This is a genomic window from Streptomyces sp. NPDC021562 (genome assembly GCF_040640875.1).
GTDB lineage: Bacteria > Actinomycetota > Actinomycetes > Streptomycetales > Streptomycetaceae > Streptomyces.
Map to the genome: position 1 here is coordinate 57,184 of NZ_JBFACN010000031.1, position 44,636 is coordinate 101,819.

Consider the following 44,636-nt stretch of genomic DNA (forward strand, 5'->3'; position numbering starts at 1 on the left):
CTGCCAGTCCGGGACGTCCGCGGCCCGCGGGCGGGCGGCGGCGTACCGGTGGCTGTCCACGACCGCCCGGCGGGCGATCGACAGCAGCCAGGACCGGGCCGAGCAACGGCCCTCGAACAGGTGCAGGCTGCCCAGCGCACGCAGGAACGTGTCCTGCGCGAGGTCGTCGACCGCCTGCGGGTCGGCGCACAGATGGGCGACGAAACGGGTCACGTCACGGTGCAGGGCCCGTACGAAGGCGTCCACGGCGGCCGGGTCGCCGGACCGGGCCGCGAGGGCCCAGGCCGTGATCGAGGCGTCGCGTTGCGCGTCCGGCGCGGGGCGTGCGGGCAGGACGGAAGTGGTCACTCGGTGTCCTCGGGAGAAAGGTGCGGGGGCGGCGGGCCGCCGTGCGGCGCCCACGCGGCGGACGCGGACTCAGCGGGCCGCCGTGTTCGTCCGGGGCGCGCAGGGGCGCCCCGGACCACCGGCTGTCGTCAGGCGACAGCGGTCCCCGCGGGCGGACCCCGGGTGGTGATCGCATGGCCGAGGAGCAGCAGCCGCGGCGCCCGGTCCGAGCGGCGGCGGTACGGCCGGGGGCGCGGCGGCCCGGCCGGGGCGGGCCGGGCGAGCAGCAGCCGCAGCGGGGCGGTGAGCCGGCCGGCCACGGCCCGCAGGACACGGAACGCGGCGCGCTCGCCGTGCCCGAGCCACAGTCCGCACAGCAGCGCGGCGAGGAGGTGGGCGGCGAGCATGCCGGTCGCGCCGGGTCCGGTGCCGCCGAAGCCCAGGTACCCGAGGGGGTCCGACGGCGCCGCGGCCATGTGCATGCCGGCCATGCCGCCGGTCGCGGCACTCGACGTGCCACCGGTCATGTCCATGTGCATGCCGGTCATGGGGGCCGTCGGGGCCGTCCACGCCTGGGCCGCGGAGAACCCGGAGTGCAGCGCCGTCTGGGCACCCAGCGTGGCAAGGACCACCAGCGGCAGTCCGCGTTCGCGTCCGGCGAGCGACCAGCCGACGGCCGTGGTGGCCACCAGGCCGGTGGCGAGCGCGGCGGCCGGCACCGGACTGCCGGACATCAGGACGTGCCCGACGGCGGCGAGCAGCACGCAGACGGCCGCGAACACCGCGGACCGTAGCGTGCGCGCACACCGACCTGCCGTCATGGCGCCTCATCCTTGCATCCGGCGCTGGGTTGTCAGGGAGTGGTACGCAGACGCACAGGCGGCGTGCTCAACTCACAGGTCGGCCGATCCGGTTCACAGCGGGCCGCGGGGCCGTCAGCCCGTGCCCACGGGCCGTCCGGCACCCCTGGGCGTACCCGGGTGGCCGTCATGTCCACCATGATCGTGCGGTCGTCGTCCAGGTCCTCCCTGACGCGCCGCAGCCGGCCCGTCCCGTCGACCCAGAACCGCAGTGAGGGGGGCGCGGAGAAGATGTCGTAGCGGCGGCCGCCGATGCGGTCCTGGCCCACGTGGCGCCGGGCCGAACGGGCGAACAGGCGGGCGCTGTCCGGGCGGTCGGCGGCCAGGGACAGGGTCAGCCGCAGGGCCGTGTCCAGGGACGCGGGCCCGTAGGCCCGGCGGATCCACACCCCGCGCCGCAGCCGCCCGGCCTCCGCCACCGCCTGGGCCAGGGACGCCGGCCGGGTCAGCGGCGCCGCGCTGCCGTCGGTCCTCGGCCGGGCCACCGCCAGGCCCCGGGTGTCCCACGCCAGCAGCCCGCGCTCCGCCGCGTCGCCCGTGTCGAACCAGCCCACCGCCCGCTGCCGGTGCTCGTCGACCACCGCGCGGACCACGGCCGTGCCGCCGGGCAGCGGCGCCCGTACCGTCACCGCGGCCGGACTGTCCCGGTAGGCGCGGAACCGGGTGAGGGCCAGCCGCCGGGCCTCGTCGGCCGTGAGCGGCCGGGGGGCGTCGCCGCCTGCCACGGCGTACGGGAGCACCCCGCACACCGCCGTCACGACGGCGAGGGCGGCCCAGGTCCAGGGGGATCGCATCGGTGTCCGCATGGTCACGTACCTACACGGGGACGGGCCGCGCCCGGTCGACACCGGTACGCGGCCCGCGTTGCGTCACCCTTGCGGGGTGCGTGGTGTACTCCGTGCCTACGCCGTGGCTACTCCGTGGCGAGGGACAGCACGGCCGCGCGGATCACGTCGGCGACCTCCCGCGGGTGCGCGAGCATGACCAGGTGCGACGAGTCGACCTCGACGGTCGTCATGCCGGCGCGCGCGTAGCCGTAGCGCTCGACGTCCGGGTTGATGGTGCGGTCCGAGGACGACACCAGCCCCCAGGACGGCTTGGTCCGCCAGGCCGCGACCGGTGCCGCCTCGGCGAAGGCGGCACCCGCCAGCGGCCGCTGGGACACGGCCAGCACCCTGGCCAGGTCCGGCTCCACGTCGGCGGCGAAGATCTCCGGGAACCGGTCGGGGTCCACCGTCACGTCGGTGCCGGGCTCGTCGGAGCCCTCGACCGGGAACGGCGTGTACACGAGGGCCGAGGCGAGCTCCGAGTCCGGGAAGCGGCCCTGCAGCTCGCCGAGGCTCTCGCCCTCCGCCAGGGCGTACCCGGCCAGGTAGACCAGGGCCCGGACGTTGGGTTCGGCGCCCGCGACGGTGATGACGGCACCGCCGTAGGAGTGGCCGACCAGGACGACCGGGCCGGGGACGGCCCGGACCACCGAGGCGATGTAGGCGGCGTCACCGGTGAGACTGCGGTTGGGTACCGCGGGCGCGAGCACCTTCAGGCCGTCGGCCTGGAGTTCCGGGATCACCCGGGCGAAGCTGGAGGCGTCGGCGAAGGCCCCGTGCACCAGGACGACCGTCGGCAGCGAGTCGGTCATGTCAGGCGCCGTGCAGGGCCGTGTGCAGGGTGCGTGCGGCCAGCGAGATGGCGGCCTCGGCGGCGTGCGTGCCGCGCAGCGCGTTGAGCATCACGAAGTCGTGGATGATGCCCTGGAAGCGGACCGCGGTGACCGGGACGCCGGCCTCGCGCAGCTTGTTGGCGTAGGCCTCGCCCTCGTCGCGCAGCACGTCCGCCTCGGCGACGATGACCAGCGCCGGGGGCAGGTCCTTGAGCTGCTCGGTGGTGGCGCGCAGCGGGCTGGCGGTGATCTGCGCGCGCTCGGCCTCGTCGGTCGTGTACTGGTCCCAGAACCAGAACATGCCGTCGCGGCGCAGGAAGTAGCCCTCGGCGAACTGGTGGTAGGAGGCGGTGTCGAAGCTCGCGTCGGTGACCGGGTAGAACAGCACCTGCTGGAGCAGCGGGACCCCGCCGCGCTCCTTGGCCATCAGGGTGAGCGCGGCGGTCATGTTGCCGCCGACCGAGTCACCGGCGACGGCGATCCGGGTGGCGTCCAGGTCCTTGGCCGCGCCCTGCTCCACGACCCACTTCGCGACCGTCCAGTTCTGCTCGATGGCGACCGGGTAGCGGGCCTCGGGCGAGCGGTCGTACTCGGGGAAGACGACGGCGGCCTGCGCGCCGACGGCGAGTTCGCGGACCAGGCGGTCGTGGGTGTGGGCGTTGCCGAAGACCCAGCCGGCGCCGTGGATGTAGATGATGACCGGCAGGGTGCCGGTGGCGCCGGCCGGCTTCACGATGCGGGCCCGGACCGTGCCGGTGGGACCGCCGGAGACCGTGATCCACTCCTCGTCCACGGCCGGCTTGGCGATCTCGCCGGACTGCACCTCGTCGACGGCCTTGCGGCCCTCCTCCGGGGCGAGGTCGAAGAGGTACGGCGGGTTGGCGGTGGCCTCGACGAAGGCCTGCGCGGCGGGTTCCAGCACCGGCTTGACGGGCGAGGGGGCTTCGGACATGCGAGTCTCCTGGGATTGCGTACGGCGCACCGGTCGGTTCCGGTGCCGCCGGGCCCCACGGTAGGAGCGTGCCGGGCACGGCAGTTGACCGCGAGCGCACATCCGGCGGCCCCGCAGCGCACGCCGGGCGACGCGCCGCTCATCTCCGTCCGAGATGACTGACATCCCGGATGATCGCCGCGTGCCGGGAAGTACGGCGGTCGGTGCGGCGCTGTGGGGTACGTGCATACCGAGCCTCCTGTGAGGAAGGTCCCCGTGTCCCAGTCGTCGTCCGAAGTCAGCTCCCCGCGCCGGGAGGCGCCCGCCGGGTCCGCCCACGGGGTGCCCGGCTGGCTGATCGCGCTGTTCGCCGTCGCCTCCGGGATGACGGTCGCCAACCTGTACTACGCCCAGCCGCTGCTGTCCGAGCTGCGCGGTGTCTTCCACATCGGCGAGTCCGCCGCGGGCGCGCTGATCACGCTCACCCAGGTCGGCTATGTGATCGGCATGGTCTTCCTGGTCCCGCTCGGTGACCGGCTGGAGAAGCGGAGCCTGGTCACCGCCCTGCTGACGGTGACCACGCTCGCCCTGGTGGCGGCCGGTCTCGCGACCGGGTTCCCCATGCTGCTGGTCGCCTCGCTGGTCAGCGGTGCCACGTCCGTGGTGGCGCAGATCCTCGTGCCGTTCGCCGCGAGCCTGGCGCCCGACCACGCCCGGGGCCGGGTCGTGGGCCGGGTGATGAGCGGCCTGCTGACCGGCATACTCCTGTCCCGCACGCTCAGCAGCCTGGTCTCCGGGATCGCCGGCTGGCGGGTCGTCTACCTCGGCTCGGCCGTGCTGATGGCGCTGCTGGCGGTGGCCCTGCGCGCCGCCCTGCCGCGGCACGCGCCGACCACGTCCGTGCCGTACCACCACGTGCTGCGCTCCACCGTGGCACTGGTGCGCACGCATCCGGTGCTGCTGCGCCGCGGCCTCTACCAGGCGGCCATGTTCGGCGCCTTCAGCGCCTTCTGGACCACCGTCTCGTACGTCCTGACCGGGCCGCGATTCCACTACTCCGCCGTCGGCGTCGGGGTGTTCGCGCTGGTCGGAGCCGCCGGTGCGGCCGTGGCCCCGTTGGCGGGGCACTGGGCCGACCGGGGGCTGACCCGGCCGATGACCGGGGCCGCGTTCGGCGTCGCCGCGCTGGCCTTCGCCGTGGCCGGTCTCGGTCAGCACAGCGTCGTCCTGATCGGCCTGGCGGCCGTCGCCCTCGACATGGCGGTGCAGACCAGCCTGATCCTCGGACAGCACACGGTCTACCAACTGGACCCCCTGGCCCGGGCCCGCCTGAACAGCGCCTTCATCGCGATCTTCTTCATCGGCGGCGCCATCGGCTCCCAGGCGGCCTCCCTCGCCTTCCGAGCGGACGGCTGGACCGCGGTGACCCTGCTCGGTGGCGCCCTGCCGATCCTGGCCCTCCTGTACTGGCTGACCGAACCTCGACGGGGGGTGACGCGGTCGGCGTAGGGCCCTGGCGCCGGGAGCCGGGGTGAGGGCGTGTCTAGGATGCGGCGGAGGTCGTCGCCCGGCTCGGACGGGCAGCTGTGTCGGTGGGAGCGGATGATGGACCTGCGGCAGATGGAAGTCGTGGTCGCGGTGGCCGACGCGGGCGGGTTCACGGCGGCGGCGCGGCGGCTGCACGTGGTCCAGTCCGCCGTCTCCGGTACGGTCCGCGCCCTCGAACGCGAGCTGGGCACCCCGCTGTTCACCCGGACCACGCACCGGGTCGGCCTCACCCCGGCCGGCGAGGCGTTCGTGCCGGCGGCCCGGCAGGCGCTGCGCGCCGCCGAGGCGGCCAGGGAGGCGGTCGACGCGACGAGGGGTGAGCTGCGCGGCCGGGTGACGGTCGGCACGATGCAGGGCGTCTGGGCGGACCTGCACCTCGCGCTGGCCGCGCTGCGGGCGGAACATCCCCGGGTGGGCGTCCGGTTGCGGCAGGCGGCGGTCGCCGACATCCGGCAGGCGCTGCGCGAGGGCACGGTGGACCTGGCGGTGGTGGCACTGGACCGGCAGCAGCAGCGCGGGCTGGTGACCCGGCTGCTGTCCCGGGAGGAGATGGTCCTGGTGGCCTCGCCCCGCCGTGGTCTCCCCGTGAGCGGCCCGGAGGACACCGTCGACCTGGCCGACGTCGCCGAGCTGCCCCAGGTGGAGTTCATCCCCGGGTGGGCCATCAGGGACGCGGCGGACCGCGCGTTCCGGGCGGCCGGCGTCGAACGCGCCACGACCTTCGAGGTCAACGACATCGTGGCCGCGTCCGAACTGGTCCGGGCCGACCTCGGCGTCTGCATCATGCCGCCGACCATCGCCCGCCGCTTCCCGGACCTGAGGGCCTACCGGTTCACCCGGCACGCGCCGAGCTGGAAGGTGATGGTGGTACGACCGCCCGGCGAGCCCCCGGCGGCGGTCGCGGCCCTGCTACGCCACCTGCACCGGCCACCGGACCCGAACCGACCACCGGCCGCGAGCGAACCGTCGGACGTCCACGGTCCCTCGGACCCGAACTGAGCAGAACCTGAACAGAGCACCGGACCCGAGCCGACCTCGAACCCGAGCGACCTCGGACCCGAGCGACCTCGGACCCGAGCGACCTCGAACCCGAGCGACCTCGAACCCGAGCGACCTCGAACCCGAGCTGCTACCGGACCCCTACCGACCACCGCACCCGGCCCGGTCTGGCACACCGGGCTGATCCGGCACACCGGGCCGATCCGGCCGACCAGGCCGATCCGGCCGACCAGGCCGATCCGGCCGACCAACCCGGACGGGCCGCCCAACCCGAGTCGGCCGACCGGGCCGGGCGGGCTGTCGGGGCGCGCTCGGATGCGCCCCCCGCCACGGGGACGGAAGGGGCGGCGGTCGAATCAGTAGGTGTCGGGCTCCGGGATCACGTGCATCGCGGCCTCCTCCGCCGACGCGCCCGCGCCGTCCAGGCCCCGGTCGGAGGCGAACAGGTCGGAGTCGGTGACCTCGTGCGTCCCCTCGTCCGGTGCGAGGAGCCGTCCGGCACGGTAGTCGCCGACCTCGTCGTCGACGAGTTCGCCGTCCGTGTCCCAGGCGTCGCCGATACCGTCGCCCTCCGGGACGCCGAGGTCGGGCACCTCCTCGGCGAGACGCTCGTCCAGGGTCTCCCCCCGCCGCCCCTCCGCCGCCGTCACCCCGGTGTGCTCCACGGCCCAGGGCCGCTCCGGCGGCGAGTAGCCCTCGTCCAGGGCCTCCTCGCCGGCCCGGTAGTCCAGGGTGTCCGCGGCGTCCAGCAGCCCCGCGTCGTCCTGCACCTCCGAACCGTCCGGCTGGTAGACCTCGTCACCCATCGCCTCGTCGGTCATGTCCGCTCCATCGTTCCCAAGGGGCAGTTCCGAAGGGACGGATCCCCGGCGGCAGCCCCACCCCATCGACCCCAAGTATCGGGGCGCGGGCCCCCGTCCCGCCCGCCGATCGTGAATCTGTGCGCTCCCGGAGCACGACAGGGCACTGTCGTCACTGTTCCTCGGCCGCCACCCGCCGCCACTGCGCCGGTGACATCCCGTACGTCTCGCGGAACGCCCGGCTGAAGTGGGAGGCGCTGGTGAACCCCCAACGGGCGGCCACCGCGGCGATCGACCGCCGGGCGGCGCCGGGCCCGGCGAGTTCCGCACGGGCCGCGGCCAGCCGGCGGGCCCGCACCCACGCACCCATGGTGGTGCCGTGCCGCTGGAAGAGCCGGTGCAGGTAGCGCAGCGAGATGGCGTGCTGGTCGGCGATGTCCCGCGGGGCGAGACCGGGTTCGCCGAGCCGGGCCTGGACCGACGCCGTGATCCGCTCCCACAGGGCCGACTCGGGCGGCTCGCCGATCCGCTCGACGGCGAGGGTGGCCAGGATCTCCGGGACGGCACGGGCGAGTTGCTCGCGCCGGGACGCGCCGGAGCGGGCGACCTCGTCGAGGAGCCCGTCGAGCAACGGCAGCAGCAGCGCCGCCGCTCCCCCGGCGGCATCGTCCACGACGGTGGCCGTGAGGGTGTGCAGCTGGCGTTCCTCCAGCCGCAGCAGGGCGCGGGGCAGCATCAGGATCCGCGCCCGCTGCCGTTCGGGGAGCACGACGCGGAACGGGCGGCGGGCGTCGAGGAAGGCCAGCCGGCCGGGCGCGAGTTCCGCGGTGCGGCCGTCCTGGAGCAGCAGGGCGGTGCCCGCCAGCTGCCGTCGGACCAGGATGTGGGTGCGCGGGTCGGCGGCGACGGTGCGGGCGTCGCGCAGGATCGCGCCGGGGCCGAACTCCTCGGTGGCGATCTGGAGGGCGCCCAGCCGTTCGGCGGCCAGGGTGCCGGTCCACGGGCGGTCCCGCTCCACGCCGACCTCGACGTCCACGAAGGTCCGGGAGAGGGCGCGCCGCCAGGCGGCGAGGCGCTCGTCGGCTGCCGGTTCCCGGGTGGCGCGGGTGACCGCGGTCAGCACGGCGCCCCGCCCGCCCGTACCCGGTCCAGCCAGTCGGTCGGGGACAGTCCGTAGGCGGTGCGGAAGGCCTTGCCGAGGCCGGCGGGGCCGCTGAAGCCCCAACGCCGGGCCACCCGGCCGAGGTCGACGGAGCCGGGCGGCTGCGCGGCGAGTTCCCTGCGGCACTCCCGCAGCCGCAGTTCGCGGATGAACCGGCACACGGTGGTGTCCTCGTCCTGGAACAGCCGGTGCAGGTAGCGGACCGAGATGCCGTGCGCCCGGGCGATGCCCGCCGGGGTCAGCCCGGGGTCGGACAGCTGCCAGCGGATGTACGTCCTGACGCGCAGCAGCAGGACGCCGTCGGCGCCGGGCAGTTCGGCGGGGTCCTGGGCGAGCTGGTCCGCCGCGGTGGCCGCCACCAGGTCGACGACGCTTCCGGCCAGCCGCTGGGCCGTCGGGGCCGGGTACGACTCCGAGGTGTCCGCGAGCCGTTCCAGGAACGGCGCGAGCAGGGCGGGGAGTCCTCCGCCGGGGCTGATCGCGCGGCCGGTGAGCCGCCGCAGGTCGGCCTCCGGGAGGTCCAGCAGGCGCCGCGGCACCGCGAAGATCTTCATCCGGAAGCGTTCCGGGAAGGCGGTGCGGAAGGGCCGTACGGTCTCGAAGAACCCGATGTCCCCGGCCCGCAGTTCGGTGCTGCGGCCGTCCTGTTCGACCCGGGCGCGGCCGGTGCTCTGGACGGCCACGAAGACCTGCTGCCCGTCGCCGCGGGCGATGAAGCGCGGCGCGCGGTGGACCGTGCCGGGGTCGGCCTCCACCGTGGTGATCTGCAGCTCGCCGAGGCGGTCGGTGCGCAGGGTGGCGTCGTAGGTGCGGCCCTCGGTGGTGATGTCCATCCCCACCAGGGTGTCGAGCACGGCGTCGTGCCAGTAGTCCAGGCTCTCGCCCGGCGGCACCGAGCGCGTGGTCAGCACCCTGGCGCGGGGGCTCTCCTCGGGGGAGTCGATGACGGTCGGCATGGTGTCAGCCTCACCCGGCGACGGGTGCCGGCGCATCAGTCGCCCGACTGGTCCTCGGTGGCCGCGACGGCCGCTGGGGTGGCGGTGCCGGGCTCCGTGCGGGGTGGCCGCGCGGGGTCGAGGCGGGTGCGCAGGAAGGAGCCGCCCGTGCGGATCGCGGCCCTGGTGGTCTCGCTGTCGGCCAGGGCGTGCAGCGCCACGAAGTCGTGGACGGTGCCGAGGAACCGGACGGACAGCGCCTCGACGCCCGCCTCGGTGAGCAGCCGCGCGTACTGCTCGCCCTCGTCCCTGGCCACGTCGGCCTCGGCGGTGACGACCAGCGCGGGCGGCAGTCCCGCGAGCTCCTGCGGGCGGGCGCGCAGCGGCACGGCGGTGGGTTCGGCGCGCCCGGCCGGGCCGGTGACGTACCTCGCCCAGTAGGCGCGCAGTGCCCGGCGGGTGAGCAGGTGGCCGGTGGCGAACCGGCGTTGCGAGGCGCTGTCGCAACGGGCGTCGGTGAGCGGGTAGTAGAGGAGCTGCGCGGCGATCTTCGGGCCGCCGCGGAGCTTGGCGAGCATGGTCACGGCGGCGGCGAGGGTGGCGCCCGCGCAGTCCCCGGCCACCGCCAGCCGGCCGGGGGCCAGGGCGAGTTCGCGGGCCTGGGAGACCGCCCAGGTCAGCAGGGCGTAGCACTCTTCGAGGGCCACCGGGTAGCGGGCCTCGGGGGTGCGGCTGTACTCGGGGACGACGGCGCACACGCCGGCGTCGGTGACGAGTTCGCTGATGAGCCGGGCGTGGGTCTGGGCGTCGCCCAGGGTCCAGCGGCCGCCGTGCAGGTACAGCAGGACCGGGAGCGGTCCCGGCACCCCCGCCGGGCGGACCGTCCAGAAGCCGAGCAGCCCGGACGGACCGACCGGTGCGGTGCGGAAGACGGCGTCCACGGCGAAGTCCTCGAACCGGTCGGCCTGGGTCTCCCGCAGCGCCTGCCGTGCGCTGTCCGGGCCGAGGTCGTCGAGGGCGGGCGGTGCGGCGGTGGCGCCGAGCAGGCGCCGCACGGCCTGGTCGAGGACGACGGCGGTGGCCGGCCTGCCGGGTGTCACGGGCACTCCCGCGACCGGTGTCCCGATGTCATGAACGTCCGTCCGGCCGGGCTCCTGGTGTCACGGGCTGTCCTCCGGCCGCCGTCCGTCGGCCCGCTCACCGGCCCTGCACCAGGTCACGGAGCTGGTGGCGGCTGCTGATGCCGAGGAGGGGATACACCTTGTACAGGTGCGAGCCCACGGTACGCGGCGAGAGGAAGAGCCGCTCGCCGATCTCCCGGTTCGACAGGCCGCCCGCGACGAGCTGGACGATCTGCCGCTGCTGAGCGGTCAGTCGCTCCAGCGGACCGGCGTCTTCGGGGGCCGGTGCGGCGCCGCTGGCGCGCAGTTCGCGCTGGGCGGCGTCCGCGAGGGTGCCCGCGCCGAGGTGTTCGGCGGTCTCCAGGACGGTGGTCAGCTGGGCGCGCGCCTCCCGGGTGCGGCGGGAACGGCGCAGCCAGATCGCGTAGTTGAGGCGGACGTGCGCGCACTCCCACGGCCAGCGGTTCGCGGCGTGGTTGACGAGGGCGAGCTGGTAGTGCTGCTCGGCCTCGCGCTCCGGGCCGACCAGGGCGGTGGCGTGGTGCAGCAGCAGGGTCATCCTGGTACTGGGGCGGTCGCCCTGGTCGGCCCGGACCCGCTCCAGGACCGGCAGGGCCTCGGCCGGGCGGCCGGTGCGCTGGGCGGTGACGGCGAGTTCGGCGATGCCGCGGGGCGACAGGTGGGGGTGCAGGGGTGCTCCGTCGGCGGTGAACAGGCCGCGCAGGTGCCGCCAGCCGTCCTCCATGTCCCCGCGCAGGACGGCGACGAGGCCGCGGGCGCGCAGCAGCCGGGCGTGGGTGGCCCGGTTCTCCTGGAGGCAGACGGCACGCCAGACGGACGGCGTGAGCCGGGGTTCCGGGGACGGGGCGCCGCGCAGCGCCCACAGGGTCAGGGCCTGTGCCTCCAGGTCGGCGGTCAGGCCCGGCAGCCGCAGTACGGCGGCCTCGGCGCGGGCGTCCTCGATGACGGACCCGGCCTCGGTGAACCGCCCGACGGCCAGCAGGGTGTCCACGTGCGGGACGACCGACCAGCCGCGCAGTCCGAAGGCGCGGGCGGCCCGCAGCCGGTCGTCGGCCGTGCGGGACCGCCCCAGCTCCGCGTCCGCCTCGTCGGCGTGGTGGGCGACCGCGGCGAGAACGGTCCGGACGACCGGCGCGTCCGGACCGCCGAGCGGGGCCCGCGGCCGCCCGAGGCCGGCCCGCGCCCCGGGGGCGGTCCCGGGCCGCGCCACCACACCGACCAGCGCCGCCATGGCGCGCCGGGCCCCCGCGGAGTCCAGCCCGGCCAACGGCCCCTCCCCCTGGAGCGGCCGAGTCACATCGCCCACCCCGGCCCCGCCACCCTGCCCGGTCCTGCCGGCCCCCTCGCCCCCGGGCGTCAGGCGTACCCGGTCGAGCAGGGTCGGCAGGGTCGCCCTGTGGTCCGGCAGGCCCGAGCGGGCGGTGATGCCGGCGGCCAGGGTCGTGAGGGCGAGGGCGAGGGTCGGGTCGAGGGCGGGGAAGTGCTCCGAGGCGGCGGTCAGCAGCTCGAACGCCTCGCGCTGGGCGGACTCGTGGGACAGGGCGGAGGCCAGGGCCCCGGCCGCCACGCACAGGAGTTCCGGGTCGGCGTCCTCCTGGACGAGCCGGCCGTACAGCTCCCGGGTCCAGTCGGGGTCCCCCACCGCGAACGCCGCCGTCAGTGCCGCGGCGAGCCGGCGGGCGCGCTGCGAACGCCCGGGACTGAGCCGCGCCGCCTGCTCCAGGTCGCGCGCGGCCCCCACCGCGTCCCCGCGCCGCCAGGCGGACCTTTCCAGCGCCGCGGCGACGGACGCGTCCGTGCCCACGGTGGCCGCGGCCCGGTGGCGTGCCCTGGCCTCGGGCCGGGCGGCGACCTCCGCGAGGTCGCGGTGTGCCCGCTGGCGTTCGGCCGCGGGACGTCGCAGCCAGGCGGCCGACCGCGCCAGCGGATGCCGGAAGTCCAACCGGTCCTCGGCGAGCACGACCAGCCCGGCCGCCTCGGCCGGCGCCCACACCGCGAGGTCGGCGGTGCCCAGGGCGGCCATGACGGCGGCGACGCTCTCGTCCGGTTCCGCGGCGGCCGCGTACAGCAGGGCCCGGCTCGTCGCGGCGGGAAGCGCGGCGAGCCGGGCGCCGAAGACGTGCTCCGCGGGGGCGTGCCGCACCGCCTGCGCGGGGCCCGGCGCGGCGCGGCCGAGTTCGACGAGGGCCAGCGGGTTGCCCGCGGCCTCGGCGAGGATCTCCAGACGGTGCCTGCCGGTGGGCGGCAGCGGCAGCCGGTCGAGGAGGGCGGCGGCCGCGGCGGCGTCCAGCGGGCCGAGCCGCAGGGTCTCGGTACCGGGTGGCGGCACGGGCAGGGCCGCCTCGTGGCGGGCGCCGAGCAGTATCGTCAGGGCCCGGGCGGGCGGCAGCCGGGCCGCGGTGAACAGCGTCTCCAGGAAGGCGCGGTCGCACAGGTCGGCGTCGTCCACGCACACCAGCACCGGCCGGTCGGCACCGAGCCGGTCGAGCAGTGCCGTCACCGCCGCGGGCAGGTCGTCCTCGTCCGGTCGCCCGTCCCCCGGCGGCACGGCCGACGACGCGAGGAGCTGCTGGGGACCGGCGGACGCGGGGCGCGGGTCCCCGGCCCAGCCCTGCGCGGCCAGCACCCGTACACCCTCGGCCCCGGCCCGCTCCCGGACGTGCCGGAGCAACGTCGTACGCCCGATCCCCTCGTCGCCGACGAGCAGCAGGGTTCCCGGGGTGCCGGGTGCGCGCCGTACACACCGCAGGATCCGCTCGATCTCGCCGTCCCGGCCCAGCGGGGCGGCCCCCGTGGCCCCCTGGAGTGGGTGGACCGTCATTCACGTACTCCCGTGGCGGTGCGTTCTGCCTGGCCAGGGGAATCCTTCACGGCGTCGCGGCCGGTCCGCTTCCGTCATCTGACCAGTCACCGCGGTACCGGTCGCCCCGGTCGCCACTGGCAGGATGGTCGTACCAGCGCGCACACCTCGACCCGTGGCGGCGCACCGACGAGAAGGACGTTCATGCACGGCGGCACCGACCACCCCCGCGAACCACGCATCCTGGGCCGGACCGCCGAACTGGGCCGCATCGACCGGCTGCTCGCGGCGGTGGACGGCAGCGGTCCCCAGGTGCTGGTGCTGACCGGGGAGCCGGGGGCGGGCAAGAGCACCCTCGTCGACCGGGCGGCCGAGCGGGGCCGGGAGCTGGGCCTGGGGATCCTGCGGGTGCGCGGCAGCGAGGGGGAGGCGGGCCTCGGTCTGTCGGGGGTGCACCAGCTGCTGCATCCGCTGCTGCCGGGCGACGGGCTGCCCGCGCCCCAGCGGGAGGCGCTGGACCGCGCCTTCGGTCCGGACGGGGCGGGGTACGAGCTGAAGCTCGATCAGCTGTCCCTGTGCGTCGGTGTGCTCGCCCTGGTCACCGCGGCCGCCGCCCGCCGGCCGCTGCTCCTGCTGGTGGACGACGCCCAGTGGCTGGACCTCGGTTCGGTGGACGTGCTGGGCTTTCTCGCCCGGCGGCTGGAGGGCAGGCCGGTGGTGCTGCTGCTGGCCGCCCGCGAGGACGGCGTACCGGCCCGCTTCGACCGGGACTTCCCCCAGGTGAACGTGGGTCCGCTGAGCCGGACCGCGGCCGGGCTGCTGCTGGACGCGCAGCCGGATCCGCCCCGGGGCAAGGCACGGGCCGAGATCCTGAGGCAGGCGGCCGGCAATCCGCTGGCCCTGATCGAGCTGCCCCGCGCGCTGGCCCGCGGCCGGAGCGCGGACGGCGGCCAGGGCGCCGCGGGTACCGCGCTGCCGCTCACCGCGCGGCTGGAGAACCTGTTCGCCGCCGACCTGCCCGCGCTGCCCGCGCCCACCCGCCGGGCCCTGCTGCTGGTGGCCGCGGCCGGCGCGGCCCAGCTGGCCGACCTGATACGGGCCGCGCCCGATCTGGACGTCGTACAGGCGCTGGACCCCGCCGAGCGGGCGGGGCTGGTGCGGGTGGCGGACGGCAGGGTGCTGCCGCGGCATCCGCTGGTGCGTTCGGCCGTCTACCACGCGGCCTCCTTCCACGAGCGCCGGCAGGCGCATCTCGCGCTGGCCGCCGCGCTGACCGAGGAGCCCGACCGCCGGGCCTGGCAGCTGGCCGCGGCGGCCACCGGCCAGGACGCGGAGGTCGCCGACGCGCTGGCCGAGAGCGCCGAACGGGCCCGGGACCGGGGCGGCTACGCGGCGGCCGCGACCGCACTGGAACGCGCCGCCGAGCTGACCCCGGTGCCGGACCTGCGCGCCCGGCGGCTGCTGACGGCCGCCCAGGCGGCGATGTTCGCCGGCCATCCGCAGTGGGTCGGCGAGATGAGCGGCCGGGTCGGCGGGATCACCGAGGATCCCCGGCTGCGCGCCGAGGCCTCGCTGCTGGGTGGCTGGGCCCTCGGGGTGACGCTGCGGCACGAGGACGCGCTGACGCTGCTGCTCGGCGTCGCCGAGGCCTGCGCGGCGCCGGCTCCGGGCCTGGCCCTGGACGCCCTGAGCACCGCCGCGACGTCCGTCTACAACTCCGGTGCGCCCTACTACCGGGAGGAGCTGCGCCGGATCGGCGGCCTGATCGACACGGACGGTGACCCGGCGGGCCGTGCCTGGGTCCTGGCGGTCGGCGATCCGCATCGTGAACGGACGCTGCTGGCAAGGCACTTGACGGAGGGACTGGCCGCGCTGGCGCGGTCGGAGACCCTCGGGAACCTCACCGCGCTGGGCGGCACGACCTGGATCCTGGACGAGACCGCGCAGGCGGTGCGCATCCTCGGGCGCACCATGGACCTGCTGCGGCGGGCCGGCAGCGCGGGCACCAACGCGACCGTCACCCAGGCGCTCGCCCTCGCCCTGTTCGAGAACGGCTCCTGGGCGGCGGCGAAGGACGCGGCGGACGAGGCGTTCTGGATGGCGACGGAGGCGGGTGCCGACAACGTGACGGTGGGTGCCCGGGTCCTGCGGGCCACCCTGAGCGCGCTGCGCGGCGACCACGCGGCGGCCCGGACGCAGGCGGCGGAGGCCGTCCACGGCGTGGACCTGCGCCGCTCGCTGGGCCTCCAGGTCCGGCACCGGTACGCCGTGGGCATGGCCGCGTTCGTCGCGGGCGAGCACGAGGACGCCTACGAGCAGCTGCGGGCGACGTTCACCCGGGACTTCCGCCCGGCGCCCGTCCACTACCACGCCTCGCTCTACCACCTCGGCGACCTGGCGGCCGCGGCGGTCCGCGCCGGACGGGCGGACGACGCCCGCACGGTGGTCGACGCCGTGGCACAGGCCCTGAAGCCCGACCCCTCGCCCCGGCTGGCAGCCGTGCTGAGCCGGGCCGCCGCGCTGCTGACCGACACCGACGAGGCGGAACGGCACTTCCGCGCCGCACTCGACGACCCCGCCACCGACGCCTGGCCGTTCGAGAAGGCGCTCACCCGGCTCGACTTCGGCGAATGGCTGCGCCGGCGCCGCCGCAGCGTCGAGGCCCGTGCGCAGCTGGCCGCCGCCCTGGAGTGCTTCCAGCGCCTGGACGCCCGCCCGTGGACCGAACGGACGGGCGCGGAGCTGCGGGCGGCGGGGGCGGCCACGGGTCCCTCGGCCGGCGGTGAACTCACCCCGCAGGAGCGGCAGATCGCCGAGCTCGCCGCGCAGGGCCTGACCAACCGCGACATCGCGGCCCGCCTGTACCTCTCCCCCCGTACGGTCGGCTACCACCTGCACAAGGTCTTCCCGAAGCTGGGCATCACGGCCAGGGCGCAGCTCCGGGACGCGCTCTCGGCCGACGTGCCGCGGTGACGGTCCGCCGGCCGGGCACAGGACGGGCACCGGTCACCCGGTACCGGTGGACCTCCCGGCGCACAGCGCGTGGTCGACGAGGGCGCCGGTGGCGCGGTTGAGGGCGGGCAGGTCCGGTGGCGCGGTGGTCGTGGTGATCGAGACGGTCACCGCGCGCCTGCCGTCCGCGCTCACCGCGGGACGGGTGTTGACACCCACCCCGTCGCCCTCGTGGGTGTAGTAGTGACCGCCGCAGGAGAGCGGGATCTTGCGCAGCCCGAGGCCATAGGTGCCCTCGGGCATCTCCGCGACGTCCTCCGGGTCGTCGGTGCGCTCCACCGTGCGCCGCATCTCGCGCCACTGCGCGGCGGGGAGCAGCCGGCCGCCCGCCAGGGCGCGGAAGAAGGTGTCGAGGTCGGCGGTGGTGCTCACCACCCCGGAGTCCGCGGTGTGCTGGAGGCTGTGCTCGGTGACGTCGAGGCGCCTGCCGTCGGGGGCGGTCAGGTAGGCGTTCACGTGGGGGTCGGGCAGGCGCGGGTCGAGTCCGGGCACGGAGGTGTCCCGCAGCCCCAGCCGGTCGATCACCCGGCGCTCGACGAGCTCCTGCCAGCTCGCCCCGCCGGCCTTCTCGGCGATCATCCCGGCCAGCAGGTAGTTGGTGTTGGAGTACGCCCACCGGGTGGCCCCGCCCCGCTCGGGCACGAACAGCGGGGGGTGCCCCATGGCCACCGCGACCAGGCCGGCCGCGGGTGTGGTGTCGTACCGGTTCTCGTCGAAGTGGTGGAGCAGCCGGTCCTGGATCTCCGGGTCGTCGACGTAGTCGTACAGACCGCTGGTCTGGCGGAGCAGGTCGCGGACGGTGATGCGGCTGCCGTCGTTGCCGTGGCCCGCGACGACTCCCGGGAGCCAGTGGGCGACGGTGTCGTCCAGGGACAGCCGTTTTTCCGCCGCGAGTTGGAGGACCACGGTCGCCGTGAACGTCTTCGTCGTGCTCGCCACCCGGAAGTGGGCGTTCCACGGGACCGGTTCCGCGGAGCCGGCCGTCCGGGTGCCGATCCGTGCCATGAGCGGGCCGCCGGCCGTCCCGTCGACCCGAGCCAGCACGTTCACGTCGCCTCCCCCGGCCTGCCGGACGGCCGCCAGGTCCCGCCGGAGCACGTCCTCGCCGTAGTGCCGCGCCGGTCCCGGCGGTCCGGCGGTGGCCGCCGTCGCGGTCACGGGCGGCACCAGCGTGAGCAGCGCGGCGGTGAGTACGACGGCTCCGGCCCTCTTCGGCGTCGGCATCCGCATGGTCGGTCCCCCGGTCGTGAGTTCTGTGGTGAGTTCTGTGGTGCGCTCTGTCGGTGACGTGCACCAGCCAACCGGAGCCGGGGGCGCGCGAGAAGGGGGCGCTCCGCAGGATCCGGGGTGTACCCAGCCCCCCTACGGGTGCGCACGGCCCCCGCCGCTCAGGTTTCGAGGGCCCGGCGGACGAACGCCTCGCGGGTCGCGGTGGCCGCCCGGGAGACCGCCGCGTCCGGCGCCGTCCAGTCGAACCCGTGGAAGCCCCCGCCCCACATGTGGAGGTCCACGCTCACCCCCGCCTCGGAGAGACGGCGGGCGTAGTCGAGGATCTCGTCGCGGAACCCCTCCGCCGAACCGGTGTCGAGGTAGGTCCTGGGCAGCCCGGTGAGGTCCGCGGCGCGGGCCGGGGCGGCGTAGGGCGACACGTCCGGGCCGCCCCGCCGGTCGCCCAGCAGGGCGTCCCAGGCGTAGAGGGCGGCGTTGCGGTCCCAGGTGCCGGTGCCGTCCAGCATGCGGCTGCTGTGCGTCGTGAAGCGGTCGTCGAGCATGGGGCACATCAGCACCTGGTGGCTCAGGTCGGGGAAGCCGCGGTCGCGGGCGAGCAGTGCGGTTCCGGCCGCGAGGCCGCCCCCGGCGCTGGCGCCGAGCACGAGCAGCCGCTCGGTGCGGATGCCGAGCCGCTCCGCGTTCTTCGCGGTCCACACCAGCCCCGCGTAGCAGTCCTCGACCGGCGCCGGGTCGGGGTGCTCGGGAGCCAGCCGGTACTCCACGGACACCACCACGGCGGCGCCCTCGGCGACGAACGGCAGCACCGTGCGCAGGCCGTTGCGGCGGTCTCCCACGACCATTCCGCCCGCGTGCACGTGATAGACGCCGCCGACCGGCTCCCGTCGCCCGGCCGGGCTGAGCACCAGCAGGGTGAGGTCCGGGGCGCCCTCGGGACCGGGGACCCGGAATTCCGACAGGCGCACCCTGCCGCCGACCCGCAGGTCCTCCGGCCCCTCTCCGGGCAGCCCCTGGGCCGTCAGCCGCCGGGCCTCGGGGAGGGTCGCGTCCGACAGGGCCGGCAGGTTCTCGCGCAACTCGGCCTCGACGGGCTCCAGTTCGGGGTCCAGCGGTGGCCGTAGCGGCGCAGGACCGAGATCGGCGGCCGTCGTGCGGTCGGGCATCGTGCTCTCCTTCTCGAACCGGGCGGACTCCTCGTACCCGGGCGGACTCCTCGTACCCCGGCGGACACGCCGTCCAGCGGACGGGTACCCCGCCGTGCGCCTCGGTGCGCACCGCGTGCGCTCATCGGCCGACGGCAGGACGTCACGGGGTGGGCTGTTCGGGCGGAGCGCCAGGCGATGCGTCGCGGGCGCAGGAGGCGAGGCGGGTGGCGAGTGCGCCGACGAGGTCGCGCAGTTCGGCGGGACGGTCGATGACGAAGGGGCGGTCCAGGGAGGCGAGTACGGGAGGCAGCCAGTCGAGCCGCTCCACGCGCAGGTCGACGCGCCGCCAGCGCTCGGCCGCCGGGTCCTCGCCCGTCGCGGGCCCGGGATCCGCCAGCGCCGCGACGGCGGCGGGGAGGCGGGCGCGGATCTGCGCGACCGTCCCGTGGATCCGCAGGGTCACCTCGTGCCGGTAGTCGGCCGTGGCCAGGGCCGACAGCAGGCGCTGCGCCGGGGCGGGCCCGTCGGGTGGCTCGAACGAGCCCGGCAGGGTCCTCGCGTCCGCGATGCGATCGAGCCGGAAGGTGCGGTCCTCGTCGATCCCGGCGTCCCTGCCGGTGACGTACCACCGGCCGGAGTGGGCGACGATCCCGTACGCGTGCAGCGTGCGCTCGCTGCGCCGTCCCTCGCCGTCGGTGTACCGGACCGAGACCGGCCGCCGGTGGCGCACCGCGTCGGCCAGGGTGAGCAGGACCCCGGCGTCCGGGGCGTCGAACGCTCCGGTCCGGTCCGTGAACGCGAGGGTCTCCAGGAGCGCGGCGAGCCGTCCGGCGAGGTGTCCGGGCAGCACGCGCCGGATCTTCGCGGACGCCGTCTCGGCCGCCGTGTCCGCCGCCGTCGTCAGCCCGGTGCGGCGGCCCGCGACCAGGCCGAGCAGGACGGCCAGCGCCTCCTCGTCGGTGAGCATGAGCGGAGGCAGGCGGTGTCCGCGAGCGAGGCGGTACCCGCCGTAGCGGCCGCGCACCGACTCCACGGGCACGTCCAGGTCGATCAGCTGGTCCACGTACCGCCGCACGGTGCGTTCCTCGACGCCGAGCCGGCCGGCGAGCTCGGCCGCGGTGCGGGTGCCGCCCGACTGGAGCAGTTCCAGGAGGGTCAGCACGCGTCCGGTGGGTCGGTACATGGTCCCAGCCTAGGGCGAATACCGGACCGGTTCCGTCCGCTATCCCTCCTAGCCTGCGAAGCGCACACCGTCGGCACAGCCAGGGAGACACCGTGAACTTCGTATCGATCCGCATCATCACCGGCGACGTGGCGCGCCTCGTCGCGTTCTACGAGCGGGTCACGGGCGTACCGGCGGCGTGGGCCACCGAGGACTTCGCCGAACTCAGGACCCCCGCCGCCACCCTCGCGATCGCCGGCTCCCGCACCGTCCCGCTGTTCGCCCCAGGCTCCGCCCGCCCGGCGGACAACCACAGCGTGATCACCGAGTTCCTCGTCGACGACGTGGACCGCGTCCACCGGAACCTGACCGGTTGCGTCACCGACTTCGTCACCGGGCCCACCACGATGCCCTGGGGCAACCGCTCACTGCTGTTCCGGGACCCCGACGGCAACCTGGTCAACGTCTTCACCCCGGTGACCCCGGCGGCCGTCGCGAAGTTCGCCCGCTGAGGCCAGGGCGGCACGCCCCTCGTGCGGTCAGCGGCCGCCGAGGTCCGCCAGCACCTCCCGGGCGGCCCGCGCGCCGGAGGCGAGGGCGCCCTGGACGGAACCGGTGCCGCGGTGGTCCCCGCAGACGTAGCGGCCGGGGCCGATGCGGCAGGGACGGGTCAGCCGCCAGGGCGGCGGCATGGCGGGCAGCGCGGCCTCGACGGTGCGCGCGACCAGCAGGTCCCAGGCGCCGGTGTCGGTCCCGTACAGCTCCGACAGCGCGGTGCCGACAGCCGCCCGCACCGGCGCGGTGTCGCCGCCCAGCACCGAGGTCGCGACCAGGGCGCTGCCGCGCGGCGCGTACTCGGGTGCGACATCGCTGAGGACGCACGTGTTCAGTACGCGGCGACCGGAGTCGACCAGCAGGACGGGTCGGCCCAGGGGCGAGCGCGCAGCGACGTGGTAGTAGGTCGTGACCGTGCGGTGGGCGGGGACGTCCAGGCCGGGCAGCAGCCGCGCGGCGGCGTCGGCGCCGGTCGCCACGACCACGGCGCGCGCGGACAGTTCCGTACCGTCGGCCGTGACCACGCCCCGGCCGGCGAGCCGTGCCACGGGGGTGCCGAGCCGTACGGTGCCCTCGGGCAGGGCGGCGGCCAGGGCACGGGGGACCGCCTGGACGCCGAAGGCCGGCAGGCACAGGGCGCCGCGCAGCATGCTGCGCCACACCAGGTGGAACACCCGGCTGGAGGTGTCCAGGGCGTCCTCCAGGAAGACCCCGGAGAGGAACGGCCGGAAGAAGCCCTCGACGAACGGCTCGGAGAAGCCGGCCCCGGCGAGGGCGGCGCGGGTGGTGCGCTCCGGTGACCGCTTGAGCGCACCGGCCGGAGCGAGCGCGTCGCGGGCGCCGAGCGCGGCCAGCGCCGCCAGGTCGCGCGGCCCGGCGAGCCGTCCGGACAGCAGCGACCGCACCGTGTCGGGGCGGCGGCGCGGATCGGCCAGCAGCACGCGCCGGTCACCGGTGTGCACCAGGACGCCCGGCAGGAAGGGGCGCGGGGCGAGGAACGCGGCGGGCAGGCGGCGGCGCAGCTGCGGGTAGGCGGGGTTGACGACCTGGAAGCCGCGGTCCACCGTGAAGCCGTCCAGCCGGTCGGTCCGCATCCGTCCGCCCACCCCGTCACCCGCCTCCAGCACCGCCACGCCGAGCCCGGCGGCGGCCAGGTCGCGGGCGCAGGCGAGGCCGGCGACCCCGGCACCCACCACGACGACGTCCGCGACCGCGGATCCGTCCGCCACGGCCCACCACCTCTCCTCGTTCCTCGGGGACCTGCTGCGACGTCCGCACGGGCGCGGGGCCCGGCGTCTTCCTCAGGTACTTCCCCGTCGGCCGCCGCCACGGATGCGGCGGCACCCGAACGGGCGACCATCGGCGGCCGGCCGCATCCGGGACCGCCCGCCGGGGCGAAACCTTCCGAGAGCGAGACAACGGAAGCGGAAGTGAGCCCCCATGCACACCTCGGTCGTCGTGTTCACCTGCGATCTGCGCCTGTCGGACCATCCGCCGCTGCGCGCGGCCCTGCACGGCGGGGGCCGGGTGGTACCGCTGTTCGTGCGCGACCCGTCCGTGGACGCGGCCGGCTTCGCCGCGCCGAACCGGCTGGCGTTCCTCGCCGACTGCCTGCGCGACCTGGACGCCCGGCTGCGGGAGCGGGGCGGCCGGCTGGTGCTGCGCGAGGGCGACACGGTCACCGAGGTGTGCCGGGCGGCCGCCGAGGCGGACGCCGACGAGGTGCACATGGCGGGTGACGTGAGCGCCTTCGCTCGCGCGCGTGAGCGGCGGCTGCGCCGGGCCCTGGAGGCCGACGGGCGGCGCCTGTACGTGCACGACACCGTGAGCACGGCCGTGCCGCCGGGCGCGGTCACCCCGACCTCCTCCGACCACTTCGCGGTGTTCACGCCCTACCACCGGCACTGGTCCGCCCAGGGCCTGCGGGACGTGCTGGAGGCCCCGCGCGCGGTCACCGTGCCCGAGGAGGTGGGCTCCGCCCCGCTGCCGGAACGCGGCGCCGTGAACGGGGTGTCCCCGGGGCTGTGCGCGGGCGGCGAGACGGAGGCCCGGCGCAGGCTGGCCGCCTGGCTGCGCTCCGGCGTGGCCTCGTACGAGGACGGGCACGACGACCTGGCGGGCGACGCCACCTCCCGGCTCTCCCCGCACCTGCACTTCGGCACGCTGTCCCCGGTCGAGGTGGTGCACCGGGCCCGGCGGACGGGCGGCCCGGGCGCGGAGGCGTTCGTACGGCAGATCGCCTGGCGCGACTTCCACCGCCAGGTGCTCGCCGCCCGCCCGCAGGCCGCCGTCCGCGACTACCGCACCAAGCGCGACCGGTGGCGCCGCGGCCGGGACGCGGAGGCGGACGCCGAGGCGTGGCGGGAGGGCCGCACCGGCTACCCGGTGGTGGACGCGGCGATGCGGCAGCTGCGGTACGAGGGCTGGATGCACAACCGGGGCCGGCTGCTGGCGGCGAGCCTCCTCACCAAGACGCTGTACGTCGACTGGCGCGTGGGCGCCCGGCACTTCCTGGACCTGCTGGTCGACGGCGACCTGGCGAACAACCAGCTGAACTGGCAGTGGATGGCCGGCACGGGCACCGACACCCGGCCCAACCGGGTGCTCAACCCCGTCACCCAGGGCAAGAAGTACGACCCGGACGGGGCGTACGTGCGGCGCTGGGTGCCGGAACTGGCGGACGTGAAGGAGAGCCACGTGCACGAGCCGTGGAAACTCCCGGCGCAGGAGCTGGCGAGGACCGGCTACCCCGAGCCGGTGGTGTCCCTGGCGGAGGGCCTGGACCGCTTCCGGCGGGCCCGGGAGCGGTCCTGAACGTCATCCGGCCCCGCCGCTCCCCGCTCCGCACAGCGCGCGCAGCGCTTCCACCGCCTGCGCCAGTCCGGCCGGCCTGAGCACCTCGGCGGGCTGGGTCCGGCTCCAGCCGGGGCCGCCCAGCAGCACCGCCGGGCCTCGGCGCGTCCCCTTCATGCCCCAGCGCAGCGCGGCGACGTGCCGGGCCAGGGCGGGAGCGGCCCGTGCGCTGTCCTGGGCCCACAGCACGACCGCGACCGGTCCGAGCCTGCGGACCGCCGCGTCCAGCGCCTCGACGGGCACCGCCGCTCCCAGCATGCGCACCGGCAGACCCTCACGGCCGAGCGCGGCGCCCAGGGCCTCCAGCGGCAGCGTGTGCTGTTCGCCGGGCGCGCAGGCCAGCAGGACGCAGCCGGTCGCCGGGGCGGTCACCGGGAGGACGGGCGGCGCGCTGCGGCGCAGCACCGTGGAGACGTGCCAGGCGAGCAGGTGCTCCACCTCGACGTACCGGTCCTCGGAGGAGGCCCAGCGGCGGCCCACGGCGCGCAGCGTGGGAGCCATCACCTCCTGCCAGGCCACCACCACGCCGTACCGCTCGACGGCCGCGGTGAGCTGTTCCTCCAGGGCCGGCGCGTCCAGCCGTACGGCGGCGCGGGCCAGGCCGCGGCACTCCAGGCGCACGTCGCCGAGGGGCAGCGCGCCGGCGGCCCGGGACCGCGCCGCGGCCGGCGGCAGCGCCGGGGCGGCGGCGGTCACGGGCGCGGGCGGCGGCTCGGCGGCGGCCGCGCGGGCGGCGCGGGCGGCGTCGGCCGGCGGGATGCCGGTCGCCGTCAGCCTGCACATCTCCTCGACGGTGGCCACGTCCCCCGCCGTCCAGCGCCGGTGGCCGCCCCCGGTGCGTGCGGTCGGTCCGATGCCGTAGCGGCGGTCCCAGGAGCGCAGGGTCATGGGCGAGACGCCGAGACGGCGCGCCAGCACTCCCGTGGTCACGCCGGCGCCGCCGGGTACGGCGGCCGGTTCGGGCGGGGGCTGCCCGGCGGGGTTCGCGGTGGTCATGTGCTCCTCTTCCCGTGCCCGGCACCCGGGTTCCCGGCGGCAGCCGCCGAGCCGTCCGCCGGGCGGCCTTCCTACGCGGCCTCGCCGTCCAGGCAGCGGCCCAGGCGGAGCAGGCCGCGCCGGGCGTGGCTCTTGACCGTACCCAGCGGCCAGCCGGTGACATGGGCGATCTGCGTCTGCGTCAGATCACCGTAGAACGCCAGGCACAGCACTCGCCGCTGGGCCTCGGGAAGGCGGCGCAGCTCCCGGGTGACGTCCACGCGGTTCAGGACCGCGTCGTGCGCGTTCGACGGATCCGGCGAGCGGGTCGACTCGCGCGCGGCCGCCGCGGCGGCGACGTCGGTGCGCCGGGTGCGGGCGGACAGGGCGTCGGCGATCTTGCGCCGGGCGATGCCCACCAGCCAGGCGGGCAGCGGGCCGCGGCCGGGGCGGTAGCCGTGGCGGCCGTGCCAGGCGGCGAGGAACACCGTCTGGGTGACGTCCTCGGCCTCCGCGCCGTCCCCCAGCGACTGCCGGGCCAGGGAGAGGACGAGAGGTGCCCACCGGCGGTAGACCGCCTCCAGGGCGCCCTCGTCCCCGGCCACGAAGCGCAGGGCCAGCGCGCTGTCGGAATCCGTCGTGGTCATGGACGGCGTCTCGGTCATGGCGACTGCGGTCATGTGGCTGCTCCTGGTACCGGATCGCGGTGCGGACGGGATCGCTCCCTGCCTCAGCACCACCGTCCGTCCCGCGCTCCCACCCGGGCAACTCGCATCGAGTCTGCATCGTCTCGCTCGGACCCCGGCCGGGTGGGCCACCACACGCGGTCCCCGGCGTCCCGCACCAGCGCCGGCACCAGCAGGGAGCGCACCACCAGGGTGTCCAGCAGCACGCCGAACGCGACGATGAAGGCGATCTGCACCAGGAAGGCCAGCGGGATCACGCCGAGCGCCGCGAAGGTGGCGGCCAGCACCACCCCGGCGGAGGTGATGACCCCGCCGGTGGTGACGAGCCCGCGCCGGACGCCCTCACGGGTGCCGTGCCGCAGGGTCTCCTCGCGGACCCGGGACATGAGGAAGATGTTGTAGTCGACGCCGAGTGCCACCAGGAAGACGAACCCGTACAGCGGTACGGACGGATCGGTGCCGCTGAATCCGAACAGGTCGCGGAAGACCAGCGCGGCCACCCCGAGGGTCGCGGTGAAGTTGAGGCCGACGGTCAGCACCAGCAGGACGGGCACCGCGAAGGAGCGGAGCAGCAGCACGAGGATGGTCAGGATGACGGCGAGCACCACCGGGACGATGACCACGCGGTCGTGTTCGGCCGCGCGCAGGGTGTCGTACTGCTGCGCGGTGTAGCCGCCCACGAGGGCGTCCGCGCCGGGCAGCGCGTGCAGCGACGCGCGCAGCCCGGCCACGGTGTCGCGGGCGGCCTGCGTGTCGGGGGCCGCCTTCGCGGTCGCCTCGAACCTGACCCGGCCGTCCGCCACCAGCGGTTGGGCCGCCGGACGGCCCTGCGCGCCGGTCGCGGTCACCGCGGCGACACCCGGGGTGGCGCGCAGGGTGCGCGCCACCCGGTCGGCGGCGGTGGCGTCGGCGACGACCACCACGGGGGTGCCCGCGCCGGCCGGGAAGTGCCGGGCCAGGGTCTGCTGGGCGGCGACGGACGGCACGTGCCGTACGAACGTCTCGTCGAGCGGGACGCCCCGCGAGTCCAGGGTGAGGGCGCCCGCCGAGCAGACGAGCAGTGCGGTCAGGGCGAACGCCCACACCCGGCGCGGCGCCCGGTCGACCAGGTGGGCGACGCGCTGCCACAGCCCGGTCGCGCCGCCCTCGCTCCCGGGCCTGGCCGGCCAGTACGCGCGGCGGCCGAGGAGGGCCAGGACGGCCGGCAGGAAGGTGAGTGCGCTGAGGGCGGCGCAGGCGATGCCGACGGCGCCGACCGGCCCGAGCGCCCGGTTGTTGGTGAGGTCGCTGAGCAGCAGCGCGATCAGGCCGAGGGCGACGGTGCCCGCGCTGGCCAGGACGGCCGGGGCCGAGCGGCGCAGGGCGGCCCGGGCGGCCGCGTGCCGGTCGCGCCCGGCGGCCAGTTCCTCCCGGCAGCGGGCGGTGACCAGCAGCGCGTAGTCCGTCGCGGCGCCGATGACGAGGATCGAGAGGATTCCCTGCACCTGGCCGTCGACGCGCACCAGCCCGTGGTCGGCCAGGGCGTAGACGACGGCACACGCGAGGCCCAGGGAGAACACCGCGCCGAGGATGACGACCAGCGGCAGCAGCAGGGAGCGGTAGACCAGCAGCAGGATGACGAGCACGGTGGCCAGGGCGACCGCGAGCAGCACCCCGTCGATGCCCGAGAAGGCGTCCGCGAGGTCGGCCTGGGTGGCGGCGGGACCGGCGAGTCGCACCTGGGTGCCGGGGACGCCGGCCGCCGCCCGCACCCGTTCCAGGGTGGGTGCGAGCCGGTCGCCGAGATCGGGGCGCAGCGGTACGACGGCCTGGAGGGCGGCGCCGTCCCGGGAGAGGAGCGCGGGGGAAGGGGATCCGGCGGTGCCGGGGGTGCCGGCGAGCGCGGCCACCGCCGCGGTGGCCGCGCGCTGCTCGCCGCTGACGGCCGCCCCGCCGTCGGCGGTCCACACCACGACGACCGGCAGGGTCTCCCGCTGCCGGAAGGCGGCCTGCTCGGCCAGGACCCGGGTGGACTCGGCGCTCCTCGGCAGGAAGGCCGCCTGGTCGTTGGTGGCGACCTCGCCCAGCCGTCCGGCGAAGGGACCCAGCAGGCCTCCGAGCACCAGCCAGACGGCGACCATGGCGAACGGGACGAGCCCGCGGGTGCGGCGGTGGGGCGGGGGTGTCATGTGACTCCTGGGGGCGCGCGACAAGGGAGACTCCCGAACAGAAAGCTCGACGGTGAACTATCTCAATGATCAAGCAATATTGCCCGACGACATGTGTCGCCCCTGCTTCTGCGCGCGCCGGATGTTCGGATGCAGCCCTCAGCGACCGGCGGCGGGCTCCCCGGGCACCTCGGCCAGGATGTCGTTCAGCTCCGTCAGGAACCGCAGGGCCACGGCCAGCTCGTGCGCGTCGAAGTCCGCTCCGGCCCGGCGCACGGCGTCGGCCAGCGGCCGGAAGTGGGTACGGGCGGCGGCGCGGGCGTCGTCGACGTACTGGAGGTGCACCACCCTGCGGTCGGCGTCCTCGCGCACCCGGCGGACGTGCCCGGCGCGCTCCAGCCGGTCCACGCAGGCGGTGACCGCCCCCGAGGTGAGGCCGAGCAGCGCGCGCAGCCGGGTGGGCGTCATGGGCTCGGGGGCGTCCAGGATGGCGGCCAGCGCCTGCACGTCGGTGGCGTGCAGGTTCTGCCGGGCCGCGTACTGCTGGATGACCCGGCCGATCTCGCCGTGCATGCGGCGCAACTGCACCGCGAAGGCAGGCAGGTCGCCGGGGAAGGCGGGGAGGTCTCCGGGGGCCGGGTGCCCGCCGTTCGTCTCCGTGCTCACCGGCGCATCGTACCGGGGTACTCGGGGATCACCCGCGGGCCGCATCCGCGGGCGGCGCGACGGCCGAAGACCCGGGTACGAGGAGGAGCCATGGAGACGACGGCGGAACGCCCCCTGTGCCTGGTGACCGGGGCCAGCGGCTACATCGGCGGGCGGTTGGTGCCGGAACTGCTGGCCGCCGGATACCGGGTGCGCTGCCTGGCCCGGTCCCCCGGGAAACTGCGCGACCACCCGTGGGCCGGGGAGGTGGAGGTGGTCCAGGGGGACGTCACCGACCCCGTCACCGTCGGTGCCGCCATGCGGGAGGTCTCCGTCGCCTACTACCTGGTGCACGCGCTCGGCACCGGACACGGCTTCGAGGACACCGACCGGCAGGGCGCCCACGTCTTCGGCACGCAGGCCGCCGGTGCCGGTGTCCGCCGCATCGTCTACCTCGGCGGGCTGACCCCGGCCGGGGTGCCCGAGCGGGAGCTGTCACCCCACCTGCGCTCCCGCTCCGAGGTCGGGCGCATCCTGCTGGCGAGCGGGGTGCCCACCACGGTGCTGCGCGCCGCCGTCATCATCGGGTCCGGCTCGGCCTCCTTCGAGATGCTGCGCTACCTGACCGAGCGGCTGCCGGTGATGGTCACGCCCAGCTGGGTGCGCACCCGCATCCAGCCGGCGGCGGTCCGGGACGTGCTGCGTCTGCTGGTGGGCAGCGCCCGGATGCCCGCGGACGTGAACCGCGCCTTCGACATCGGCGGGCCCGACGTGCTGACGTACCGCGACATGATGCTGCGCTACGCGGCGGTCGCGGGACTGCCCCGGCGCGTGATCGTGCCGGTGCCGGTGCTCACCCCCCGCCTGTCCGGGCTCTGGGTCGGCCTGGTCACCCCGGTCCCCGCGTCCATCGCCCGGCCGCTCGCGGAGTCGCTGCGGCACGAGGTGGTGTGCCGGGAGAACGACATCACCCGGTACGTGCCCGACCCGCCCGGCCACCCCATCGGTTTCGACGACGCGGTACGGCTGGCGCTCAAGCGTGTCCAGGACGCCGAGGTCACCACCCGCTGGTCCTCCGCCTCGGTCCCCGGCGCCCCCAGCGACCCGCTGCCCACCGACCCCGCCTGGGCGGGCGGGAGCCTCTACACCGACCTGCGGGAACGTCCGGTCGACGCCCCGCCCGAGGCGCTGTGGCGGGTGATCGAGGGCGTCGGCGGGGAGAACGGCTGGTACTCCTTCCCGCTGGCCTGGAACGTGCGGGGGATCGCCGACCGGCTCGTGGGCGGGGTCGGGCTGCGCCGCGGGCGCCGGGACGCGCACCGGCTGCGCGTGGGCGACTCGGTGGACTTCTGGCGGGTGGAGGAGATCGAGCCGGGCAGGCTGCTGCGGCTGCGCGCGGAGATGCGGCTGCCCGGACTGGCCTGGCTGGAGATGTACGCCGACACCGACGACGCCGGCCGCACCCGTTACCGCCAGCGCGCCGTGTTCCATCCGCACGGACTGCTCGGCCACGCCTACTGGTGGAGCGTCTCCCCCTTCCACTCCGTGGTCTTCGGCGGCATGGCCCGCAACATCGCCCACACCGCCGAGACCGAGCACGGCCACACCCCGCCCGGCACCGAGGTCGCCCAGGGCGTGGTGGGCGTAGCCGAGCGGTAGCGGGTCCCGTTCGCACGGGTCGGGGACCTGGTCGACGCCCTCCCCGCAGCGGACCGGGCCCGCCGTCGCGCCTCGACGGCGGCGGCTCAGTCGGCGGCGGGCTGCGCGGCGAGCGCGGCCGCCGTCTCCTCGACCACGGCACGCGCCTGCTCCTCGGGAACGCCTGCGAAGGCGACGAACGACGACGTCCTCACTCCGGCACGCGGGCTTCGGCCCGCCCCACGGCCGCGTCCGCGGACCGGGCGGCTCCCCTCAGGGCGGGAGCCCCGCGGCGCCCGGCTCCCCGGCCTCACCGTACGGCGGCCTCCTGCGGCTCCTCCGCCGCCGTCCCGGCCTTCGCCCGGGCCGGCAGCCGTGCCCCCTCGATGTCGACGTCCGGGGTGATCCGGGCCAGCCATCCGGGCAGGCCCCAGGCACGGCGGCCGAGCAGCGCCATGGCCGCCGGCACGAGGGTCATGCGGACGACGAAGGCGTCGACGAGGACACCGAAGGCGAGGGCGAAGCCGATGGACTTGATGATCGGGTCGTCGTTGAAGACGAAGCCGCCGAAGACCGCGGCCATGATGAGCGCGGCGGCGCTGACGACCCGTCCGCTGCGGGCCACCCCCTGGGTGACGGCCTCGGCGGCGTCGCCGGTGTGCTCGTGGTGCTCGCGCATCCGGCTGACGAGGAACACCTCGTAGTCCATGGCCAGTCCGAAGAGGACGCCGATGAGCAGGACGGGCAGGAAGCTGGTGACCGGGCCCGCCGAGGGGATGTCCAGCACGCCGTCGAGGTGGCCCTCCTGGAACACCCACACCGTGGCGCCCAGGGACGCGGCCACGGACAGCAGGAACCCGAACGCGGCCTTCAGGGGCACCAGCACGGAGCGGAAGGCGATCGTCAGCAGGATCAGGGCGAGGATCACGATGAGGGCGATGAACAGCGGCAGCGCGTCGGAGAGCTTGCCCGCCACGTCGATCGCGGCAGCGGTCGTACCGGCGATGTAGAGGGTGCCGCCGGCCCGGTCGACGGCGGGCGCCTCGGCACGCAGCCGGTGCACCAGGTCGGTGGTGGCCCGGGCGTCGGGTCCGGTCTTCGGGACCACGGCGACGACGGCCAGGGTCCCGTCCGCGTTGGTGACCGGCGGGGCGGCGACGGCCACCCCGCGGTCGCCCGCCAGGGCCGTACGGAGCCCGGTCACGGTCGCGGCACGGTCGGCGGCCGGGACGCCCTTGAGGTCGACGACGGCGGTCAGCGTGGCGTTGAAGCCGGGCCCGAAGCCCTCGGTCAGCAGGTCGTAGCTCTTGTGCTGGGTGCTGTCGACGGGCTGCGAGGCGTTGCTGGGCAGGCCGAGGCGCAGGTCGCGGGCGGGCACGGCCAGGGCGAGCAGGCCGATGACCCCGGCCAGGAGGACGAGCAGGGGCTTGCGGGTGACCGCTCGGGCCCAGGCCGGTCCCCAGGAGCCGGCCGCCCTCACGGTGGTACGACGGCCGCGCGGCCGCAGACGCTCGCCGAGCAGGGCGAGGGCGGCGGGGACGAGGCTGACGGCGACCAGGACGGCCAGCAGCACGGTCGCCGCGGCGGCCAGGCCCATCACCGTCAGGAACGGGATGCCGGTGACCGCGAGCGCCGCGAGCGCGATGATCACGGTGGCACCGGCGAAGACGACGGCACCGCCCGCGGTGGCCACGGCCCGGGCGATCGAGTCCTCGACATCCTGTTCCGGGTCGGTGAGCTGCTCGCGGTGGCGGGAGATGATGAACAGGGCGTAGTCGATGCCCACGGCCAGCCCGATCATCAGGGCGAGCACCGTGGCGGTGCTGGTCATCTCGACGTACCGGGTCATGAACTCCACCCCGAGAACGCCGATCGCCACCCCGACCAGGGCCGTCAGCAGCGGCAGCCCGGCGGCCACCAGGGAGCCCAGGGCCAGCGCCAGGATGACGAAGGCGAGCACCACGCCGATCACCTCGGCCGGCCCGCCGACCTCGGTCTTGCGGTCCATCGCCGAGCCGCCGAACTCGACCTCGAGTCCGGCGTGCCGGGCCTGGGCCATCGCCCGGTCCAGGGCGTCCTTCGACGCCTGCGGCACCTCGCTGGCCGGCTGCCGGAAGCGGACGTCGGCGTAGCCGATCCGCCGGTCCGCCGAGAGCGTCCTGTCCTTGAACGGGTCGGACACCGCCACGACGCCGGAGACCCGGGCCGCCTCCCGCAGGCCCGCCTCGACGGCCGCGTGCGCCTTCGGCCGGGTCAGGCCGCTGCCCTCGGGTGCCGCGAGGACGATCCGGGCGACCCCGCCCGCGGCCTCGGGGAACTTCTCCTTCAGCAGGTCCTGCGCTTGCTGCGACTCGATCCCCGGCACCGAGAACTCGGTGGTCACCTTGCCGTGCAGGGTGACGCCTAGACCGGCGACGACGGCGAGCAGGAGCAGCCAGGCCGCTACGACCCTGCCGCGCCGGCGTATCGCCCACCGTGCCCAGCTGTACAGGCGTGAGGCCATGCCCGTCTTCCCTCTCTTCCACACTGGTCCGCTCCCCCGACTCGCTACACCGTACAGCATTTTTGCAGTCGACTGTAACTTCGCCACGAATGGTAAGGTCGGGCTCGTGATGAGCGAGGGCCTGCGGGAGCGTTCCAAGGCGCGACGCCGGGAGGCGATCCTCCGTGCGGCGTACGAACTGTTCGCCGACCACGGCTACGAGGCGACGACGATCGCCGACATCGCGGCGGCCGCGGAGGTGTCGCCGCGCACCGTCACGCTCTACTTCCCGTCGAAGCTGGAACTGGCGACGTCGCACCTCGACGCGGTCGCGGACCGGCTCGCCACGACCCTGCGAGAACGTCCGGCCGGGCGGACCACCCTGGACGCGCTGGAGCTCTGGCTGCGCGGCGAGGTCGCCCTGCACAGCGACCTGGACGACCTCCACGACCGGATGCTCGACCTCAACCCGCAGCTCAGGGCCGTCACCAACGTCCGCCTCACGGAGGTGATCCAGGAAGGCACCCGGGTCTTCGCCGAGGAGCGCGGGCTCGCCCCGGACGACTTCGGGCCGCGCATGGCCGCCGCCGCGGCGGCCGCCGTGGTGGCCGAGGTCTGCCGCCACACGCGGGAGGCCGACATCGACAGGGCGATGACCTTCCTGCGGGCCGGAGTCGCCTCCCTCGACACCGAGTAGCCACGGCACCGGTGGGCCCGCCGACGACGAGCACGATCGCCTCGAGGACTGCGTAGAGGCCGCACCGGCCCCTGAGCCGTGGACGTCCGCGGGCCTGGGCGGGGGGTGCCGAGCGGAGCCGTTGGGGTACTCGGCGGCCCCACCGTTCCCCCGACGCCTTTCACAGGAGCCACGATGTCCCAGCCCCGTCAGACGCAGGTCCCGCCCGGTGTGACGGACGAGATGACGCCCCGGCCCGATCACGGCGAACACAGTTACCGGGGCTCCGGACGGCTGGCCGGCAAGGCCGCGGTGATCACGGGCGGTGACAGCGGGATCGGACGTGCCGTGGCGATCGCCTATGCCCGCGAGGGAGCGGACGTCCTGCTCTCCTACCTGGACGAGCACGAGGACGCGGAGGAGACCGCGCGGTGGGTGCGGGACGCCGGCCGCACGTGCGTACTGGTGTCCGGTGACCTGGCCGACCCGGCGCACTGCCGCTTTGTCGTCGACAGGGCCGTCGAGGAGTTCGGCCGGGTCGACGTGCTGGTCAGCAACGCCGCGTACCAGATGACACGGGACTCCCTCACGGACATTCCCGACGCGGAGTGGGACCGCACGCTGGCGATCAACCTCAGCGCGTTCTTCCACCTGTCCAAGGCCGCCGTCCCGCACATGCGGCCGGGATCGGCGATCATCGGGAGCACCTCGGTCAACTCCGACAGCCCGCCGCCGCAACTGCTGCCGTACGACGTCACCAAGGCCGGCATCGCCAACATGGTCGGTTCGCTGGCCCAGATGCTGGCGTCGAAGGGCATCCGCGCCAACAGCGTCGCCCCGGGGCCGATCTGGACCCCGCTGATCCCCGCGACCATGCCGCCCGAGCAGGTCGAGAGCTTCGGCTCGCAGGTACCGCTGGGGCGCCCCGGCCAGCCTGCCGAACTGGCACCGGTGTACGTCATGCTCGCGTCCGACGAGGCCAGTTACGTGTCCGGGGCCCGCATCGCCGTCACCGGCGGACAGCCGATCCTGTGAACGCCGCGGAGACGGCCCTGTACCCCCTGCGGTTGACCGTCACGGCGAAGCCCCTGGTGTTCGGCGGCCACGCCATCGCCCGCCGCCTGGGCAAGAGGGGCCTGCCGGACTGGAGCGTGGCGGAGACCTGGGAATGCAGCGACGTCGAGGGCAACCTCAGCGTGGTGACCAACGGGCCGCTGGCCGGCCGGACTCTGCACCAGGTGCTGTCCGACCACGCGGACGCGCTCATGGGCGCCGGCTTCTCCGGCGCCCGCTTCCCCCTGCTGACCAAGTTCATCGACGCCACCGGAACGCTGCCCGTGCACCTGCACGCCGACGACGAGGCCGCCCGGCGCCTGGAGGGACAGCCCAACGGGAAGACCGAGGCCTGGCACATCCTGGACGCGGCGCCCGGCGCGACCGCCCTGTGCGGCGTCAAGCGCGGCGTCACGGCCGGCCGGCTGCGTGCCGCGCTGGAGGCGCAGGACTTCGACGCCGTCCTGCGCCGTCTGCCGGTGCGCGCGGGCGACACCCTCTACGTGCCCGGCGGCACCCTGCACAGCTTCGGGCCGGACACCCTCGTCTACGAGATCGAGCAGACCTCCGACATCCAGCGCCACGCGATGCGCTGGAACATGGCGGACGGCTCCCCGGTGAGCGACGAGGAACACCGGTCCCAGCTCGACATGCTGATGCGCCAGGCCGACCTGGACAGCCGGCCGGACTTCACGCCCGGGCTGAGCATCGCCGTCGGGGACGGAGTGGAACGGGTCTTCCTCTGCGCGGGCCCCTACTTCGCCCTCGAACGCCTGCGCGCCGGCACCGAGGAACCCCTGCGCCTCGCTTTCTCCACCGCACGGATCCTGTCGAACGTCGGCGCCCCGGTGCGGGTACGGACCGGGACGGCGAGCGAGGAACTCGGCCGGGCGGAGACGCTCCTGCTGCCCGCGGCGTGCGGTGCGGCTGAGATCGCCGGGCCCGCCGACGTCCTGGTCGGCTACCTGCCCGACCTCGACCGTGATGTCCGCGCCCCGCTGCTCGCTGCCGGCCACCCGCCCCCGCTCCTGCGGCGGGTCATCGCGTCCTCGGCCTGATACGCGGCACGCGCGACCAGCATGTTCAGAGCGTGTCGTCGGACCAGCCGGGCCCGTACCGCACGGCCAGCAGGGCCACGTCGTCGTCGTTGTCCGGCGGGCGCGCCCGCGCCAGCAGCTCGTCGGTGAAGGATTCCAGGGGGCGGCGGGCCAGGGCCGCGGCGTGCCGACGCAGGCGTTCCAGGCCCTCGTCCAGGGTGTGACCCGGGGACTCGATCAGGCCGTCGGTGTAGAGGAGCAGGGTCGCCCCGGGCGGCAGTTCCGCCGTCGCGTCGGGGCGGGGCCGCTCCGGTGCGACGCCCAGGAGGATCCCGTGGCCGTCGGTCAGGTAGCGGGCCACCCCCTCGCGGGTGACCAGCAGCGGAGGCGGATGGCCCGCGTTGGTCCAGGACAGCTCGCAGTCACCGTCGGCGTTCTCGCTCATGCGGGCGAAGACCAGCGTGGCCATGGAGACCTCGGCGATGTGCAGGGTCGCCTGGTCGAGCCATTCCACGATCTTGCTCGGTGGCTTCTGCTGGGACACGGCGTAGGCCCGGAGCATGTTGCGCAGCTGGGCCATGCCGGCCGCGGCCTCCAGGTCGTGGCCTACGACGTCCCCCACGGCGAGGGCGGTGGCGCCGTCCGTGAGGGTGAAGGCGTCGTACCAGTCGCCGCCGACGTGGGAGGCGTCCGGCGCGGGCAGGTATCGGGCGGTCATGCTGCGGCCCGGTGACCGCGGGAGCTTCGGCAGCAGATGACGCTGCATGGTCTCGGCCACCTGGCGCTGGCGCTGGTAGAGGCGGGCGTTCTCCAGAGCGAGGCTGGCGCGCCGGGCGATGTCCTCCAGCAGGGCGGCCTCGGCCGAGGTGAACCGCTCGGGCTGGTCGGCGCGGCCCAGGGTGAGGGCCCCCATCACGCTGTGCAGGCTGCGCAGCGGGACGACGACGGCCGAGTGCATGCCGGTCGCCTCGAACAGGCGCCGCTGCTCCACCGCGATCCCGGAGTCCGGCGGACCCTGGTAGGTCTCGGGGCCGGCGAAGGAGGACGCGACGCCGCGCAGGGCACGGGACAGGGGCATCGGGGACTCCTGCGGCACCGGCGGCATGGGCCCTTGGAGGTCGTCCCGGAACACCACGGTGCCGTCCTCGGCGTGGGCGACGGCGAAGCGCGAGACCTCGTCCCGCTCGCCGATCAGGTCGATGACGGCCCAGTCGGCGATGCGCGGCACCACGAGGCCGATCAGGCGGCGCAGTGCCTCGTGGATGTCCAGGGTGGAGGTGAGCAGGGTGGTCGTATCGGCGAGGAGAGCGAGCCGTTCCAGTTCGGAGAGGCGCGCGCCGGCCGGCGGGCGCTGCACGGGGGATCCGGGGTGCCCCGTGGAGTGGAAGAGGAAGAGCGTGGCCGAGTGGCGGTTGCCCGTGTCGTACGGAGTGGCCAGCCAGCCCACCGGAAGCAGGGTGCCGTCTCCGCGCTCGAACCACTCGTCCTCGCCCTGCCGCGTGTGCCCGCCGAGGAGGCTCTCCCGCAGGCGGCACCGGGCCCTCGGCACCGGTTCCCCGCTGCTGGTGCGGTGCAGCAGGTCATGGGCGTCCCGGCCGACCAGGTCAGCGGTGGGGCGGCCCAGGAGGTGTTCGCCGCGCGCGTTGACCGCGACGATCAAGCCTCGTTCGTCCGTCAGGTAAGCGCCGGTACCGAGGGCGTCCAGGGCCCGGCCAACCGCTTCTCGCGGACCGTCGGGGCCCATCGTCCGCCTCCCGTCACCGGAGAAACCGCCTGCGCCGTCCCGCACCCCGGGTACCCCGGGGCACGGAGGTGACCCTTCGAACGAGCGTCTGCGAGGGCCGTGGCGGTCACGGCCCTCGGGCGGTCATCGGGTCCTGAACCGGCGGAAGAGGTTGCGGGCCACGTACACCCCGGGGCCGCCGAAGCCGACGATGTCGACGCGTCCGTCGCCGGTGACGTCGGCGAGGAAACGGGGGTGGCGGTCGACTCGCCAGGCGCCTGCGTCGTCGCCGTACCCGAAGCCGCGGCACACCAGTTGTGCCTGGTCGAACCGGCCGTCACCACGGTTGTGCGCCACCCAGACCCCTTCGTCGCCGAAGCCGACGATGTCCGGGTTGCCGTCACCGGTGACGTCGGCGAGGAACCGGAGGTGCTTGCCGCCCGTCCAGCCCTGGGCCTGCCCGAAGTCGTTCAGGACGAGTTGCGGGGGCTCGAACGTACCGTCACCGCGTCCTCGTGAGACGACGACGCCCGGCGGGCCGAACCCGATGAGGTCCGCCTTCCCGCCACCGCTGGTGCGGACCAGGAACCGGGGGTGCTCCTGGACCGAGCTCCACCCATGGTCGGTCCCGAAGTCGTCGACGACGTAGAGCGGTTCGGCGAAGGTGCCGTTCTCGTCCTGGAGCGAGATCCAGACACCGTCGTCGTGGCAGCCGACGATGTCGGCGCGTCCGTCGCCGGTGGTGTCGACGAGGAAACGGGGGTGCCTGTCGATGCGCCAGCCGCCCGCTTTCTCGCCGTGGCCGAACGCCCGGAGGACCGGTTCGTCGGGGAGCGGCGCGAACCTCCCCTCCTCGTCCTGGAGTGAGATCCAGACACCGTCGTCGTGGCAGCCGACGATGTCGGCGCGCCCGTCGCCGGTGGTGTCGACGAGGAAGCGGGGATGCTTGTCAGCGAGCCACCCGCCGGCGCTCCGGTCGTGACCGAATCCCTTGACGGCCAGGTTGCCGCCCGCGGGCGTGAACGTCCCGCTCTCCCCCCGGGAGGACACCCGGACGCCGTCGGCGCGCAGCGCGACGGCATCGGGTGTGCCGTCCCCCGTCAGGTCCGCCAGAGTCCACAGGTCCGCCGGGTGCGGAGAGGGCGAGGACTGGTGCAGGGCACGCTCGTCGTCGAACGTGCCGTCGCCCCTGCTGCACGCCGTCACCACCCCCTTCGCGGGTGGGAGCGCCACGATGTCCGCCCGCCCCGCCCCCGTGGTGTCGGCGAGGAAGCGGGCACCGACTCCGGCCCACCCGCCAGGCTGCCCGTTGGCGGAGCGGCCGGCCCCGGCGCTCCCCCAGCCGCCGGCGTTCTGGTCGCTCCCGAAGCGTTCGAGAACCAGGAGCAGGTCGCTGAAGGAGGGCGCCGCGCCGGGTGCCGGGCGCGGCGCGGCCGAGCGGGCCAGGCGCCAGGACCGGCGGCCGTTCCAGTGACTCAGGGGTGTCCAGCGCAGCACCGGGTCGCTGGTCCGCTCGGGTGCGGCGGTCACGAACCGCCACCGCTGGCTCGTCGCGTGCTCGTCGTAGGCACGCAGGATCACCCGGGTGCCGTCCTCGCCGGGGTCGGCAAGGTCGAGGACGGTGCAGTCGGTCACGGTCTCGATGAAGCAGAGCCCCGCCTCACCCTCGACGGGGACGACGCGCCACTGCTGGTTCCTCTTGCCCGCGACGGGGTTCCCCTGGCGCACGCCGCGGTCCGCGGCGGCGGGGTTGTCGAGTACCTTGCCGCCGATCACGTTGCGGATGACGTACACGGGGTCGTCCCCGGACTGCCCGCTCGGTGCGGCCGCGAACGGAGTGAGCTGCCAGTGCTCGGGGAGCGGGGCTCCGTCGGAAGGACCGGTGACGACGAGGGCTCCGTCCGCGCCGGGGACGGCCCCGACTCCAAGGGGCTTGCCCGAGGCGGCGTTGACGATCTGGAACTTCAGTTCTTCCAGGGGCAGGGGCATGCTGGTGCCTCTTCCAGGCGGTGCGGGTGTCGGCTCGGGACAACGGACGGGATGCGGGGCCGGCACGCCGTCACGTGAAGACGTGGTGGTAGGGGACGTCCCACTCGCTGGGCAGCCGCGGATAGAAGGTGTTGATGACCGTCCCGGTGAAGTCCCCACCCCAGTTGTAGGTGACGCGTACCTCGCTGTCCGCCGCCACCGTGTGGTCCTTGAACCCCAGGATGGTGTCCGGGTGCGTGATGGGCACGAAGGTGATGCCGCCCCAGGGCGTCACCGTGACGATCCAGAGCTGTGTGTCCTCGGGCGCGCCGTTCTTACCGCGCCACTTGTCGCCGACCTTGTCGGGCAGGCCGACCTGGACGCCGTCGGCCGTGCTCTTGGGTGCGTCCTGGTGGACGGTGACCCGCCTGCGCTGCGGCTTGGGCGCACCGTCGTCGCCGCGGCCGGCGTCGACGGCCCCCGCGGCGGCGGGTTTCGGTGACACCTGCCCCGCGGCGCTCTCGACGACGTACAGCGGCCGCTGTCCGAAGAAGCCGGCCGGGGTGATGTACCAGAGGTGGCCCTTGGCGTCCTTGGTGGCCGGGTCGAGGGCGGTGGCCAGCTTGACTCCCTTGTCATGGCTACCCTCCTTCAACTCGACGGGCCGCAGGTAGCCGCCGTTGAAGGCGTGGACGAGCATGACCGGCCGGTTCTCGACCAGGGCCGCCACGACCGCGTTGTCGTAGCTGTTCACCGCCACTGGGCCGCCGACCACCAGATTGGACATCGTCGCGCGTTCTTGGGTGTACATCGGAAACCTCGCCATTCCTCTGCCTGTACACGGCAACGGTCGAGTGCACGCTATCGGCGAAAAGGGGCCGCCGAAAAGTCATCGATCGAGTGAAAGAAGGAAATCCGAGGCCGATCCACGTGCAATATGGGGAGATAACCGAATTTCGATCACTCGAATGAGTGTGATGCACAAATACGCCTTCCCGGCCACTATTCAGCATGCTAATTTCGACTGCCGAAGACGCGGACGTGAGGACGGTCAGATGCCTTCCAGCGCATACAGTCCGGTGGACGCGAAGCGTCAGCCGCTGACGAAGAAGAACCTGCGGGAACTCAATATCGAGCAGACCTGGCAGTCCATCCTGAGCCACCCCAATCTGATCTACGTCGACCCTTCCGGAGTCAAGCACAAGCCCGTAGGGTTCTCCGTCAACAAGTCGAGTTTCGGAAGTTTCTCCGGGACCGCGTTCCAGCTCGGCTGGCTGGCCTATATGAATCTCGGGGAGCCGCTGATCGAGGTGCGGGGCGACATCGGCCAACCGCCGCCCGACACGTTCTCCACCCGTTCCTATGTCAACCGCAGCCAGTCGGAGATGAACTTCACCGACTCGGTCGACTTCACGGTCTCGAACGGGGTGACGTGGTCGCTGCACGGGGACGCCAAACTCACTTTCGGCGGCAGTGCGGGCGCCTCGCTCCAGTTGCAGTTGCAGAATCAGCTCCGCCTGGATCTCCAGTCGCAGCTCCAGGCGTCGTGCCAGAACGGGACGGCGAACAAGAACTCGAACACGGTCACCAACAAGAACAGCAAGGACAGCGTCGGAGTCGACAACGCCAATACCACCGAGACGTCCGGGAGCAGTTCGGCGACGAACTCCTCGTCGAACGGGATGACCAGCTCGGTCGGGTTCACGACCTCCGGCAGTGCCACCGGCAACGCGTCGCTCAACGCCCAGCTGGCCCTGGGCCTCGCGGCCACGGTCGGGGGTTCCCTGAACACCAGCTGGGCCTCGAAGTCGCAGATCTCCGGCAAGGTACCGGCGAACTCCCGGGTGCAGACGATCGTCACGCAGCGGCGCACCCGCAGGCAGTACACGTACGAGATCCCGGTGACCTTCTCCGGACTGATCGCGGTGCAGTACGCCGTGCCGGTGGCAGTCCTCTCTCCCCCGCAGCCCGGCGCCTATCCCGGTCTCGACGGGACGGTCGCCCGCGACATCGGCGACATCGACCTGGCGCCCGGCGGCTTCCGGATGAAGGGACTGGCCGAGGTCGTGTCCGCCCTGGACGTCCACCACACCTTGCTCGACGTGGAGAGCCTGACCGTCAGCCGGCAGACGCTCTACAAGCAGCCCTGACCGGGCGGCGCCGCCGCCACGACGACGACCAGAGGTGACGACCATGGTGTTCGACAACATCTTCAACTCCGCGGGCAGGGGCGCCGGGCTCTTCTCCGTGATCACCGACAGCACGAAGCCCCAGCCGGGTGAGGGTGTCGACTTCGAGGACTCCGGGCCCGACACGTACGACGACACCAGTACGAGTCTGTTCGACACCGCGATCCACGGCGCCTGCTCCCGCTCGAAGATCGTGCAGGAGACGTCGCCCGAGGCGCGGGCCGTGCTGGGCTTCCTCGGCTCCCTCGTCCAGACCACCCAGGCGTCCGCCGGTGCGCAGTCCCAGTACGCCGGGGATCCCGGGTCGGTCACCAGGGCGGCCTCCGCGGGTATGCAGGAGGCGAGTGCGACGGTGACGGACCACGGTGACCTCCGAAAGGACGAGGACCTGGAGAGCAGGCCGAGGAAGGGCGACTTCACCAAGCCCCCCAGGACGCCGGATGCCCCGAAGGCCCCCGAAGCGCCCCAGGCGCCCCAGGCGACCGCGGAGAAGCCGTCCCGTTCCAGCTAGGGCCGTAGTGGTCGCGGGCGGGGCAGGGGCGAAGCCGCCCCTGCCCCGCCCTGTGCGCTACACGGGGAGCAGCTGCCACTGACGGCCCTGGTGGTCGCCGTCCGCCCCGTCCTGGATGACCGCTGTGCGGGCGTTGGAGCCGACCCGCAGGAGCAGCCCGCTGTTGTGGTTCGCGATCTCGAAGACCCGGGGGGTGCCGTCCATCGGGCCCACCGGAATCAACCGCCAGTGCTGGTGATGGGCTTCGCCGCCCTCGTAGACCCGCTGCACGACCACCGCCCCGGCCCTCTCCTGCGCTCCGGCGACCTCCAGGACCTTGCCGCTGCGCACGTTCTCGATCCGGTACAGGACGTCACCGTCGTCCCGGCCCGCCGCGACCAGCCGCCACCGCTGGTGGTTTCTGGGCACGGGCAGGGCCTGGTGGATCTCCGCCCCGTCCGTGGCGGATTCCCGCAGGACGCCCATCCGCAGCCTGCTGCGGACGTTGGCCCAGGAGACCACCGTGCCCGACTCGGGCAGTCCGGCCATCTTCTCGGAGGTGATCTTCCGGACCCGGTTGTTGAGGTGATCGGTGAGGTAGAGGGTGTCGACGCAGTCCAACGCCACCTTGCGCGGGCCGTTCAGCTGGGCCGCCACCGCCGGGCCCCCCTCACCGCCGTAGCCGGGGGCGCCGGTGCCGGCGACCGTGCTGATCACCCCGTCCGCCGTGACCTTCCGGAGCCGATGGTTGCCGTAGTCGCAGATGTACAGGACGCCGGCGCTGTCCACCGCCACCCCCACCGGGGAGTTCAGCCGGGCCGAGGCGGCGGGGCCGTCGTCGCCGCCGAATCCCGCCACGCCCGTACCGGCGACCGTGCTGATCACCCCGTCCGCCGTGACCTTCCGGACCCGGTGGTTGTTGCAGTCGGCGATGTAGAGATCACCGGCGCCGCCCCACGCCAGTCCGTGCATTCCGTTCAGCTGGGCGGCGACCGCCGGACCGCCGTCACCCCTGGAGCCGGCGGTTCCGGTCCCCGCGACCGTGCTGATCACCCCGTCCGCCGCGACTTTCCGGACCCGGTGGTTGTAGTAGTCGGCGACGTGGAGGACACCGGCGCGGTCCACGACGACCCCCAACGGAAGGTTCAGCTGGGCGGCGGTGGCCGGGCCGCCGTCGCCCCGGAAGCCCGCGGCGCCCGTGCCGACGACCGTGCCGATCTTCCCGTCGGGTGTGACCTTGCGGATCCTGTGGTTGTTGGAGTCGGCGATGTAGACGGCGCCGGCCCTGTCCACCGCCACCTCGCGCGGGGCGTTCAGCTGGGCCGAGACCGCTGGGCCGCCGTCGCCGCCGGAACCCGCGGTCCCGGTCCCCGCGATCGTGCTGATCCGTCCGTCGGTCGTGATCTTCCGGACCCGGTGGTTGCCGTAGTCGGCGACGTAGAGGGTCCCGGTGCTGTCCACCGCGATCCCGTACGGGCGGTTCAACTGAGCGGAGACGGCGCTCCCCTCGTCCCCTGCGAACCCCGCGGCCCCGGTTCCGGCAACCGTTTTGATCGGAGTGCTCATCGTCATCCCTTCAGTCGAACCACACCGTCAACTACACAACGTCATCGCGCGCATCCAGAAAGTCACAGGGGTGGAACGGGTGGCGAGATCACTTACGGGTGATTGCCACGGAACACCGCGACAGGCCCCCGAACCGACTCGGGGGTCACTCCCCACCGATGTGCCCCACCTGGGCTTTCCGCGTACTCGGGGGGCGCCGACCGGCGCGTGTCGCACCGTGGCCCACTCCAGCGGACCACGAGCAACCGGGGCGGTCACCCCGCTGCACGGTCAACTGCCGTTCCATCGCTGGGATTCAGGCGAACGACGGCAACTTGTTACCCGGCCGTAGCGGATGTCCATCCACCCCCTCTAGGCTCTGCCCGACCACCGAGCACACGGAGGGATCTGACATGCTCATGATCCGGAACAAAGTCCGGGCCGCACTGCTGACGGCCTCGGCCCTGCTGCTCGGTGTGGTGGCGACGCCCGCCGCGCACGCCGCCGACGTCGGTGGGCAGACGCTGGCCGGGGTCTCCGGCACGGGCATCCACAACACGTACGACGACGGGTCCACGTACACCTATCTGGCGAACGCGCTGGACACCGGCACCTCCCTGGTCGAACTCGACACCTGGCACAACGTGTTCACCGGCAAGTGGAACGTGAGTCACAGCAACCCGCTGGGCAGCAGCAACAACTGCGTGCAGGCGAGCACGGCCGGGGACCTCTACACCGGCAACCGCAACCAGAACCTCGACAGTTGCCTCGACGACATCCGGATCTGGCTCCAGGCCCACCCCACGAGCCACCCGCTCATGGTCAAGATCGAGATGAAGAACGGGTTCTACAACACCCTCGGCATGACGCCGACCACGTTCGACAGCTACGTCGAGGCGCACCTCGGCAGCGTTCTCTACACGCCCGCCGACCTGCTCACCAAGAGCGACGGCTCGCGGTACGCGGACCTCGACACCGCCGCGAGGGCGAACAACTGGGCGAACTACGGCTCGCTCGCCGGCCGGGCGATCGTGGAGATCATCCCCGGCACCTTCGAGCAGGCCGTCAGCCCCGCCTCCTCCTGGTCGGACGTGGTCTACGCCCAGCACCTCAAGGACCTCGCCGCCGCGGGGAACATCAGCCAGGCCGCGGTCTTCCCGAGCGTGCTCGGCGCCCAGGCCGGCGACCCGCGCACCCGCTACAGCGACACCACGCTGCGCCCCTGGTTCGTGGTGTTCGACGCCGACGCGGGCGCCTGGGTCGGCGACGGCACCACCGAGTGGTACAACGCCAACCACTACCTGACGGTCGTCACCGACGCCTACGACGTCCCGCCCGCGCTGAGCTCCTCCGCGCCGACCCTGGCCGACGCCCGGGCCCGGGTCGCCCTGCTCGCCGCCGACGGGGCCTCGTACATCTCCTCGGACTGGATCACCGCCCCGGCCGACGGCGTCCTCAGCGACGTCCTGCTCCGTGGCTGACACCCGGCGCCGGCACGCGCTCCCGCGCCTGCTCACCGCGGGCGCCGCGGCCCTCGCGCTCGCCGTGTCCGCCCAACCGGCCGGCGCGGCGGGGGCGGTGGCCGCGGCCACCGCCGACCCCGTGTCGCTGGTCAACCCGTACATCGGCACCGGCGGCAACGGCGACTTCAGCGCCGGGAACACCTTCCCGGGCGCCGATGTGCCGCACGGCATGCTCCAGTGGTCGCCCGACACCTCGTCCCGCCCCAAGGGCGGCGGCTACGGCTACTCCGACTCGGCCGTCTCGGGATTCAGCCTCACCCACGTCTCCGGCGTCGGCTGCGACGCGGCCGGGGATCTGCCGATCCTGCCCGTGGTCGGTTCGCTCGGCTCGGACCCCGCCTCGACGACCGAGTCCTTCTCGCACTCCGGCGAGACGGCCTCACCCGGCTCCTACTCCGTCAGCCTGGGCAACAGCACAAGCGTCGCGCTGACCACCGGCACACGGGCCGGCATCGGCCGGTTCACCTTCCCGTCCTCCGCACAGGCGAGCCTGCTCCTCAAGGTGCAGGACACCCAGACGCCGTACGCCGCCTCGACGCTCGGCCTGTCCGGCGGCGACACGGTGACCGGGTCGATCACCAGCACCGGCTTCTGCGAGGACACCACCCCGATCACGCTCTACTACGCGATCACCTTCGACCAGCCCTTCACCGCCACGGGCACCTTCACCGGCGGCGAGTACCTGACGTTCGACACCACGAGCAACAGGACGGTGGAGGCCCGGGTCGGCATCTCCTA

General features: G+C 74.5%; 35 protein-coding genes and 1 pseudogene (1 of these 36 running past the window's edge). 13 read left to right on the top strand and 23 right to left on the bottom strand.

The features are described 5' to 3' along the window. The 5 genes from AB0G52_RS34600 to AB0G52_RS34620 form a co-directional block, all read right to left on the bottom strand. On the bottom strand, nucleotides 1-348 hold the 5' portion of the coding sequence (locus AB0G52_RS34600) for a sigma-70 family RNA polymerase sigma factor (protein ID WP_361342094.1). Its footprint begins 228 nt before the window's first position; the window shows 348 of its 576 coding nt (coding positions 1-348); its start codon is at nucleotides 346-348; its stop codon lies beyond the left edge, outside the window. Nucleotides 349-476: 128 nt separating this feature from the next. Further along, nucleotides 477-1,148 carry a hypothetical protein gene (locus AB0G52_RS34605; RefSeq protein ID WP_361342097.1) on the bottom strand — a complete coding sequence of 224 codons (672 nt, stop codon included), beginning with the start codon at nucleotides 1,146-1,148 and terminating at the stop codon, nucleotides 477-479. A gap of 32 nt (nucleotides 1,149-1,180) precedes the next feature. Continuing rightward, a complete protein-coding gene (locus AB0G52_RS34610) occupies nucleotides 1,181-1,981 on the bottom strand; it encodes a hypothetical protein (protein ID WP_361342100.1) in 801 nt (266 codons plus the stop codon). 119 nt (nucleotides 1,982-2,100) lie between these two features. Next, nucleotides 2,101-2,826 carry an alpha/beta hydrolase gene (locus tag AB0G52_RS34615; RefSeq protein WP_132892229.1) on the bottom strand — a complete coding sequence of 242 codons (726 nt, stop codon included), beginning with the start codon at nucleotides 2,824-2,826 and terminating at the stop codon, nucleotides 2,101-2,103. A gap of 1 nt (nucleotide 2,827) precedes the next feature. Beyond that, a complete protein-coding gene (locus tag AB0G52_RS34620; protein ID WP_361342103.1) occupies nucleotides 2,828-3,799 on the bottom strand; it encodes an alpha/beta hydrolase in 972 nt (323 codons plus the stop codon). A gap of 255 nt (nucleotides 3,800-4,054) precedes the next feature. On the opposite strand from AB0G52_RS34620, the gene AB0G52_RS34625 reads away from it, so the two are divergent. Together AB0G52_RS34625 and AB0G52_RS34630 are read left to right on the top strand one after the other, a co-directional pair. Then, the gene (locus AB0G52_RS34625; RefSeq protein ID WP_361342106.1) at nucleotides 4,055-5,287 is read left to right on the top strand and encodes an MFS transporter; all 1,233 of its coding nucleotides are present in this window, start codon (nucleotides 4,055-4,057) and stop codon (nucleotides 5,285-5,287) included. Nucleotides 5,288-5,398: 111 nt separating this feature from the next. After that, on the top strand, nucleotides 5,399-6,325 hold the full coding sequence (locus AB0G52_RS34630) for a LysR family transcriptional regulator (RefSeq protein WP_361342109.1): 927 nt from the start codon (nucleotides 5,399-5,401) through the stop codon (nucleotides 6,323-6,325). 356 nt (nucleotides 6,326-6,681) lie between these two features. Here AB0G52_RS34630 and AB0G52_RS34635 read toward each other — a convergent pair whose 3' ends face one another. The 5 genes from AB0G52_RS34635 to AB0G52_RS34655 all read right to left on the bottom strand — a co-directional run bounded on the left by AB0G52_RS34635 (nucleotide 6,682) and on the right by AB0G52_RS34655 (nucleotide 13,185). Beyond that, on the bottom strand, nucleotides 6,682-7,146 hold the full coding sequence (locus tag AB0G52_RS34635; RefSeq protein ID WP_132892225.1) for a DUF5709 domain-containing protein: 465 nt from the start codon (nucleotides 7,144-7,146) through the stop codon (nucleotides 6,682-6,684). 151 nt (nucleotides 7,147-7,297) lie between these two features. Then, nucleotides 7,298-8,248: a helix-turn-helix domain-containing protein gene (locus tag AB0G52_RS34640; RefSeq protein WP_361342114.1), complete on the bottom strand. Its 951-nt coding sequence runs from the start codon at nucleotides 8,246-8,248 to the stop codon at nucleotides 7,298-7,300. Next, on the bottom strand, nucleotides 8,242-9,243 hold the full coding sequence (locus AB0G52_RS34645; protein WP_132892222.1) for a helix-turn-helix domain-containing protein: 1,002 nt from the start codon (nucleotides 9,241-9,243) through the stop codon (nucleotides 8,242-8,244). Before AB0G52_RS34645 ends, AB0G52_RS34640 begins: the two co-directional genes overlap by 7 nt. Before the next feature lie 35 nt (nucleotides 9,244-9,278). Continuing rightward, nucleotides 9,279-10,322, bottom strand: a complete 1,044-nt coding sequence (locus AB0G52_RS34650) for an alpha/beta hydrolase (RefSeq protein WP_132892220.1) — start codon at nucleotides 10,320-10,322, stop codon at nucleotides 9,279-9,281. Between the two features lie 97 nt (nucleotides 10,323-10,419). Then, on the bottom strand, nucleotides 10,420-13,185 hold the full coding sequence (locus AB0G52_RS34655; RefSeq protein ID WP_361342119.1) for an AAA family ATPase: 2,766 nt from the start codon (nucleotides 13,183-13,185) through the stop codon (nucleotides 10,420-10,422). Between the two features lie 183 nt (nucleotides 13,186-13,368). On the opposite strand from AB0G52_RS34655, the gene AB0G52_RS34660 reads away from it, so the two are divergent. Then, nucleotides 13,369-16,137, top strand: a complete 2,769-nt coding sequence (locus AB0G52_RS34660; RefSeq protein ID WP_361342122.1) for a LuxR family transcriptional regulator — start codon at nucleotides 13,369-13,371, stop codon at nucleotides 16,135-16,137. 33 nt (nucleotides 16,138-16,170) lie between these two features. Here the strand turns inward: AB0G52_RS34660 and AB0G52_RS34665 are convergent, their stop codons facing one another. From AB0G52_RS34665 to AB0G52_RS34675, 3 genes are all read right to left on the bottom strand, one after another. Continuing rightward, the gene (locus AB0G52_RS34665) at nucleotides 16,171-17,406 is read right to left on the bottom strand and encodes a serine hydrolase domain-containing protein (RefSeq protein ID WP_361342125.1); all 1,236 of its coding nucleotides are present in this window, start codon (nucleotides 17,404-17,406) and stop codon (nucleotides 16,171-16,173) included. A 158-nt stretch (nucleotides 17,407-17,564) separates the two neighbouring features. Further along, a complete protein-coding gene (locus AB0G52_RS34670; protein WP_361342128.1) occupies nucleotides 17,565-18,569 on the bottom strand; it encodes an alpha/beta hydrolase fold domain-containing protein in 1,005 nt (334 codons plus the stop codon). 142 nt (nucleotides 18,570-18,711) lie between these two features. After that, the gene (locus AB0G52_RS34675) at nucleotides 18,712-19,734 is read right to left on the bottom strand and encodes a WYL domain-containing protein (RefSeq protein ID WP_361342131.1); all 1,023 of its coding nucleotides are present in this window, start codon (nucleotides 19,732-19,734) and stop codon (nucleotides 18,712-18,714) included. Nucleotides 19,735-19,826: 92 nt separating this feature from the next. Between AB0G52_RS34675 and AB0G52_RS34680 the strand changes: the two genes are divergently transcribed. Beyond that, nucleotides 19,827-20,225 (top strand): VOC family protein, encoded by a 399-nt coding sequence (locus AB0G52_RS34680; protein WP_361342134.1) that lies wholly within the window; start codon nucleotides 19,827-19,829, stop codon nucleotides 20,223-20,225. Nucleotides 20,226-20,252: 27 nt separating this feature from the next. On the opposite strand, the gene AB0G52_RS34685 is transcribed toward AB0G52_RS34680, so the two are convergent. Further along, complete coding sequence (locus tag AB0G52_RS34685; protein ID WP_132892209.1) at nucleotides 20,253-21,497, bottom strand: NAD(P)/FAD-dependent oxidoreductase; 1,245 nt, start codon at nucleotides 21,495-21,497, stop codon at nucleotides 20,253-20,255. A gap of 211 nt (nucleotides 21,498-21,708) precedes the next feature. On the opposite strand from AB0G52_RS34685, the gene AB0G52_RS34690 reads away from it, so the two are divergent. Further along, the gene (locus AB0G52_RS34690) at nucleotides 21,709-23,082 is read left to right on the top strand and encodes a deoxyribodipyrimidine photo-lyase (protein WP_132892208.1); all 1,374 of its coding nucleotides are present in this window, start codon (nucleotides 21,709-21,711) and stop codon (nucleotides 23,080-23,082) included. Nucleotides 23,083-23,085: 3 nt separating this feature from the next. Here AB0G52_RS34690 and AB0G52_RS34695 read toward each other — a convergent pair whose 3' ends face one another. From AB0G52_RS34695 to AB0G52_RS34710, 4 genes are all read right to left on the bottom strand, one after another. Further along, a complete protein-coding gene (locus tag AB0G52_RS34695) occupies nucleotides 23,086-24,117 on the bottom strand; it encodes a cobalamin B12-binding domain-containing protein (protein ID WP_132892206.1) in 1,032 nt (343 codons plus the stop codon). 71 nt (nucleotides 24,118-24,188) lie between these two features. Beyond that, a complete protein-coding gene (locus AB0G52_RS34700) occupies nucleotides 24,189-24,776 on the bottom strand; it encodes a sigma-70 family RNA polymerase sigma factor (protein ID WP_361342139.1) in 588 nt (195 codons plus the stop codon). Nucleotides 24,777-24,826: 50 nt separating this feature from the next. Further along, nucleotides 24,827-26,950 carry an MMPL family transporter gene (locus AB0G52_RS34705; RefSeq protein WP_361342142.1) on the bottom strand — a complete coding sequence of 708 codons (2,124 nt, stop codon included), beginning with the start codon at nucleotides 26,948-26,950 and terminating at the stop codon, nucleotides 24,827-24,829. Between the two features lie 138 nt (nucleotides 26,951-27,088). After that, nucleotides 27,089-27,595 (bottom strand): MarR family winged helix-turn-helix transcriptional regulator, encoded by a 507-nt coding sequence (locus AB0G52_RS34710; RefSeq protein ID WP_361342145.1) that lies wholly within the window; start codon nucleotides 27,593-27,595, stop codon nucleotides 27,089-27,091. Nucleotides 27,596-27,685: 90 nt separating this feature from the next. Here AB0G52_RS34710 and AB0G52_RS34715 point away from each other — a divergent pair, with 90 nt between their 5' ends. Next, a complete protein-coding gene (locus AB0G52_RS34715) occupies nucleotides 27,686-29,233 on the top strand; it encodes an SDR family oxidoreductase (RefSeq protein ID WP_361342148.1) in 1,548 nt (515 codons plus the stop codon). 289 nt (nucleotides 29,234-29,522) lie between these two features. Here AB0G52_RS34715 and AB0G52_RS34720 read toward each other — a convergent pair whose 3' ends face one another. After that, complete coding sequence (locus AB0G52_RS34720; protein ID WP_361342151.1) at nucleotides 29,523-31,715, bottom strand: MMPL family transporter; 2,193 nt, start codon at nucleotides 31,713-31,715, stop codon at nucleotides 29,523-29,525. A 109-nt stretch (nucleotides 31,716-31,824) separates the two neighbouring features. Here AB0G52_RS34720 and AB0G52_RS34725 point away from each other — a divergent pair, with 109 nt between their 5' ends. From AB0G52_RS34725 to AB0G52_RS34735, 3 genes are all read left to right on the top strand, one after another. Beyond that, nucleotides 31,825-32,391, top strand: a complete 567-nt coding sequence (locus AB0G52_RS34725) for a TetR/AcrR family transcriptional regulator (protein WP_361342154.1) — start codon at nucleotides 31,825-31,827, stop codon at nucleotides 32,389-32,391. Nucleotides 32,392-32,565: 174 nt separating this feature from the next. After that, entirely contained in the window at nucleotides 32,566-33,405 is an 840-nt protein-coding gene (locus AB0G52_RS34730) for an SDR family oxidoreductase (RefSeq protein ID WP_361342157.1), read from the top strand. Beyond that, a complete protein-coding gene (locus tag AB0G52_RS34735) occupies nucleotides 33,402-34,481 on the top strand; it encodes a type I phosphomannose isomerase catalytic subunit (RefSeq protein WP_361342160.1) in 1,080 nt (359 codons plus the stop codon). Before AB0G52_RS34730 ends, AB0G52_RS34735 begins: the two co-directional genes overlap by 4 nt. A gap of 25 nt (nucleotides 34,482-34,506) precedes the next feature. On the opposite strand, the gene AB0G52_RS34740 is transcribed toward AB0G52_RS34735, so the two are convergent. From AB0G52_RS34740 to AB0G52_RS34750, 3 genes are all read right to left on the bottom strand, one after another. Beyond that, nucleotides 34,507-36,204, bottom strand: a complete 1,698-nt coding sequence (locus tag AB0G52_RS34740; RefSeq protein WP_361342163.1) for a SpoIIE family protein phosphatase — start codon at nucleotides 36,202-36,204, stop codon at nucleotides 34,507-34,509. 123 nt (nucleotides 36,205-36,327) lie between these two features. Then, nucleotides 36,328-38,172 (bottom strand): FG-GAP-like repeat-containing protein, encoded by a 1,845-nt coding sequence (locus AB0G52_RS34745; RefSeq protein ID WP_361342166.1) that lies wholly within the window; start codon nucleotides 38,170-38,172, stop codon nucleotides 36,328-36,330. Between the two features lie 70 nt (nucleotides 38,173-38,242). Then, entirely contained in the window at nucleotides 38,243-38,962 is a 720-nt protein-coding gene (locus AB0G52_RS34750) for a hypothetical protein (RefSeq protein WP_361342168.1), read from the bottom strand. A gap of 244 nt (nucleotides 38,963-39,206) precedes the next feature. Here AB0G52_RS34750 and AB0G52_RS34755 point away from each other — a divergent pair, with 244 nt between their 5' ends. Beyond that, nucleotides 39,207-40,301 (top strand): hypothetical protein, encoded by a 1,095-nt coding sequence (locus tag AB0G52_RS34755; protein WP_361342171.1) that lies wholly within the window; start codon nucleotides 39,207-39,209, stop codon nucleotides 40,299-40,301. Nucleotides 40,302-40,344: 43 nt separating this feature from the next. Further along, nucleotides 40,345-40,851 carry a hypothetical protein gene (locus AB0G52_RS34760; protein WP_361342174.1) on the top strand — a complete coding sequence of 169 codons (507 nt, stop codon included), beginning with the start codon at nucleotides 40,345-40,347 and terminating at the stop codon, nucleotides 40,849-40,851. Between the two features lie 57 nt (nucleotides 40,852-40,908). Here the strand turns inward: AB0G52_RS34760 and AB0G52_RS34765 are convergent, their stop codons facing one another. After that, nucleotides 40,909-42,396 (bottom strand): RICIN domain-containing protein, encoded by a 1,488-nt coding sequence (locus tag AB0G52_RS34765; protein WP_361342177.1) that lies wholly within the window; start codon nucleotides 42,394-42,396, stop codon nucleotides 40,909-40,911. A gap of 398 nt (nucleotides 42,397-42,794) precedes the next feature. On the opposite strand from AB0G52_RS34765, the gene AB0G52_RS34770 reads away from it, so the two are divergent. Further along, nucleotides 42,795-43,856, top strand: a complete 1,062-nt coding sequence (locus AB0G52_RS34770; protein WP_361342180.1) for a hypothetical protein — start codon at nucleotides 42,795-42,797, stop codon at nucleotides 43,854-43,856. After that, a pseudogene (locus tag AB0G52_RS34775) lies at nucleotides 43,849-44,636 on the top strand (hypothetical protein); the annotation flags it as partial. The gene AB0G52_RS34770 and the pseudogene AB0G52_RS34775, both read left to right, overlap by 8 nt.

Bases quoted from the DNA above. Each gene is read 5' to 3' on its own strand.
- AB0G52_RS34630 (WP_361342109.1), top strand. From the start codon at position 5,399: ATGGAAGTCGTGGTCGCGGTGGCCGACGCGGGCGGGTTCACGGCGGCG.
- AB0G52_RS34750 (WP_361342168.1), bottom strand. From the start codon at position 38,962: ATGTACACCCAAGAACGCGCGACGATGTCCAATCTGGTGGTCGGCGGC.
- AB0G52_RS34730 (WP_361342157.1), top strand. From the start codon at position 32,566: ATGTCCCAGCCCCGTCAGACGCAGGTCCCGCCCGGTGTGACGGACGAG.
- AB0G52_RS34745 (WP_361342166.1), bottom strand. From the start codon at position 38,172: ATGCCCCTGCCCCTGGAAGAACTGAAGTTCCAGATCGTCAACGCCGCC.
- AB0G52_RS34695 (WP_132892206.1), bottom strand. From the start codon at position 24,117: ATGACCACCGCGAACCCCGCCGGGCAGCCCCCGCCCGAACCGGCCGCC.
- AB0G52_RS34665 (WP_361342125.1), bottom strand. From the start codon at position 17,406: ATGCGGATGCCGACGCCGAAGAGGGCCGGAGCCGTCGTACTCACCGCC.
- AB0G52_RS34755 (WP_361342171.1), top strand. From the start codon at position 39,207: ATGCCTTCCAGCGCATACAGTCCGGTGGACGCGAAGCGTCAGCCGCTG.
- AB0G52_RS34765 (WP_361342177.1), bottom strand. From the start codon at position 42,396: ATGAGCACTCCGATCAAAACGGTTGCCGGAACCGGGGCCGCGGGGTTC.
- AB0G52_RS34675 (WP_361342131.1), bottom strand. From the start codon at position 19,734: ATGTACCGACCCACCGGACGCGTGCTGACCCTCCTGGAACTGCTCCAG.
- AB0G52_RS34720 (WP_361342151.1), bottom strand. From the start codon at position 31,715: ATGGCCTCACGCCTGTACAGCTGGGCACGGTGGGCGATACGCCGGCGC.
- AB0G52_RS34660 (WP_361342122.1), top strand. From the start codon at position 13,369: ATGCACGGCGGCACCGACCACCCCCGCGAACCACGCATCCTGGGCCGG.
- AB0G52_RS34770 (WP_361342180.1), top strand. From the start codon at position 42,795: ATGATCCGGAACAAAGTCCGGGCCGCACTGCTGACGGCCTCGGCCCTG.
- AB0G52_RS34725 (WP_361342154.1), top strand. From the start codon at position 31,825: ATGAGCGAGGGCCTGCGGGAGCGTTCCAAGGCGCGACGCCGGGAGGCG.
- AB0G52_RS34700 (WP_361342139.1), bottom strand. From the start codon at position 24,776: ATGACCGCAGTCGCCATGACCGAGACGCCGTCCATGACCACGACGGAT.
- AB0G52_RS34635 (WP_132892225.1), bottom strand. From the start codon at position 7,146: ATGACCGACGAGGCGATGGGTGACGAGGTCTACCAGCCGGACGGTTCG.
- AB0G52_RS34620 (WP_361342103.1), bottom strand. From the start codon at position 3,799: ATGTCCGAAGCCCCCTCGCCCGTCAAGCCGGTGCTGGAACCCGCCGCG.
- AB0G52_RS34645 (WP_132892222.1), bottom strand. From the start codon at position 9,243: ATGCCGACCGTCATCGACTCCCCCGAGGAGAGCCCCCGCGCCAGGGTG.
- AB0G52_RS34615 (WP_132892229.1), bottom strand. From the start codon at position 2,826: ATGACCGACTCGCTGCCGACGGTCGTCCTGGTGCACGGGGCCTTCGCC.
- AB0G52_RS34655 (WP_361342119.1), bottom strand. From the start codon at position 13,185: ATGACGGTCCACCCACTCCAGGGGGCCACGGGGGCCGCCCCGCTGGGC.
- AB0G52_RS34705 (WP_361342142.1), bottom strand. From the start codon at position 26,950: ATGACACCCCCGCCCCACCGCCGCACCCGCGGGCTCGTCCCGTTCGCC.
- AB0G52_RS34760 (WP_361342174.1), top strand. From the start codon at position 40,345: ATGGTGTTCGACAACATCTTCAACTCCGCGGGCAGGGGCGCCGGGCTC.
- AB0G52_RS34715 (WP_361342148.1), top strand. From the start codon at position 27,686: ATGGAGACGACGGCGGAACGCCCCCTGTGCCTGGTGACCGGGGCCAGC.
- AB0G52_RS34605 (WP_361342097.1), bottom strand. From the start codon at position 1,148: ATGACGGCAGGTCGGTGTGCGCGCACGCTACGGTCCGCGGTGTTCGCG.
- AB0G52_RS34690 (WP_132892208.1), top strand. From the start codon at position 21,709: ATGCACACCTCGGTCGTCGTGTTCACCTGCGATCTGCGCCTGTCGGAC.
- AB0G52_RS34670 (WP_361342128.1), bottom strand. From the start codon at position 18,569: ATGCCCGACCGCACGACGGCCGCCGATCTCGGTCCTGCGCCGCTACGG.
- AB0G52_RS34740 (WP_361342163.1), bottom strand. From the start codon at position 36,204: ATGGGCCCCGACGGTCCGCGAGAAGCGGTTGGCCGGGCCCTGGACGCC.
- AB0G52_RS34610 (WP_361342100.1), bottom strand. From the start codon at position 1,981: ATGCGATCCCCCTGGACCTGGGCCGCCCTCGCCGTCGTGACGGCGGTG.